Here is a 56,446-nt window from a genome sequence, read left to right as displayed (position 1 = left end):
CGTGTTGGCGGTGGCGGCCATGAGCAAGGGGAACTCCTGTGAACGTACGGCGATCGGTCGAGGTCGGCGCCGTTGTCGTCGTCGGCGGGGCGTGCGGGGGTCAGGGCTTGCGCATCGCGGGCGCGGGTACGCCGATCAGCAGCCTGCGTACGGCGTCCCACGCGAGACGCAGCGCGCTCGCGGCGGTCCGCGGGTCGTCGGTGAGCAGCCGCAGCCAGGCCCCGCTGTCGCCGGGCAGCACGCTCACGCCGAAGAGCGCCGGGCTGTCGGCGAGGGCCTCGTGCAGGGTGTCGGCGACGGCCGCGGCCGGTGCGCGCGCGGTGACGACGTAGAAGGTGGACACGATGTCGTGGCCGCCGAGGACGGCCAGGCCGGTCACCGGGGCAGCGCGGGGTTCGAGCCGCATGGCGTCCACGGCGAGGAGCGCGCCGTCGGGGCGCCGGATCTCGACGTCGGAGGCGAAGATCTCGTAGGCGTGGCGCTCGTCGCGCGCCAGGCGGCCCGCGTAGAGCGTCTCCGCGGCCAGGACGGTCGCGGTGGCGTCGGCGGTGACGGTGGTGCGCTGGTAGTAACGGGCCCCGGCGTAGGGGATCGTCGGGTCCGGCAGGTACTCGACGTAGGAGTCGGCTCCGGCGTCGACGGCGACCTGCTGGGTCGCGTAGTCGAACTCCATGCGGTGGACCCTGGTGGCCGTCTGCGTGGTGAGGTGGGTGGCCGCGCCCGGTCCGCAGGTGACGTCGATACGGAGCCGGTCGCCTTGCAGGATGCCGCCGCCGGTCGACATCACCTGTGTGATGGGCAGGTCGGGCCTGGCCGGGTCGTAGTAGAGCGGCCGCATGATCTGGAGCGGGGTCTTCTGGAAGTGGCCGGTCAGTTCCGTCCGTTCGGCGCGGCGCTCGAAGGTCAGCTCCAGCAGCCCGACCTTTCCCGCGTGACCGACCGGCAGGGTGTCGGGCACGGCCGCGTGCCGGCGGACCTCCCGGGGGACGCGCGCGGGCTCGTAGTGCGCCGGGTCCAGCCGGGCGGGGCCCGACGGCGCGGCGACCCGGTCGTCGGAGCCCCTCGTACGCACCGGGTGCTCGGGGCCGTCCGGTTCGGCCACCCGTACGGCCGGCGACGGCGCTTGCCGCGGCGCCCGGGCACGAGCGGCGCCGGTGAGGCTCATACGGCGGCGACCTTGCGGTACGTCTCCAGGAAGGTGGCGATCTCCTCAAGACCCTGCCCGCTCAGGCAGTTGGTGAGGATGACCGGCGCGCCGTCGCGTACCCGGTGCGCGTCGGCCTCCATCACCGACAGGTCGCACCGCACGTACTGGGCGATGTCGATCTTGTTGATGACCAGCAGGTCCGACTCGGTGATGCCGGGACCGCGCTTGCGGGGCATCTTCTCGCCCTCGGCGGTGTCCAGCACGAACAGGAAGAGATCGACCAGGACCGGGCTGAAGGTGAGGGTGAGGTTGTCGCCGCCGGACTCGAAGAGCAGCGTGTCCACGTCGGGGAAACGGTCCAGCAGTTCCGCGCCCGCCGCCAGGTTCATCGTCGGGTCGTCGCGCACCGCCGTGTGGGGGCACGCTCCGGTCTCCACGCCCACCACCCGCTCGGGGTCGAGCACGCCTTCCAGGGTCCGCCGGACGTGCTGGGCGTCCTCCTGGGTGTAGATGTCGTTGGTGACGACGGCGGGCCGGTGCCCGCGGCTGGTGAGGATCGGCACCAGGGCCTCGATCAGTGCCGTCTTGCCCGATCCCACCGGGCCCGCGATGCCGACGCGCAGGACGTGGCGTTCGTTGTGCATGGGGTGCTGCCTTCCGTCGCTGAATGTGTGTGTCGTGGTGGGGTCCGGCCGTGCGGCCGGAGTCAGGACATGACGCAACGTCAGGTCATGAACAGCCGGGCCTGCGCGCGTTCGTGGCGGCCCGACATGACGTCGGCCATCGGTACGCAGCCCCCGAGGTCGGCCAACTCCGCGGCGAGGGCCCGCCCGACGACCTCCTCGATCACCGGCGCCGTCGCCCGCAGGACGACCTGGGCCCGTACGTGGTCGGTCAGCCGCAGCCGGAGCGCCGCGCCGACGAAGCTGACCGCGAGCGCGAACAGGTCGCCGGTCACCGCCTGTTCCGCGTCCACCCCGGCGGCGGCGTAGACGGCGCCCGCGACCGCCGCCTGCGACCCCGGCGCACCGCCGCCCGCCACGAGCGCCGCGTAGCGCTCCAGCACGGGTCCGCCGATCACGGTGCCCGCGATGTCGAGGAGTTGGCGCCCGACGCGGGTGGAGGCCACCCGCATCTCGCGGTTGAGCTTGGCCGCGTGCAACCGCTGGTCGACCCGCGCGACTAGGTCCCAGTCCCCCGCGCACACCGCCCGGTGCGTGAGCACCAGGGCGGTGGCGTCGCAGGGACCGATCCCGTGCCGCAGCAGATCGGCGAGCAGCCCCGGCACGTCGGCCGCCGTCACGGCCTTGGCCTGGGCGAAGCCCTCCAGGCTGTGCGAGAGGGTGTAGAAGCCGCTGGGGAAGGCCGAGTCGGTCAGCTGGAGGCTGACCAGCAGCGCCCCCAGCCGCCCCGGCCGCCCCATGACGGAGTCGGCCGGAGCGGCCGGAGCGTGCGCGTCGTTCGAGGCGTACGCGCCGTTCGAAGACGTCATGCCAGGAAGAACAGTTGGGTGAGCGGCAGTTCGCGGGCGGGGTCGATGGTCGTGGGGACTCCGTCCAGCGTCACCTTGTACGTCTCGGGGTCGACGGTGATCTTCGGCAGGGAGTTGTTGCGGACCATGTGCTGCTTGCCCACCGAGCGGCAGTGCCGTACGGGCAGAATCCTGCTCTCCAGGCCGAGCCGCTCCGGGACACCGCCCGCGATGCCCGCCTGGGACATGAACGAGACCCGGGTGGCCTGCTTGGCGCGGCCCTTCGCGCCGAACATCGGCCGGTAGTAGACCGGTTGCGGGGTGGGCAGCGAGGAGTTGGGGTCGCCCATCTGCGCCCAGTTGACCAGGCCGCCCTTGATGACCATCTTCGGCTTGGCCGCGAAGGCGTTGATCGGCCACAGCACGATGTCCGCGAGCTTGCCCGCCTCCAGCGACCCGATGTGCTCGGCCATGCCCGCCGCGATGGCCGGGTTGATCGTCATCTTCGCGAGGTAGCGCAGCACGCGCAGGTTGTCGTTGCGCTCGCTGTCGCCGTCGAGCTTGCCGCGCTGGTCCTTGCAGTGATGGGCGGTCTGGAAGGCGCGGGTGAAGGACTCGCCGACCCGGCCCATGGCCTGGGAGTCGGAGGAGAAGATGGAGATGACGCCCTCGTCGTGCAGCACCGTCTCGGCCGCGATCGTCTCCGCCCTGACCCGCGAGTCGGCGACGGACACGTCCTCGGGGATGTCGTGGCTGAGGTGATGGCAGACCATCACCATGTCCAGCAGCTCGTCCACCGAGTTCACCGTGTACGGCAGGGTCGGGTTGGTGGACGACGGCAGGACGTTGGGCTCACCGGCGATCCGCATGATGTCCGGGGCGTGCCCGCCGCCGGCGCCCTCGGTGTGGAAGGTGTGGATCGTACGGCCGTCGATCGCGGACAGGGTGTCCTCGAAGAACCCGGACTCGTTGAACGAGTCGGTGTGGATGGCCACTTGCACGTCGTACTCGTCGGCGACCCGTAGCGCGGTGTCGATCACGGCCGGGGTGGTGCCCCAGTCCTCGTGCACCTTCAGACCGCACACCCCGGCCTCGACCTGCTCCACCAGCGCGTCGGGCTGCGAGCCGTTGCCCTTGCCCAACAGCCCGATGTTGACCGGCAGATCCTCGGCCGCCTGGTACATCCGGCCGATGTTCCACGGGCCCGGCGTGCAGGTCGTGCCGTTGGTGCCGTCGGTGGGTCCGGTGCCGCCGCCCACCAGCGTGGTGATCCCGTTGCTCAGCGCCGCCTCGGCCTGCTGCGGGGAGACGAAGTGGATGTGCGTGTCGATGCCGCCGGCCGTCGCGATCAGGTGCTCGCCGGAGATGACCTCGGTGCCGGGACCGATGGTCAGCAGGGGGTGGACGCCGTTCTGGGTGTGCGGGTTGCCGGACTTGCCGACCGCCGCGATGAAGCCGTCCTTGACGCCGATGTCGCCCTTGACCACGCCCAGCACCGGGTCCAGCACGACCACGTTGGTGATGACCAGGTCCAACGCGCCCTGGGCGGCGGTGGCCTGCGGGTCCTGGGCCATGCCGTCACGGATGCTCTTGCCGCCGCCGTAGACGGCCTCGTCGCCGTAGAGGCCCTCGTTGAAGTCCTTCTCGACCTCGACGACGAGGTTGGTGTCGGCGAGGTGGAAGCGGTCGCCGACGGTCGGGCCGTACAGGTCCGTGTACTGCTTGCGCGGGAGCGTCGCCATCACCGGTCACCCTTCGTCTTGTTCTTCGCGCTCTTCGCGCCCTTGTCGTTCTTCGCGGTGCCGTCGGCGGCGGCGCTCTTGCCCGCGCCGCCGGCGGTGTCCCCCGTCGCGCCCTTGAACCCCAGGGCGACGGCGCGGGCTTCGGCGGCGATCCGGGTGGTGGCCGAGTTCAGGCCGCCGTTGACGAGGCCGCTGAAGCCGACCAGCCGCCGGTGGCCGCCGAATTCGGTCAGCGTCACCTCCCGCGAGTCGCCGGGCTCGAAGCGCACCGAGGTGCCCGCGGGGATGTCCAGGTGCATTCCGTACGCGGCCTCGCGGTCGAACTCCAGGGCCCGGTTGGCCTCGAAGAAGTGGTAGTGCGAGCCGACCTGGACCCCGCGGTCACCGGTGTTCGACACGGTGACCGTGGCCGTGGCGCGGCCGGCGTTGATCTCGACGGGATCATCGCCGTACAAGTAATTCGGCATGGCTGGTCTCTCTTTCTCGCGGGAACGGCGGCAACCGGTCGGTTCAGTGCGGGAGATGGGCGTGCGGGTGGCTGTGGGTGTGCGCACCTGGTGCGGATGGTGCGGAGATGTCGGCGTGCGTGTGGGCGAAGCCGTGGCCGTGTTCGGCGTCCAGGCCCGCGGCGACGCCGTCGTCGCCGTGCGCCAGCCGGTGCAGGGCCTCGGTGCGGCGGGCCGCGACGACCCCCTCGACGGCCGCCCGGCTCAGCAGCGGGCCGCCGTCGACCGCGCCCGCGACCGGCGGGGACGACGTGGCGGGCGGCCCGAACCCGGCCGACAGCAGCAGCACGTCCTCGGCGCCGAGCCGTCGGCAGCGCTCCACGCCCTGCGGCACATCGGGGTCGCCGTCGGTGAAGGCGACCTCGACCCAACGGTGGCCGCCGTACTGGCGCACCAGCCGGGCCACCCGGAACAGCTCGGCGTCGGCGAACGGGTCGGCGGCGGGCGCGGTGACCAGGACGGCGGTAGCGTCCCCCGCGCCCCGTCCCGCGGCGGCGCGCAGCCAGCCGACCAGGTGGTCCTGGGTGCCGAAGGGCGCGCTCAGCACCGTACGTCCGCTGCCGCCGCCCTCCTGCGCCCAGCGCAGCGACCGCGCCGCCTCGGCGACCAGCGCGCGGTCGCGGCCCAGCGTCATCGGGATCACGCAGACCGGTGCGTCGCGCTCGGCGAGCAGGCGGGCGACCGCTTGGGTGAGGGGCGCGCCTGCCGGGACCACGGTGTACGTGTCCCCGGCGCCGCTCCCGGCCCACGGCGCGAGGTCGCGGGCGGCGGCGCTCTCGTGCCCGCCGACGAGCACCACGCTCGCGGCGGCGGCCGGGGTGCGCACAGTGACGGAGCTCGGCGCCGTCATGCCCCGACCGGGTCGTGACAGGACACCAGCTTGGTGCCGTCGACGAATCCGGCCTCCACCTGGAGCAGCGGCAGCATGTCGCGTACGCCCGGCATCACGTCACCGGCGGCGACGACCTGCTTGCCCAGCTCCATGCACTCCGCGACGGAGCGCCCGTCGCGCGCGGCCTCCAGGATCGCCTCGCTGATCAGCGCGCATGCCTCGCTGTAGTTCAGCTTCACACCGCGGTCACGGCGCTTGCGGGCCAGATCGGCCACCACGTAGATGAGGAGCTTGTCGACTTCGCGAGGGGCGAGGTTCATCCGTTCACTCTCTTCTTGGGCTCTTCGGCTCTTCGGTTGGGCTCTTCGGCTTCAGGGGTACGGACAGGGGGCGGGAGGCCGCCCGAGGGTGATCACATACGGGCGGTCGCATGCGGGCGGTCACATACGGGCGGTCACGTGCGGCGCAGGCGCGGGATCGAGGGGACGGCGGCGACGAAGACCACGGCGGTCAGCACGAACGGCCAGGTGAGGGCGTGTCCGCCGAAAGGCGCGACGATGTTGTCGAGGGCGGCGGTCACCACCGTCGCCACCCCCGCGCCGCCAATGGCGTAGACCAGGCTCCAGGGGCCGGGCGCGATGAACACCCCGCACAGCGCCATCGCTACCAGGACCGCGTTGTACCCCAGCAGCCCCTGGCCGACCTCGGCCGCCGGTGCGCCGAGCAGGACCGCGACGGCCAGCGCGGTCGCGCTCCCCACACACGCCATCACCGCCGCCAGCCGGTTGGCCAGCGCGATGCCGATGAGGAACATCAGGCCGACGTACCACTGGGACATGAAGAAGATCTGGCCGAAGCTGGAGAGGAAGGCGTGCCAGGTCTGATCCCACGTCAGCGCGGTCCGGCCGCTGGCGGTCGCGGGCAGGGCGGCGAGGCTGTGCCCCTGGTGCCACGCCTTCTCGAATCCCGGCGCCCCGACGGTCATGACGGTGGTGACCAGGCAGAACGGAATGGTGAACGTCGGTACGTCCCAGGTCCCCAGCATGATCGCCAGGGCCGTCGTCACCACGACCACCAGGCTGGAGGCGAAGACGGCGAGCAGGAACGTCGACCAGTGGCCGGGGCCGAGGAAGACCGAGAAGCCGGTGCCGACCAAGCAGCCGTTGAACCCCCGCAGCCCCGCGCCGACCAACGCGTGCTCGATGCCCAGCGCGTGGGCCGTCGCGGTGGCGACCGCCGCGCCCAGCAGCCCGTACACCCCGTGCTGCCAGCCCGAGACGAACAGCGCCGCGAGGAACACCGCCCCGCACAGCGCGCTCGGCATGAAGTCCACCTGCGCGATGCCGCGCAGCACCTCCATCCCGAACGACACCGGAGGGCGGTTCTCCAGACGCCCCAGCGTGCCGCCGCCGCTGCCATCGCTCGGTCCGGCCTTGTCGGACATGCAGATTTCCACGCCTTCGGTCAGAACGGCCAGGTGCGACCCGTGCGCCGTGCATCCGGACAACCGATCAGCACAGATCCGTCCACAAAAGGACGAATCGGTGTAATCAGACCAACATCACGGAAGCTAGCAGCGCCGGAGCCGCGCCCGGCGCCGACATGATGGCGTCTTCACCCATTCGGCGACTTATGTGATGACGTGTCCGCTGACCGGCGGCGCGTAATCTCCGCCCACAGGACGCCAGTTGCCGTTCCGCTCGCGCCGTCTCCGGGCGTGCGGCCACCTCCCGCGATCCGCGGGCAGGCCGACGGCGCGCCCCGGCTCGTCGTCCTGGACCAGACGACGGGCGCGCGCCAGGAAGCAACGGCCGCTCTCTAGGGCCTGTCCGGCGGATCATGGGCGGTCCAGGCGGCGCCTGGCGCGTGCGAGCGCAAGGCGCCGGGACGGCCTCATAGCGGAGCTGTTCGGGTATGTCGGCAACGCGGCGGGCGTGCGTGCCAGGAGTCGAAGGGGCCGTTCGTGATCCGCCGGACAGGCCCTAGGCGGCCCCGCCGCCCATCAGCCGTCCGAAGGCGGCCGGATCGGCGTCGTATCCGCGGATGTTCCGGTGGAACCGCCACTCCCCCGCGTCCCCGCGGGTGAATTCGGCGACGGTCGCGGCGGTGGCGTCGGCCACGTCGGCGAAGTCGTACTCCAGGAGGGCGTTGTATCCCTCCAGTAACCGGATGTCGGGGTTCGCCGCCTGGCCGAAGGTGAGCCGGCCGTCGCGCTGCTGGATGGCGACGCCCACCACGACGCGGCCGTACGAGGCCGACAGCCGGTCGAGTTCGATGGTCATGCTCTCGTCGGCGCCGAAGCCCTTGCCGGTCTTGCTGTCGCGGTTCAAGGTGATGGTGCCGTCGGGCGAGCGGCTGTCGAAGTACACGAGGTACGCGGGCTCGCCGTGCCGGTCGTCCGTGGCGAACGTCGCGGCGATCAGGTCGAGATCGGTGTCGGGCGAGCCCAACGGACTCGGATCCCACCGCAGTTGGACCTCGATCTTCCCGCTGCCCTTGTTGAGGCTGCTGCTCACCGGGTCTCCCCCTCCTTGGAACCGCGCCGACGTGCGAGAACGTACCGATCGTGCCGGAAGCGAACGTGCCGGATGCACGGGCCGCGCCGCCCGGTCGTCCGCGCCCCGGCCGTGGCCGCGTCGCCGACCGCCGGGGTCCATGCCTCGATTAACCACACCGCCGGGCACGCTGTCCACACCGCCTCCGGCGGCGTCCTGCGTACTTTCACCGCCGGGGCGCGCCGCAGCTCCCGGCCCCGCGTACTGGCATAGACCAATGACGGTCACCGGAGCCCCTTCCGCCCCAGGGCTCTACGCGCGTAACCTCCTTCATTGTCATGGCCACACCACCAAGGCACCACCCCCCTCGCCCTTGGAGGCGCACATGGACAACGCCGGACACGACTCCCGGCGCGGGTCGGTGCCACGCCGCGCGCTCGCGGCGATCGGCACGCTGACCGCTCTCCTCGCCCTGTTCGTCGCGGCTCCCGGCGCGGCCACCGCGGCCTCCCCTTCCGGCGGCGGCAGCCCCATCGCACACCCCGAACTGGACTGGATGGGCTCGACCGTCGCGGCCCACGAGGGCCGGTCGAACGGCGGCGGCGCGGTGACCCCGAACGCCGCCCAGACCCTCGGCTTCGACGTGAGCCACTACCAGGGCGCCGTCAACTGGGCGGGCGCGTACGCCAACGGCGCCCGGTTCGCCTATATGAAGGCCACCGAGGGCACGACCTTCCGTGACCCCAACTTCTCGGCGAACTACACGGGTTCGTACAACGCGGGCTTCATCCGGGGCGCCTACCACTTCGCGAACCCCAACGCCTCGACGGGCGCGGCCCAGGCCGACTACTTCGTCGCGCACGGCGGCGGCTGGTCCAAGGACGGCAAGACACTGCCGCCCATGCTGGACATCGAGTACGGGCCGTCGTCCACCTGCTGGGGGCTGAGCCAGGCCGCGATGCGGACCTGGATCACGTCGTTCATCAATGAGGTGCACGCCAAGACCACCCGCTGGGCGACGATCTACACCACGACCAACTGGTGGACGACCTGCACGGGCAACACCTCCGCCTACTCGGCCAACGACCCGCTGTTCATCGCGCGGTACGCCTCCAGCGTCGGCACCCTGCCGGCCGGCTGGCCGTTCTACACCTTCTGGCAGCACGCCGACTCCGGCGTCTTCCCCGGTGACCAGGACTACTTCAACGGGGCGCTGAGCGGACTGCGCAATCTCGCCAACAACACCTGAGCGCACGACGCCCGAGCGGGCGGCACCCGAGCGGGCACGACGGCGGCCCCGCGCCCACGGCAGGGAGGAACCGTGGGCGCGGGGCCGCCGCACGCGCGGACGCGGGCCGTCAGCGGACGGCCGCGACGTCAGTGGGAGCTGTGGTGGCCCTCGAACGCGTAGCCGCCACCGGCCTCGAAGCCACCGATCTCACCCTTGACGGTGGTGATCCCGTACGGGCCGCCGAGGTTGGTCTTCTCGAAGCCGGCGAAGCCGCCCGCGGTGTGGAAGCCGCCCATCCCGGCGTGACCGCCGTCGTGCGAGACGGCGGCAGCGGCCGGAACAGCCGACATGAGCCCGGCGGCGGAAACGGCGGCGACGGTGATGGCGATACGACGAAGCATGTCACTCTCCTGTGTGTTGGTGGGTGAGCCTTCACCGTGACCCGGTACCGCCCGGCCCGCACCTCGTCGCGCGCACACGGCTGACGGGCAGCCCCGAACGGGCTACGTGACCTCCGGCGCGGTCAGCGTGAACAGTCCGCCGTCCGGGTCACGGACGACCGCCGACTCCCCCGCGGGGCCCGCGTGGTGCGCCACGACACCGCCGCCGTTGGCGCGGACCGCCCGCAGCGCGGCGGGCAGGTCGCGCAGGGTGAAGAAGACCTCCCAGTGCGGGCGCTCGACAGGGTCGGGCGCGGCCTGGACGGCGCCGCGGCCGAGCCGGGCCACGACCCGCCCCGCGCTGCGCAGCACCACCTCGTCGCCCTCGTACGCCACCTCGCAGGCGCCGGGCCGGTCGCTGGCCCACAGCAGCACCTCGCCGTAGAAGATGGCCGCCTCGAACGGGTCGGGGGTGCGCAGCCGCAGCCACACCGGCTGCTCGTCGCGCCAGCGCGGCCAGGATTCGGAGAGCAGGCCCTCCCAGATGCCGAAGACGGCGCCGTTGCGGTCGGCGGCCAGGGCCGCGCGGCCGGATTCGAAGGCGATCGGGCCGACGGCGACGGTGCCGCTGCGCTCCCTGATCCTGGCCGCGGTCTCGTCGGCGTCCTCGACCGCGAAGTACGGCGTCCAGGCGACGGGCACCTGCCAGGCGGAGGCCAGCTCGGCGATGCCCGCCACCGGCCTGCCGTCGTCCAGCGCGACGCTGAACCGGCCGCCCAGCTTCGTCCCGCGGTAGGTCCAGCCCAGGACCGCCGCGTAGAAGCGGTGGGTCGCGGCCAGGTCGCGCGAGGTCAGGCTGACCCAGCACGGCGCGCCGAAGACGGCGTCGCTGGATGTCGCGCCCGTCCCGGGGCGCGGGCTCTGGCGCATGGACACGGCAATCACCACCTGACGGGTTCGACGCGGGGCCGGACGCGTTCCCGCGGGCCGCCGGGTCGGCGGGGCGGATCGTCCTGGTCCGTCCCTCAGTGTGCCGTCGATGGGCCCGGACCTCCTGTCGAGCCGGTCGGACCGTCACGCTCCGTGGTGACCGGCGCCTGACAGTGAGCGCGTACGGCGCGGCTGCCGGGGGTCTCCGAGGCGCCGCCGGGCGCGTCCTCCGAGGGCGAACACGGTGGAACTGCGGGTGGCAGGCCGCGTACCTAGGATGGGAGTGGCGGGCCCCGGCGCCATGCCGTGGCCCGGCACCGGTGATCCGCACGAATGGGGGCATGGATGCTGGGGACAGAGCCCAGCGGCGCGACACGGACCGTGATCGTGACCGTCGACGACGATCCCTCGGTGTCGCGTGCGGTCGCACGCGACCTGCGGCGGCGTTACGGCGAGGAGCACCGGATCGTCCGGGCGGAGTCCGGGGAGTCGGCGCTGGAGGCGCTGCGCGAGATGCGGCTGCGCGGTGACGCGGTCGCGGTGATCCTGGCGGATTACCGGATGCCCGCGATGAACGGCATCGAATTCCTCGAACGGGCGATGGATGTGTATCCGGGCGCCCGCCGGGTGCTGCTGACGGCGTACGCCGACACGGGCGCGGCCATTGACGCCATCAATGTGGTGGACCTCGACCACTATCTGCTCAAGCCCTGGGACCCGCCGGAGGAGAAGCTGTACCCGGTGGTGGACGCGCTGCTCGACGCCTGGCGCGCCTCGGACCACCGGCCGGTGCGGGAGACGAAGGTCATCGGCCACCGCTGGTCGGCGCGGTCGTCCGGGGTCCGCGAATTCCTGGCGCGCAATCAGGTGCCGTATCACTGGTACGCCTCGGACGAGCCGGAGGGCCAGAAGCTGCTGGCCGCCGCGGACGAGGACGGGGTACGGCTGCCGGTGGTGATCACCCCGGACGGCAAGCCGCTGGTGGAGCCGACCGACCAGGATCTGGCCAGCAGTGTCGGTCTGGCGACGACGCCCTCGGCGCGCTTCTACGACCTGGTGGTCATCGGCGGCGGCCCCGCCGGTCTCGGCTCCGCGGTCTACGGCGCGTCCGAGGGGCTGCGGACCGTGCTGGTGGAGCGCACCGCGACCGGCGGGCAGGCGGGGCAGAGCTCCCGGATCGAGAACTACCTGGGCTTCCCCGACGGGGTCTCCGGCGGGCAGCTCACCGACCGCGCGCACCGGCAGGCCACCCGCTTCGGCGCCGAGATCCTGACCGCGTGCGAGGTCACGGGGCTCGAGGTCAGCGGCTCGGCGCGGACCGTGACCTTCGCCGACGGCTCCGCGGTCTCGGCGCACACGGTGATCCTGGCGACCGGCGTGTCCTACCGGCAGCTCGACGCGCCCGGCGTGTCGGAGCTGACGGGCCGCGGTGTGTTCTACGGCTCCGCGCTGACCGAGGCGGCCCGCTGCCAGGAGCAGGACGTGTACATCGTCGGCGGGGCGAATTCCGCCGGGCAGGCCGCGGTGTATCTGGCCAGGGGCGCCAAGTCCGTGACGATCCTGGTCCGGGGCGACTCGCTGACCTCGTCCATGTCGCACTATCTGGTGCAGCAGATCGGGGCCACCCCGGCGATCAAGGTGCGTACGCGCACGGAGGTCGTGTCCGCCGAGGGCGAGGACCATCTGGAGCGGATCACGCTGCGCGACACCACGACCGGCCTGACCGAGACGGTCGACGCGGGCTGGCTCTTCGTGTTCATCGGCGCCGCCCCGCTGACGGACTGGCTGGACGGGGTGGTGCTGCGCGACGAACGCGGGTTCGTCGTGGCCGGTCCCGATCTGGCGCCGCCGGGCGAACGCCCGGTGGACTGGCCGCTGGAGCGGCCCCCGTACCACCTGGAGACCAGCGTGCCGGGGGTGTTCGTGGCCGGTGACGCGCGCGCCGAGTCCGCCAAGCGGGTGGCGTCCGCGGTCGGCGAGGGCGCCATGGCCGTCATGCTCGTCCACCGATACCTGGAGCGGCTATGAGCGTCCAGTACCTGCCGTGCGACGTGGCCGAGCTGCGCTCGCTCTTCTTGTTCGAGAAGCTGACCGACGACCAGTTGGACTGGCTGTGCCGCAAGGGCCGGGTGCAGATGGAGGAGCCGGGCGCCGTCTATCTGGAGGGCGAGCCCGCGACCTGCTTCTACGTGCTGCTCGAAGGCACGGTGGTGATGTCGCGCCGGGTGGGCGCCGACGACGTGGAGGTCTCGCGCACCTCGGACCGCGGGGTCTACGCGGGCGCCTTCCAGTCGTATCTGGGCGACCGGGTGCCGCAGGTCTACAACAGCTCGCTGCGCGTCACCGAGCCGTCGCGCTTCTACGTGCTGTCGGCGGACCACTTCGCCGAGCTGATGCGCGAGTGGTTCCCGATGGCCGTGCACATGCTGGAGGGGCTGTTCTTCGGCAACCGCAGCACCAAGCAGGCCATCGGCCAGCGTGAGCGGCTGCTGGCCCTGGGGTCGCTGTCGGCCGGCCTCACCCACGAGTTGAACAATCCGGCCGCGGCGGCGCTGCGGGCGACGGCCACGCTGCGCGAACGGGTGGCCGGGATGCGGCACAAACTCGGCATGATCGCCGGGGGGCCGCTCGACCGGGCCACGCTCGCGACGCTGATCGAGCTCCAGGAGCGGGCGGTCGAGCAGTCCGCGAAGGCCGTGCAGCTCACCCCGATGGAGACCTCGGACCGCGAGGACGCCATCTCCGACTGGCTCGACGACCACGGCGTGACGGCCGGGTGGGACCTCGCGCCGAATTTCGTGCAGGCCGGGCTCGACACGGACTGGCTGGAGCGGGTGGCCGCGACGGTCACGCCCGACACCCTCGACAGCGCGATGCGGTGGCTGAACTACACCGTCGAGACCGAGCTGCTGATGAACGAGATCCAGGACTCCACGGCCCGGATCTCGACCCTGGTCAACGCGGCGCGGCAGTATTCGCAGCTCGACCGGGCGCCGTACCAGGTGGTGGACGTGCACGAGTTGCTGGAGAGCACGCTGCACATGCTGACCGGCAAATTCGGTCCGGGCATCAAGGTGGTCAAGGACTTCGACCGTACGCTGCCGAAGATCCCCGGCTATCCGGGTGAGCTGAACCAGGTGTGGACCAATCTCATCGACAACGCGGTGGCCGCGATGGAGGGGACGGGCACGCTGACGGTGCGTACGGCGCTGGACCGCGAGCAGCTTCTGGTCGAGTTCCGTGACACCGGAGCCGGTATCGCGCCGGAGATCCGGGAAAGGATCTTCGAGCCGTTCTTCACCACCAAGCCGGTGGGCGAGGGCACGGGGCTGGGACTCGACATCTCCTGGCGCATCGTGGTGAACAAGCACCACGGCGACCTCCAGGCGGAGTCGGTGCCCGGCGACACCCGTTTCCTGGTCCGCCTGCCGCTCACGGCGGAGCAGCCGGAGGCCGCACCTGATGCCGCGTCCGACGCCCGGCCGGAGGCGGCACCGCAGGCCAGCTCCGACAGTCCGTCCGACAATCAGCGGGAGCCGTCATGACGACCACCCCAGGTATCGACCCCACCGCCCGGCCCAGCGGGGCCGGTTGCGCCGACTGCGACGCGGCGGGCGGCTGGTGGTTCCATCTGCGCCGCTGCGCCCAGTGCGGGCACATCGGCTGCTGCGACTCGTCGCCCGCGCAGCACGCGAGCGCGCACTCGGCGGCCACCGGCCATCCGATCATGCGGACCTTCGAGCCGGGCGAGGACTGGTTCTGGGACTTCACGACCGACGCGTACGTCGAGACCGACGTGGCGCTGGCCCCGCCGCAGAGCCGTCCGGCCGACCAGCCGGTGCCGGGCCCGGCCGGCCGGGTCCCGGCGGACTGGCGCGCCCACCTCAACTGAGCGGCGGACGCGCCGAGTCGGCGTACCGCGCGGACCGGCGTACGTCGGGCGGGAGCACGTCGTCACGGCGTGCTCCCGGCCCGCGTACGCCGGATCCGTCAGCGGTGGGCGCTGCTGTTGCGGCGGCGGGTGAAGTAGACCGCGCCCGCGCCGAGGACCAGCAGGGCGGCGCCGCCGCCCGCGAAGGCCACCGTCTGCGAGCCGTTGCCGCCGGTCTCGGCCAGGTCACCGCTGGAGGTGTCGGAGGCCGGCTCCACGACCGGCGAGCCGACCGGGCCCGCGGAGTTCGTGGGCGACGCCGTCGGTGACGTGGTGTCGTCGACGACCGGGGCGCTGGAGCTCGGCGTCGTCGACGGAGTGTCGGACGGAGTGTCGGACGGGGTGTCCGACGGCGAGTCCGACGGGGTGTCGGTGACGGAGTCCGTCGGGGACGGGCTGGTCGTCTCGCTGTCCGAGGGCTCGGGCGAGGTGGTGGTCGAGTCGCTGGGCTCGGGGCTGTCCGTCGTCTCGCTGGGGGACGGGGACGGGGAGTCGGTCACCGAGTCGCTGGGCGACGGGGACGGGGTGGAGCACGGCGCGCTGCCGTTCCACGCCGTGATCAGGTTCTCGGGGGTCGCGGAGTACGGGTAGCGCGGCAGCTTGCCGTGGCCCTTGCCCTCGCCGCCGTCGTACTTGATGCCGTTGCCGTACAGGTCGATCTGGCCGAAGCAGGACGGCGCGTAGGCGCTGACGTCCAGGGTGGCCCGGGTGTTCTTGTGGTCGAGCTGGGTGGTGTCCCAGCCGAGGAACGCCTGCGTGCCCGAGGTGTCCCAGGTGGGGCCCTCGGCGCTGTAGGAGGCGAGCGAGACGACGTACGTGCAGCCCTTGTTGACCTTGTCCGTCAGCCGGACCGTGATCTTCGTCGGGGCCGGGTCGTTGATCCGGCCGTTGTCGGACCAGGTCTTCCCGCCGTCCTCGGAGTGCTCGATGTGCGACCGGCCGCAGTTGTTCTTGTCGTTGCCGGACGCCTGCGCCGTACCGACGCCCGCCAGCGTGACGGCGGCGGTGAGCGAGCCGAGGCCGACCACGCCTATGGCTCGTCTGGTGATGGAACGCTGCACTGAATCTGCTCCCTGCACTGTGAACGGGCAGCGGAGGCAGGCGGAGCGGGTCGGACCCTACGCCGTGCGCGAGACTCGTGCCCGGTGGCCTGCGATGGAGTCTCGCCGCCGACGATGATCGGCCTGTTGGCCGGTGACCGAGTATGCCCGTGCGGGGGACGGTCTGTACAGCGCGAAAACGCCGTTTTCGCGGCTTTGCGGTCGGATTATCGCCCTGCGAATGTGTCGCCGCACTGATACCGAAATGGGGCGGCGTTCACGGGAGTTCCCAGGAGTTCCCAGGAGTTGACTGGAGTTCACCCGCGACGGGGCGCTTCACCAGGAGTGCGTACAGGTGCCGCCGGGCGCGTGGAAGCAGGCGGTGACGGTCTTTCCGTCGGGGCGCGGGTGGGCCTCCCACTCGTCGGCGAGCGCGTCCACGATGGCCATGCCCCGGCCATGGGTGCGCTCCTCGTCGGGCGCCTTCTCGGCGGGCAGCATGTCGGAGGAGTCGCTGACGCTCAGGTGCAGGCAGCAGCCGTCCCAGACCATGACGACCTGGGCCTCGCTGTGCGCGTGCACATGGGCGTTGGTGACGAGTTCGGAGACGGTCAGGACGACGGAGTCCGCCGTGTCGGGCGCCTGCGTGCTCCAGCCGAGCACGTCCAGGTGCTCGCGCGCCCACTCGCGCCCGGCCCTGACGCCGTACGAGACAGGGAACGACCTGGCCCAGCCGACTGCTTTCACGGACATCTCGCACGCTCCCGCACCGAGTCGTTGTGTGCTCGCCGACCGAGCCCCGGCTCCGGTGACGGTCGGGGCCCCCGGCCGCCATGCCGGTGGGGCGATGGGCGGCCGGGCGCGGTCCCCTGCGAGTCCCCTGCGGGGGATGAACGTCCCCTACCCCCGCCCGCGAACGCCATGCCGGGCAGGTGGCGGGAGGCTTCCCGCCCCCGTACCGCTACCCCTTCAGCGCGTAGTCCATCAGCTTCCGCGCGTCCGCCGTGCGGGCCGCCTGCGTCGGGGCGGCGAGCACCGTGCCGATGACGGTCCTCTTGCCGCGGGTGGCCGCGAAGACCAGGCAGAACAGGGACACGGGCCCGGATCCGGTCTTGACCCCGGCGGCGCCGCGATAACTCCCGAGCAGCGTGTCGGTATTGGTCCACGTCATGGTGCGGTGGCCGCCGTTCTTCATCGCGACGCTCTGCCTGACCGACTTCGTCTTCACCACGGCACGGAACGTGGGGTATCGCATCGCGCTGCTCGCGATCCTCGTCAGATCGCGCGGAGTCGAGTAATTCGATCCGTTGCCGACGCCGTCGAACGAGTCGAAGTGGGTGTTCCTCAGACCGATGCCCTTCGCCGTGGAGTTCATCCTCGCGATGAACGACTTCACGCGGGCGGCCCGCGTCCGGCCGCTGCCGAAGGTGTCGGCCAGCGCGTACGCCGCGTCGCAGCCGGACGGCAGCATCATCGCGTACAGCAACTGCCGGACGGTGGGCCGGTCGCCGACGACCAGACCGCCCGACGACGCGCGCTTGGCCACCACGTAGTCGTGGTACGCCTTCTGGACGGTGACCTGCGCGTTCAGGTCGAGGCGTCTGTCGGCCAGCACCACCCGGGCCGTCATGACCTTGCTGGTCGATCCGGTGGCACGGCGGGTGTCCGCGGCCTTCGTGAACAGTGTCCGGCCGGTGCCGTCGTCCATCACGAAGCCGCCCTTGGCGACGATCGCGGGGGCGGCGGTCCGGGACGCCGTCGCCTCGGGCGCCGGGGTCGCTTCGACGCGGGCCGGGACCGCGAGCCCGGTGGACGCCAGAACGGCCCCTGCCGTGAGGGCCGCCACGGACATGCGACGAATGATATTACTGCCGGTTTTCACGACGAATACTCCAACGGTCAACCCTGCGCGGGCGTTCAAGAACGCGACTCGACCAGGGGATGCGCGGGCGGTCCCGATGGATGTACACGCGACGACGAATTCACCCGCACGCCGTACGTCCCGGCGGATCGGCGTAGCACGATCTTCTGATCCGACCATGTGATCCGGCGTCCTGGTCCGGCGTACTGATCCGACCTTCTGATCCGGCGTTCTCGTCGGCGAATCTCGGCCGACCCCGCCGCAATCGCACGGCTCCGGCCCGTTCGGTCCGGGTACGGGGCCGTCGGTCCCGCACGCCGAGCGCCGAAAGCGGGGATGCTGGAGGCAGGGGGACGGAACACGCCAAGGAGGTCCACTCATGACCCGCGCGATCGTCAAGGGCGCCGTCGTCGCGGGGACGGACGGCTCGGCCGAGAGCCTCGCGGCGGCGGACTGGGCCGCGGACGACGCCGTGCGCCGCGGCCTCCCGCTGCGTCTCGTACAGGCGGTCCCGCTGGCGGGTCCCCGTGAGCGCGTGACGCGTCCCGCGTGGTCCGCCCACCCGACCGCGGACGAGATCGGCCGCCGGCATCCGGACCTGTCCGTCACCGTCGACCAGATCGCCGAGCAGGTGCTTCCGGTGCTCTTCTCCGCCGCCGACAGCGCCGACAGCGCCGAGCTGATGGTGCTGGGCACACGAGGCGCGGGGGCGGTGCAGGAGCTTGTGCTCGGCTCGACCGCGCTCACCATCGCGGGCCGGGCACCGGTCCCCGTGGTCCTGGTGAGCGCCGCTTCCGGCACGGGCGCTCCGCCGGGAGCCGACGGCGCCGGTGACGTCGTCCTCGGCCTCGACCTGGCCGCGCCGGACGGCCGACCGGTCGAATTCGCCTTCGACGAAGCCGCCCGGCGCGGCGCGCGGCTGCGCGTCGTCCACGGCTGGAGCGAGCCGCTCCACGACGGCGCCGGTCCCGTTGATCCCGATCAGGCGCTCGCGGCTGCCCTGGGCCCCTGGGCCGAGAAGCACCCCCGTACCCCGGTGGTCACCGAGGCCGTGGTCGCGGGGGCCGCCGCGCGGCTCGCGGCGGCGGCATCGCACGCCGCGCTCCTCGTCCTGGGCCGCCGCCCCCGTACCACCCCGGTCAGCGCGCATCTCGGTTCGACCGCGCACGCCGTTCTCCGCCGGGTGACGCTGCCGGTGGCGATCGTGCCGCACGCCCCGGCGGGCACCTGAGGCGAATCACCGCTCGCCGCCGCGCCTTCCAGGCGGCGGCGAGCGGTGATTCGCCTCGGGCCACCCGGGCAGTTCGGTCACGACCTCCTCGCCCGGGGCCACGGTCACCGTCCGGTCGCCGACGACGAAACGGACGGGCTCCTGGCCGGAGAGCGGGACGGAGATGTGGAGCCGGCCGGAGCGCAGGGTGAGGCCCACGCCCCAGTGGCCCCGGTACCGCAAGGACAGGCGGAAGCGGGACAGTTGCGGCAGCGGCACCGGATCCAGTCGCAGCGCGTCACCCAGTGGTTCCAGGCCGGTCAGGCCCCGCTGGACGAGGTCGAGCGTGCCGGCCATGGCCCCCAGATGGATACCCTCACCGGTCGTGCCGCCCTGCACGTCGGCCACGTCGCCGACGAGCGCCTCGTGCACGTAGGTCCATGCGTCGTCGCGGCGGGAGCGAGCGAGCACCCATCCGTGCACCAGCCCGCTGAGCGTGGAGCCGTGGCTGGTCCTGGCGAGGTAGTGGTCGACGGTCGCCGACCAGGTCGCGTCGTCGAGCCGCTCCCCCAACCGTTCGAAGACAGCGGCCAGTTCGGCGGGCGGGAAGAGGTAGCCGAGCATCAGCACGTCGGCTTGCTTGGACGCCTGGTAGCGGTTGACGCTGTCGCCCTCGGCCTCCAGGACGCGGTCGAGACGGCGGATGTCGCCGTATCTGGCCCGGTAGTCCGCCCAGTCGAGTTCGGCGAGGTCGCCGTAGCCGTCGAACTGACTGATGACGCCTTCGTGGAACGGCACACGCAGGCGTCGTGACACGTCCTCCCACAAGGACAGTTCCGCCGGGTCGAGCCCGATGTGCTCGAACAGTTCGTCCCTGCGGGGAGCCGGCAGGGAGCGGGCCAGTTCAAGCGCGCGGGCCAGCACCCAGGCCGCTGTGACGTTGGTGTAGGCGTTGTCGTCGATGCCGGGGATCTCCGCGTCCGGGTACGCGTCGTGATATTCGTCGGGGCCGACGACCTGACGTATGCGGTAGCGCTCGTACGCCGGGTCCCATGCCGCGGTGTGCGCCCAGAACCTGGCGATCTGCAACAGCATCTCGGCGCCTTCGGTGTGCAGGAACGCGGTGTCGCCGCTGGCCAGGCAGTAGTGCCATATGTTGTACGCCACGGCAGAGCCGACGTGATGCTGCAAGTGGGTGTGGTCCGGCAGCCACCGGCCGGAGACGGGATTCAGGTGCAGCCGCTGCGTTTCCTCGCGTCCGTCACTGCCGCTCTGCCACGGGTACATCGCCCCGGGTCTGCCGATGGCGTCCGCGGCCCGGCAGGCGGCGCCGAGCCTGCGGTGACGGTACATCAGCAGCGCACGGGAGACCTCCGGCAGGTGTACGTCGAGAAAGGGCAGCACAAACAGCTCGTCCCAGAAGACATGCCCTCGGTACGCCTCCCCGTACAGCCCGCGCGCCGGTGTTCCGACGTCCAGGCCCGCCGTGTGGGGCGACAGTGTCTGGAGGACGTGGAACAGGTGCAGGCGCAGCACGTGTCCGGCCTCACCGGCCACCTCGATCTCCGTGCGTTTCCACAGCCGGTCCCACGCGCCCGTGTGCGCGCTGAGCAGGGCGGGGAACGCGGGCGCGCGGGCCACACGGTCCAGGGCGGCCTGCCGGGGACCGCCGATCGCCGGGTCGCGCGAGGTGTGCAGCGCGAGGACCTTTTCGACGGTGATCACCCGCCCGGGGACGACCGGGAGTGTCATCCGGTGGAAGCTGGCCCTTCCGCCGGGCGCGAGCGGCGTCGCCTCGCAAGGGTGCTCCCTGACACGGACGCGGGCGGCCATGGCGACGGCGATGCGGGAGGAGGAGGTACGGCAGGTCAGCCAGACCGTGTCCGTGCCGGTGGTCCCCGTACGGTGGTCGGTGAGGTGAGCACCCGCCAGGTCGCTGTAGCGCTCCACTCCGGTGTTGCGCACGTCGCCGTCGATTCCGGCTTCGATCTCCAGTTCGCCGGACCAGCCGTGGGCGGTGAACCGCGCCCGCTGCGCTGCTAGGTGCGCGTCGCCCATGTGGGTCAGGCGGGTTTCCTCCACCGTCAGCTCGCGCCCCTCGCGGTCGCGCATCCGTGTCCGCCGGTGCAGGACGCCCCGGCGCATGTCGAGGGTCTGTTCGTGGGCCAGCACGGTGCTGGTCTCGGGGCCGAACCATGGACCACCGACCGCGCGTACCCGCAAAGGCAGCCAGTTCGGAAGGTTGACCATGTCCTCGTTGTCGACCTCGCGTCCCGCCACCTCGGACGTCAGACGGTTGTAGCAGCCCGCCGCATATGTGCCGGGGTAGTGCACAGGACCGGCTGCCGCCTCCGCGAACGCCCCCCTTGTCGCGAAGTATCCGTTGCCCAGAGCGCAGAGCACCTCACGCAACCGCTCCCGCGACGGGTCGTAGCCCGCGTAGCGCCAGGTCCACTCGGGCTCCATCGGCGGTCCCTTCCCGTGTCACCCTCCATGGTCGCGGCTCGGGCGGACACCCGCAGCCCGAGCCGGGGCGGGGCCGTGCCCACACGGTCGGAGCGGTAGCGGGACGTCACTGTGGACGGTACGTTGCCTCACTCCGCGCGGCCCCGCCGCCGGGTTCCGGCTCCAGGCCGCTCTCGACGCGCCGTCCCGAGACGGCGCCGGGTCGGATACGCGTCCACACGGGCCGCGGGCCTCCCGCCCAGGGACCCTCGCCCTCTGCGGCCGCGAGGCGCCGTTCGGTCTCCTCGTCCCGCACGCGCTCCGCGGTGCCGGTGATCAGGACGCTCCAGCCCTGGCTGAGACGGTCGTCCACCCTGTCCACCTGGAAGGAGACGGCCTGCCCGCTCTCCGGACAGGCGGCGCTCCCGGGGCTGGTCCGGTAGACGACCGTGCGCGCGTCGACCGTGTAGTTGACCGGGATCACCACGGGCGCGGCGGCTCCGGCCAGCGCGATTCTGCCCACCCCATGCCCGCCGACCAGATCCCAGCACTCCGCCGTGGTCAGGCTCCGAAGAGACGGACGCGGAGCGGGCGCGGCCTGCCCGGGAGGCGGGTGGCTGGGGCCGTGGAGCAGTTCCGGGTAGGACATGCTCAGGGCCGCCGCGACGCGCAACAGCCCGTCGGGATCGAAGTCGGTGTCCTGCCGCAGCAGGTCGTTCAGATAGCGCGGGGCCATACCGGCTCGTCTGGCCACCTGGCCCATGCTCAGCCCGAGTGCGCGCCCGCGCTCGGCCACACGGCCCGCGATACCCGGGTCACCTGGCGACGGTGCGCTCATGCGATGGCTCTTGTGGTGGTTCATGCGCTGCTCCTCCGCCCGCTTCGGCTCCCCCGCACTCCGGTACGGCACCGCACGTGCGGGTCGAACGCGGCAGGCGTCGTCGTGTGGTCGGCCTGGTACGAGCGCGCCATGGGAACCCCGTACAGGTCCGTGATCCGGGCGTTCGGCACGAGGGCACGCCTCCTTGGGTCCGACTCCAGCCTCCCGCGTGTCGAGCGGCGTCGGCAGGGCCGAACGGTCCCGGTCCACGGGCCGGTGGACGGTCGTCCACGACGGCTCCCGCACCGTCGGCTCGGGAAACCGGGCGTTCGGTGCCCGAACGGCCTCGGGGGGAAGGCCGGTTGGCCCGTGGTGGACGTGACCGGGGCTGCCGGACAGTGCGGGTATGAAGAAGCGAATCGTCATCCTGGGAAACGGCAGTACCGGAATCCTGGCGGCCAACAGACTGCGCCGCCGGTACGACGAGAGCGAATTCCAGATCGTCGTGGTCGGGAAATACGACACGCGTGACCACGAGGTCGAACTTCTCATGGCCATCGGTGTCCTCGGCTCGCGCACCCTCCTGCCGCCGGAGGACGGCCGGCTCCGCGCCGGGATCGACTTCCGTCACACGGAGATCGGCAGTGTCGACGTGGCCCGGCGGGAGGTCTGCTGCACCGACGGCTCCTCGATCGGTTACGACGTCCTCGTGGTGGCCACCGGAGCGCGGCCCGTACCGACGCCGGACGGTGTGCTGTACGGCGGCGCCAGGTACGTCGTACGCTCCGCCGGACTCGGCGACGCGTGCGGTCTCGTCCGGGTGGACCCCCGTACCCTCCAGTCCCGCGCCGCTCCCGAGGTGTTCGCCGTCGGCGCCGCGACGGGAACACCCGCCGACACCGGCGCGGGCCCGCACTTCGCGGTCGAACACCTGGTGGCGGGCGTACAGGAGTTCCTCGGCCGCACCGCGGACCAGGCGCCCATGACCCCGCGCCTTCGGGTATCGCGGGACGTCGCGCAGTCCTCCTGAGCGGTCGGACGCCGACGCGGCATGGCCGACTCTCCCGGAGCAGGGCCGATCGGCCCTCGGCTGCGCCCCGGACGGCACCGGCGGGCCGCGCGGCGACCGGCGGACCGTGGAAGGGGCAGCCCACGAGCGGAAGAGCGCGGGCCGTCTCGGATACCGCACGCCGCCGGTACCGGGGCCGCCGGGCGGACCGGTCAGGTATCCGGCCCGTGCCCGCGATGGCCGCGCTGATCCGCACCGATCGATCGAGGTGAGCAGGGTGAAGACCATCCGCGTTCTCGTGGCGTACGGGACCAGGAACGGCTCCACCGCCGAGGTCGCCGAGTGGATCGGCGAGGCGCTGCGCGAGCGCGGTATCGCGGCCGACGTCCGTGCGGCGGGCGGGGTCAGGGACGTCGGCCCCTACGACGCCGTGATCCTCGGCGCGGGGGTGTACGCGGGCCGCTGGCAGCGCGACGCGGTCCGGCTGGCACGTCGGCAGCGGGCGCGGCTCGCCCACAGGCCCGTGTGGCTGTTCAGCAGCGGCCCGCTGGACTCCTCGGCGGCCGCCGGGGATCTGCCCGCGACACCCGCGGTCACCCGGCTCGCCGACCGGATCGACGCCCGCGCGCATGTCACCTTCGGCGGACGGCTGACCGAGGGCGCACGCGGCTTCGTCGCCCGGCAGATCCTCCAGCAGGGACGCGGCGGCGATTTTCGCGACCCGGAGCGGATCCGCGCGTGGGCGCGCTCGGTCGCGGAAGAGCTGCGGGAGGGGGCAGGCACCGTTGTCATCTGACCGCAGGGTGTAGGAGGCCCCGGCGCTCGACCACCGGCCCGGCACCCCAGCCGATACGGTAGGACGCAGGGGCTGATGCTCGGGGTTCGCGGTGCGCGTGGAGGACCGGTGGGAGAGGACGGCGACAGCTCGGGCGGGCGCTTGCCCCGTTTGCAGCTCGATGAGCTGCTGGACGAGTTGCAGGTCCGCATCGGGGCGGTGCGCGGCACGCAGAATCGGGTGCACAGCCTGCTGGAGGCCGTGCTGTCGGTGGGCCGGGAGCTGGACCTCGCACATGTGCTGCGGCGGATCGTGGAGACCGCGGTCGTCCTGGTGGACGCCGAGTACGGCGCGCTGGGCGTGATCGGCGACGACGCGCGGCTCTCGGAGTTCCTGACCGTCGGGGTGTCCGAGGAGGAGGCCCGCGCGATCGGGCCGCTGCCCTCGGGGCACGGTCTGCTCGGCGAGCTGATCCGCCACCCGGAGCCGCTGCGGCTCGCTGAGCTGTCCGATCACCCGGCGTCGTACGGCTTTCCGGCGAACCATCCGCCGATGCGCTCCTTCCTCGGGGTGCCGATCCGGGTGCGCGACGAGGTCTTCGGAAACATCTACCTCACCGAGAAGCGGGGTGGCCGGGAGTTCGACGGCGACGACGAGACGCTGCTGTCGACCCTGGCGGTCGCGGCGGGTGTCGCGATCGAGAACGCGCGGCTGTACAAGACCGCCCGCGAGGGGCAGCGGTGGATGGCGGCCAACGCGGAGATCGTGAGCAAGCTGCTGTCGGGCGCCGGTGAGATGGATGTGCTCGGGCTGATCGTCGAGCACGGCCGGCACATCCTGGCCGCGGACCTGGGCGTGGTGGCGCTGCCCGTCGAGGGGACCACCGACCTCCAGGTGATGATCGCCGTGGGGGTGGACGCCGAGACCCACCGCGGTCTGGTGCTGCCGTGCGAGGGCTCGTTCATGGGCGCCGCGATGGCCGCGGCGCGGCCGATCACCACGGTGGAGATCGCCAAGGACCCGCGGGTGACGTCGGGGCCGCCGCGCTGGAACGGCCTGGGGCCGACGATCGCCGTGCCGATGATGGCGGGCGGCGCGGTGCGCGGTGTGCTGCTGCTCGCCCGCGAGCTGGGTTCTGTCCCCTTCACCGAGGCGGAGTCCTCGCCGCTGCTGAGCTTCGCCGGGCAGGCCGCGCTGGCGCTGGAGCTGGCCGAGCGGCGGCGCGGCGCCGAGCAGCTCGCGCTGCTGGAGGACCGCGACCGGATCGCCCGTGACCTGCACGACCTGGCCATCCAGCGGCTGTTCGCCACGGGGATGACCTTGCAGAGCGCGGTGCGCTTCGTCCAGCATCCGGAGGCGAGCGAGCGGCTGCTGCGCGCGGTGGACGACCTGGACGAGACCATCAAGATCATTCGCTCGACGATCTTCGGGCTGCGCTCGCACGACCGGGAGCGGACCGCGCGCGGCCTTCGGATACGTGCCTCGATGGCGGTCGAGGACGCGGTCCCGACGCTCGGCTTCACCCCCGCCCTGCGGATGGAGGGGCTGATCGACACCGATGTGCCCACGCCGGTCGCGGAGGAGACCGTCGCCGTCCTGGTCGAAGCCCTCTCCAACGTCGGGCGGCACGCCCGGGCGACCTCCGCCGAGGTCTCCCTGGTCGTCGCCTCCGGGACCCTGACCGTCACGGTCGACGACGACGGCGTGGGCGCCCCTTCCGGCGGGCACCGCAGCGGGCTGCGCAATCTGGAGGAGCGGGCCGCGCGGCTCGGGGGCCAACTGTCCCTCTCCGCCAGCCCCCGCGGCGGCACCCGCCTGGTCTGGCGGGTGCCGGCCGCCCCGCCCTCGGCGGGGCCCAAGGCGTAGCCGGGCGCCGCGCGCGTCAACGACCCTCCGGGTCAATACACCTAGAGCGTGTGCGTTCCGGCATCGGTGACGTCGGCGACGGGGCGCCGGGGTGTGGCCGGGCCCTCCGGTCCGTAGCCGAGGCGGATCAGCATCTGTACGTGTTCCATGCCGCCGCGCGGGTCGCGCAGCAGCCACCGCAGGTCGTCCCACTCCAGCGCCTGATGGAGCAGTGACGCGCGGACAGTGTGAGCGGTCGCGACGAGCAGGACGTGCTCCAGCGCCTGACCGGCGCGCAGCCAGTCGGCGGGGCGGTCGTGGCAGGTGGACAGGACCGCGATCACCGGGTGCCGCTCGAAGGCCGCGGAAGGCTGGTAGTTCTCCGGGCGCAGCGCGGAGAAGTCCCGAAGCGGCAGTCGGCCCGCGCTGTCCTGGGGGCCGAGCGCCCGGCCCGGCAGGCCGTCCGCGCTCCCCTCGCGGATCCAGCTCCGGCTCTCGGCCCGGCGGTCGGAATCGCTCATGCCGCGCCGCTCGGCCTCCGTGGTGAACTCCAGCAGGCGGGCCGTCTCCTCCGCGGCGGGCCGTACCAGCCGGGCGCCCTCGGCGTCCGCGGCCTCGGCCAGTTCGGTCAGCACCTGGGCGGGAAGCGCCTGCTCGGAGAACGGCAGACGGCTGCTGTGCCGCCGCCAGATCGCGTCGTACAGGTCCTGCCGGTCGCGGCGGGCACCGGTCGGCAGCGGTCCGGCCAGGCGTACGGAGGCCAGCAGGTCGGGCTCGGCGGGGTCGGGCAGCAGCCGCGGCACCGGGTCCCAGCCGAAGTGGGCGACCGCGACCCGGAGGTTGAACAGGGCGGCGCCGACCGACAGGTGGACGGCGCGTCCCATCGGGTCCACGTGCCGCAGCCCGCGGTCGACGGCCGCCCGTACCTCCAGCGTGCTGGTGTCGGGGTCGAGCCGGAACCGCCACGGCTGAGTGTTGTGGATCGAAGGCGCCGCGCCCGCCGCGGAGATCAGCTTCTCCAGGGTCTCCGCGTCCAGTGGTGCGGTCCGCATCGTGTTCTCCTCCCGGCCGTCCTGCTTCCAGGCTGACGGAGCACGACGGGCGGCGGGAGGGGCCGTTTGGTGCCCGGCCGGAGGGCCGGTCGGCCCCGTGTTCAGCGGCGGCCGTGCTCCGGCCCGGAGTGCTGGGCGGTGTCGTGCGTGGCCATGACGGCCGCCTGGATGCGGCGCTCCACGCCGAGCTTGGCCAGCAGCCGCGAGACGTTGTTCTTGACCGTCTTCTCCGACAGGTACAGGCGCTTGCCGATCTGGCCGTTGGTGAGTCCCTCACCGACGAGTTGGAGGATCTCGCGCTCGCGCGGTGACAGCGAGGCGAGCGCCTCGACCTCGGGTTCCGCCGTCGCTGTCGGGCCGCCGCCGCGCAGATTGCTCATCAGCCGGGAGGTGGTGGCCGGGTCGAGCATCGACTGCCCCGAGGCGACGGTCCGCACGGCGGCGACCAGGTCGGAGCCCTTGATCTGCTTGAGCACATAGCCCGCCGCGCCCGCCATGATCGCGTCGAGCAGCGCGTCGTCGTCGTCGAAGGACGTCAGCATCAAGCAGGCGAGACCGGGCATCCGCGACCGCAGCTCGCGGCAGACGGTGATGCCGTCGCCGTCGGGCAGCCGGACGTCCAGGACGGCGACGTCCGGCCGCAGGGCCGGTCCGCGGGCCTCGGCCTGTGCGGCGGTCGCGGCCTCGCCGACCACCTCGATGTCGGGTTCCGAGTCGAGCAGGTCGTGGACGCCGCGCCGGACGACCTCGTGGTCGTCCAGCAGGAAGACCCTGATCGGCGCCTGCGGTGAGAACTGCCGTACTTCGGTCATGTGCGCCGATCCTTCGCCCTGTCGTGTGCCGCGCCCGGTCCTCCGATCATGAACGGTCGTACGGACCCGTTGCTAGGGCCGAACGGTCCCTTGGCCGGTATCGGACGTCGGGGCAGAGTCTGGAGCGCAGTTGTCGCCCATCGCGGGCCCACGGCCGGGAGGCCGCTCAGCCTGCTTCGCTTCCGCGTTCTCCGCGGCTCACGGGCTGCTCACCGCTCGAGCAGTCTGGCCCGGGTGCTCTGCAACCGGTGGGCGACGACCTCGCCGACCTTCATCGCCAGGGCTCGTCCGAACACCGGGTCCGCTTCGGCCAGCGCCCGTACCACGGTGGCGTCGAACTCCTGTGCCCGCACGGGGCTTTGGGCCTGGGCGCCCATCTGCCAGACGTACGGCGGGAACAGCCAGGACCAGCCGAGCAGGTCTCCGGGGCCCAGCATCTCCACCTCGGGGGCCGGGCGCCCGGGCCGCCGGAGGTCGAGGGTGACGGCGCCGGTGCGCACGACCCAGAACCGGTCGGCCCGCTCGCCCTCCTCGTAGATCCGGGTGCCCGCGGGGAACGACACCTCTCGGGCAAGGCTCTCCAGCCGCTGCCGTCCGGGGGACGGGAGCGAGCTGAACAGGCCAGTGGTAGCGGTTCTCATCACCGTGCCCCTTCCGGTCGCTTCGCTTCGGCGAGGGAGTCGTCGAAGCGTGAGGTGAGTCTGTTGACGACGCCGACGACCCCGTCGATCCGTCCGGTCATCCAGCCGGCCACCGGCACCTGGTCCGCCCGCTCCAGCCGGCCCTCCAGGGTGACCACGCCGCCGGAGACCGTGACCCCCACCGCGTCCGACGGCGCCCAGAAGGTCTTGACGAAGACCTCGTCGATCACCTCGGCGCGGATCTCGTCGTCCGGGCGGAGGAAGACCCGCAGCAGGTCGCGCCGGGTCACGATGCCGACCAGGCGGCTCTCCTCGTCGAGGACGGGCAGCCGCTCCACCCCGTGCTCCAGCATGGTGCGCGCGGCGCCGACGACCGACTCGTACGCCTGGACGGTGACGGCCGGGGCCGACATCAGCTCACCCGCGGTGCGGGCGCGGGCCTTGGCCGCCTTCCGGTACGCGGCACGGTTCAAGGACATGCGCCGCGCGGGGACGTTCCACGCCTGCTCCGCCTGGCGGAACATCAGGTCGGTCGCGGAGATCACCCCGATCACCTTCTCGTCGTCGTCCACCACCGGCACACCGCTCACCCGGTGCTTCCCGAGCAGCCCGGCGATGTCCTTGAACGGTGTCGCGGGGCGGACGCTGACGACGTCACTCGTCATCACGATCCCGACCTCACGCTGCTTCATGACCCACTCCTCCGCGGACGCGCTCGCCTGCCGCCCCTCTCCCTTCACGGTGCGGCGCGCGCACTCCGTGTTCCAGGGCCACAAGGGGTGGCCGCCCCGGCCGACCGGCCCTCGCGAGGTCCCGGCGCCGGGGCCGGTGGGCCGGCTCGCGCCGCCGCCCGGTTCCGCTCCACGTCGGCCAGGTACCGGCACGGAGCCCGCGGCGAAGCCTCCCGTTCATATGTATAACCAGGAGAATGGAGAGATAAAGGGTAAAACAGTGAGATCTCGGGACGTCCGGTCGATGTGCGGGCCGGTTCGGCCTCGGCGGCGAGAAGGGAACGGCCATGGCGTGCGGAAGCCTGCGGGTGTATCTCGGGGCGGCCCCAGGGGTGGGCAAGACGTACGCGATGCTCGGCGAGGGCCACCTGCGTGCCGACCAGGGCACCGACGTGGTCATCGCCTTCGTGGAGGACTACGGCAGGCCGCTGACCCACCGGATGGCGGAGGGCCTGGAGCAGGTGCCGCGCCGGACCGTCGGATACCGCGACTGCGCCTTCACGGAGATGGACCTCGACGCCGTCCTCGCCCGCCGCCCGCAACTCGCGCTGGTCGACGAGATGGCCCACACCAACATCCCCGGCGCACGGAACAAGAAGCGCTGGCAGGACGTCCACGAATTGCTCGACGCGGGCATCAACGTGATCTCCACCGTCAACATCCAGCATCTCGAATCGCTCAACGACGTGGTGGAGCACATCACCGGGGCCAAACAGCGCGAGACCGTTCCGGACGACGTGGTCCGCGGCGCGGACCAGATCGAGCTCGTGGACATGTCCGCCGAGGCGCTGAGGCAGCGGATGGCCGACGGCGACATCTATCCGCCGGAGCGGGCCGAGCTGGCACTTGTCAACTACTTCCGCGCCGGAAACCTCACCGCCCTGCGCGAGATCGCCCTGCTGTGGGCAGCCGACCGGGTCGAGGAGGCTCTTCAGCGCTACCGCGAGGGCCACGGCATCCAGCAGCCCTGGTCCGCGCGCGAGCGGGTGCTGGTCGCCCTCTCCGGCGGCGCGGAGGGCGACACCCTCATCCGGCGCGCCAAGCGCACCGCGTCCCGCGGCGCGGGAGGCGAATTCCTCGCCGTCCACGTCGAGCCCGACGACGCGTCGACGTCCCCTTCCGCTTACCTGCCGGCCGAACAGCGCGCGCTGGTGGAAGAGCTCGGCGGCACGTACCACACGCTCACCAGCGGCGACCCGGCCCGCGCCGTCCTCGACTTCGCCCGGCGGGTCAGCGCCAGCCAGATCCTGATCGGCGCCACCCGGCGCACCCGCCTCCAGAGGCTGTTCAGCCGGGGTGTCGGCGAGATCATCGTCGAGGGCTCGGGCGACGACATCGACGTATGCGTCGTCACCCATTCCCGTGCCGCCCACGGCCGACTGCTCCGCGGCCACCAGGCCAGGCAGGACGGCTGAGTCACGCGCGGCGCTCCGCCCGACGGGGCGTCGGCACCACGCGGCCGGGGCGGTTGCTCCGTGAGCGATACGGAAGGCGTCTCCGCCCGGATCGCGCCACACGCCTCGGGCGGTTACCCCGGCCGACCGGCACCTCATGGCAGACTCGCGCGAGGAACGCCGTGTCCCGACCCGGGGGCGCTGGCCCGAACGGCCCCCGATCACTGCCCGGTCGGCTCTGTCGGACCGCGGGCGAGACCTCCGAGTCTGGGACGACGACTTCGACTCCGCGGAGGAAGACATGTCTCAGGCACCCCCGGCCCAGCCGGGCAGCGCTCTTGACGACACCGAACTGGCCGCCCTGGTCGCCCACTGGAAGGCGGCCAACTACCTGTCCGTCGGCCAGATCTACCTGCTCGCCAATCCCCTGCTCGAGGAGCCGCTACGCCCCGAGCACATCAAGCCGCGGCTGCTCGGCCACTGGGGGACCTCCCCCGGCCTCAACCTCGTGCACACCCACCTCAACCGGGTGATCAGGACCCGCGGGCTGGACGCGCTCTGCGTGTGGGGCCCCGGACACGGCGGCCCCGCGGTGGTGGCCAACTCCTGGCTCGACGGCAGTTACTCCGCGACCTATCCCGACATCGGGCGGGACGCGGACGGCATGGCCCGGCTGTTCCGGCAGTTCTCCTTCCCCGGCGGCATCCCCAGCCACGTCGCGCCCGAGACGCCCGGCTCGATCCACGAGGGCGGCGAGCTGGGATATTCGCTGTCCCACGCGTACGGCGCGGCCTTCGACAACCCGGACCTGCTGGTGGCGTGCGTCGTGGGCGACGGCGAGGCGGAGACCGGTCCGCTGGCCACCTCCTGGCACTCCAACAAATTCCTCGACCCGGTGCACGACGGCGCCGTCCTGCCGATCCTGCACCTCAACGGCTACAAGATCGCCAACCCGGCGGTGCTGGCCCGGCTCCCCGAGCACGAGCTGGACGAACTGCTGCGCGGCTACGGCCACGACCCGATCCACGTGACGGGCGACGACCCGCACGACGTGCACCGGGCGATGGCCGCGGCCATGGACACCGCGCTGGACCGTATCGCCGCCATCCAGGACGCGGCGCGTGCGGGCGACGACGGCGAGCGGGCCCGGTGGCCGATGATCGTGCTCCGTACGCCGAAGGGCTGGACGGGACCCGCCGAGGTCGACGGGCTGCCGGTGGAGGGCACCTGGCGGGCGCACCAGGTGCCGCTGGCCGGGGTCCGTGACAACCCGGAGCACCTGCGCCAGTTGGAGCAGTGGCTGCGCTCGTACCGCCCCGAGGAGCTCTTCGACCGGGACGGCCGCCCGAGCGCCCAGGTGCTGAGCTGCACGCCGGACGGCGAGCGGCGGCTGGGTCTGAACCCGCACGCCAACGGCGGTCTGCTCCGGCGCGACCTGCCGGTGCCGCCGCTGGAGGACTTCGCGGTGGCGGTCGACAAGCCGGGGGTGAATCTGCACGAGCCCACGCGGGTGCTCGGCGGGCTGCTCAAGCAGATCATGGCCGACACCGCGGAGCACCGGGACTTCCGGCTGGTCGGCCCGGACGAGACCGCCTCCAACCGGCTCGAAGCCGTCTACGACGTGAGCGGGAAGGCGTGGGAGGCCGAGGTACTCGACACCGACGAGCACCTGGAGCGCGGCGGCCGGGTGATGGAGATCCTGTCCGAGCACACCTGCCAAGGGTGGCTGGAGGGCTATCTCCTGACGGGCCGTCACGGCCTGTTCTCGTGCTACGAGGCGTTCGTGCACATCGTCGACTCGATGGCCAACCAGCACATCAAGTGGCTGCGCACCTCACGGCCGCTGCCGTGGCGGCGGCCCATCGCGTCGCTCAACTACCTGCTGACGTCGCATGTCTGGCGGCAGGACCACAACGGCTTCTCGCACCAGGACCCCGGCTTCGTGGACCACGTCCTCAACAAGTCCCCCGAGGTCGTGCGGGTCTATCTGCCGCCGGACGCCAACACCCTGCTGTCGGTGGCCGATCACGTGCTGCGTTCCAAGGACTACGTGAACGTCGTGGTCGCCGGGAAGCAGCCCTGCTTCGACTGGCTCGATCTGGAGGCCGCCCGCGCGCACTGCGCACGCGGCGCCGGCATCTGGGAATGGGCGAGCTCCGAGGACGGCGCGGAACCCGATGTGGTCCTGGCCTGCGCCGGTGACGTCCCCACGCAGGAGACCATCGCCGCCGTGTCCCTGCTGCGCGAGCACCTTCCCGACCTGTCGGTACGGGTCGTCAACGTGGTCGATCTGGCGCGGCTGCTACCCAAGGACGAACACCCGCACGGCATGCCCGACGCCGAGTACGACGCGCTGTTCACCCCCGACAAGCCGGTGATCTTCGCGTACCACGGCTACCCGTGGCTCATCCACCGGCTCACCTACCGCCGCACCGGCCACGCCCATATGCATGTGCGCGGCTACAAGGAGAACGGCACGACCACCACGCCGTTCGACATGGTGGTCCGCAACGACCTCGACCGCTACCGGCTGGTCATGGACGTCATCGACCGCGTTCCCGGCCTCGCGGTGGCGGCGGCGCCCGTCCGTCAGAAGATGGAGGACACCCGGCTGCGCCACCACGACTGGATCCGCGAACACGGGGTCGACCTCCCCGAGGTCGCCGACTGGTCCTGGACCGGCTGAGGGCCGGGAACGATTAGAGGTGGGAACGGCGGGCCTTCCGGATTCCGGGAGGCCCGCCGTCGCCGCGCGGGGCTCGCGGTCAAGGGGCGGCCGGTGCCGCGAGGCCGTGGTCCTTCGGGGTGCTCGGGCCGGTGAGGGAGGTCGCGAGGGTGGCGGCGGCGATGGTCACCAGGGCGCCGAGCATGAGGGCCGCGGCCTCACCGGGTTCGAGCAGGCGCAGTTGGGTGCCCAGGGTCGCGGCGGCCACCGGGACGCCGAGCTGGGCGGAGGCGAGGACGCCCACGGCGAAGGGCTGGCCGGTGACCCGCAGCGCGGCGTGCACCGCGACCGCGCCCAGCCCGAGCGCCACGCCGAGCACCGCGAAGGAGGGGTGACCGGCCAGGGCGCGCAGATCGAGGGACGCCCCCAGCCACAGGAAGAACAGCGGGCCGAGGAAGCCCTCGGTCAGGGCGAAGAGCTGTTTCGCCAGGCGGCGGGGTTCGCCGATCGCGGAGACGACCAGGCCGAAGGAGAAGCCCGCCAGCATGATCGAGACATGGGTCCGCACGGCGAGCGCGGCCAGTGCGAACAGGATGACCAGGCTGATCCGCAGTTCCAGGGCGAAGCGCCGCTCCTCGGAGAGCCGGTGCATTCTGCGCCGCAGGCCGTCGCGCTCGAACCGGCGCAGGACCAGGAACAGCGCCGCCGCGCAGGCGATGACCGCGCACGCGCCGAGCGCCGCGCGGGCGGCGTGGCGCGGGTCGATCACCAGGGGCAGGGCGACGATGCAGGCCGTGTCGGCGACCGCGACCTGGGGCAGCATGCGCAGGATCTGCGGGCCGCCGAGCGACAGCGAGTCGACGATCGGCAGGATCAGCGCGGCGGACGACGACGCCATCAGCACCGTATAGAGAGCGGTGTGCCCGGTGTCGAAGCCCCGCGCCAGGAGGAATGCGGGGACCGCCGCCAGGACGCCGACGGCCAGGGCGCGCCCGGCCCCGCTGCCCAGTCCCGCGCGCAACTGCGGGTCACGCACCGGTACCCGTGCGCCGGCGACGAACATGATCAGGGCGAAGCCGATGTCCGCGAGGAAGGCGAACGTCGGATCGTCGGCGTGCAGGTAGCCGATCACGGTGGGTCCGAGCAGGACACCGGCGGCCAGCTCGCCCAGGACGACGGGCAGGTGCCACTGTTTCGGCAGGGCCAGCAGCGGGCCCAGCAGGGCGGCCAGGGACAGGACGGCCAGCGTCGCGAAGCTCACAGGCGGGGTCTCCTGGCAGACGGAAGGACCGGCGGGTCACTCACCGTACTGGCGGGACCGTGGCCGGGCCAGCACCGTCGGTCACACGCTGTGGTGGCCCCAGCGCGAGTCGGCGTCCGTCCACTCGGCGTCCCAGCGGGCACACCGGCGGTGGTCGAGGAGTTTGGTGGTGATCCCGCAGCCGATCAGGACGCCGACGCAGATGGCGAAGGCCGCTCCCGCGCCGATCACATCGGCCTGGAATTCCCCGGAGGAGGGGGACAGCGGCTGCGCGACCTCGACACCCTGGCTGTTGGTCCACACCGGAACGACGGCGCCGCGGGAGGTGCCGGGACTGGCGGTGACAATGCCGGTGAGCACGGTGCCGTCGGGCGCCTTCCACTGCGCCGGTACGTCCACCCGGGACAGCCGGTAGCCGTCCGGGGCCTTCTGGGTCAGGACCGCGCTGGTGCTGTGCCGGTCGAGACGCTGCTGCGCGTACTCGCGCTCGAGACCGTGCGCGGTCGAGACTCCGACCAGCACCGCTACCACCAGCGCGGCCAGGGCCGCCGCGAGGAAGGCCCACGCCTCCACGGCGTACGAACGTCGGCGCAGCGGATTCTTCCGCAGACGCCACAGCCAGATTCCGCGTTCCATGGTCGGTCCCTCCTCGTCGAGCGACACGACGGGGGCCGACTGACCCCGTGTCTCCACGCTCCCGCCTCCCGCGCCGTCTGCGGAGGGCCGAACGGCCCTGTCGGGTGGGTGGACCGGACCGCGTGGGACGCCGCCGGGCTCCGCGGCCGGACCGCATGAGTGCTTCGCCCACCCGTCACCGAAACGGAGCAGGCATGAGCACACGGTGAGTGGTCGCGCGATGGCCGGACGGGTGAGGTCTGTCGGGGCGCCGGAAGGTATCAGCGGCGGACGGTGGCCGCCGGGCCCGCCGTGGGACGCCTGCCGCCTCGAAGCCTCGACGCCTCGGCACGTGACGCCTCGGGGCTCTCGGCCCAACCGGGCCGCCGGGCAGAGCCGTTCGGCCCTGCGGGTCGGGCCGTGAGCCCCCAGCGCGCGGCCAACACCGCGCGGCACAGTGGTGTCTGACCGAACGTCAACCCCCATTGAACTGGGAGCCGTCATGGCAGTCCACGACCACACCCGGCAGCACGCAGGGTTCCGCCTCCCCGCTCGGAACAAGGCGTCCGCCGACCGCGGCGGCGACGCGACGGCCGTCGGCACCGACTCCGTGCTCGTCGCCAAGTCGCTCGCCACCGTACGGATCGCGACCGGTTTCGTCTTCCTGTGGGCCTTCCTCGACAAGACCTTCGGCTGGCACTACGCGACCGGCTCCGGCAAGGGCTGGATCGACGGCGGGTCGCCCACCAAGGGGTTCCTGTCGGGTGTCTCCGCCGGTCCGCTGGAGTCGTTCTTCCACGACATCGCGGGCAAGGGCTGGACCGACTGGCTGTTCATGCTCGGCCTGCTCGGCATCGGCGTCGCCCTCATGAGCGGCGTCGCCCTGCGTCTGACCGCCGCCGCGGGCACCGTCTTGATGGCCATGATGTGGGCCGCCGAATGGCCGCCCGCGCAGCACCTGTCCACCGGCGCGCCGAGCATGTCCTCCAACCCGTTCGTGGACTACCACCTCATCTACGCCCTGGCGATGATCCTCTTCGCCTTCGCCGCGGCGGGCACCACCTGGGGGCTCGGCCGGGCCTGGGCCCGCGTCCCCCTCGTCGCCCGCCACCGCTGGCTCGTGTGAGCCCCGCACCACCCGCGCCTGACGGGGCACCGCCACCACGGCGGTGCCCCGTCGCACGCGTGCGCGCCCTCGATGTCCGTCGTGGGCGCCGTCAGCGGGCGACAGCGTTCGTGAGCGGTCGGTCAGTGGCCGGTCAGCGGCCGGTCAGCGGCCGTCGTCAGCGCGAGGCCCGGCGGAGCCGCTGTAGGCGCCGCAGGCGGCGGAGCCTGGCCAGGAGCGTGCGGTGCCGTGCGGTCGGCACGTTCTTCGCGGGGGACGGCCGAGGGTCCGCGGGGGGTGGCTGGGGATTCGCGGGCCGGGTGGAGGTTCGGCGGTCCGCGGTGGACGGCCGGGAGGTCGCGGGCGGCACGGGCGGGCCGGGCGGCGCCGGCGCGCCGGGCGGCGTCGGACCATCGGGCCGCGGGCCGGCGTCCTGGGCCGGGTAGAGGCCCTCCTCCGGGTAGCGGGCGGTGGCGATGGCGTCGACGATCTGGTCGTCGGTGAAGGCGGCGCCGCCGAGGACGTGCGGGAGGAAGCCGATGAGGACGCCGTCGCGCGTCACCACCGCGTCCAGCCCGGCGGCTCCGCCGAGGTTCCACTGGGCCTCGCTGCCGTCCCCCAGCGCCACGCCGATGCCGAATTCGTAGACGCCCGCGTCGGCTCGGTGGGCCATGACGCCTCGTGCGCGCAGGGCGGTCACCATGCGCTCGATGCGTTCAGGATCCATGGCAGAAGTCCTTCTTTCCGTCGCCTCTCCCCCGTGCCGCCGCGTGGGTGCGGCCTTCGGTCAGGTGGTGTGGCCCGCTCCGCGGGCGGCAGGGGGCCGGGCCGGCGGGTGCGGGTGGCGCCGGGTCAGCCCGGCGATGTCCTCGGCGGTGACCACGCCGACGACGCGGTTGTCGTGCAGAACGAGAACGGGGCTGCCCGAGGTGGTGGCGAGACGGTCGAAGACGTCGGTGACCCGGTCGTCGGGGTCGACCAGCAGGCAGCGGTCCAACGGCAATGCGACGTCCCGTACCCGGGTGTCCCGCCTGCGCACCGCCGGGACGGACAGGAGCGCGGACGCGGTGACGACGCCGCTGGGCCGGCCGTCGAGGTCGGTCAGCGGAATCACCGTACGGACGCCGACGCCGGAGGCCGAGGTGGCCAGGAATTCGTCCACGGTGTGCCAGTCCTGGCCCGCGACCGCCGGGTGCATCGCCTGGGTGACACGGACGCCGCGCAGGGTCTCGTACAGCACCGAGCGGCGGACCTCCGCGTAGGCGGTGAAGGAGATGAAGGCGCCGAGCAGGACCAGCCACAGCCCCACGGCCTGGCCCATGAGGACTTCGAGCCAGCCGCCGGCGAGCAGCGCGACGCCGAACACCTGGCCGCAGCGCCCGGAGATCCTGGCCGCGCGCTCGCGGTCGCCGCGGATCCGCCAGATCACCGCTTGCAGGACCCGGCCGCCGTCGAGCGGGGCGGCGGGCAGCAGGTTGAAGACGCCGAGGAGTCCGTTGGCCCACGCGACCCAGGCGAGTACGGCCGCGGCCACGGCCCAGTGCAGCGTGTCGTCGACCGCCACGGCGGCGGTCAGGAACAGCCCGCCGAGCACCAGGTTGGTCAACGGCCCGATCGCCGCCACCCAGCCCTCGTCGCGGGGCGTGGTCGCCGACCCCATCCGGGTGACGCCGCCGAGCGCGAAGACCGTCACGTCCTTGACCTCGATCTTCGCGCGGCGCGCCGCCAGGGCGTGGGCCGCCTCGTGCGCGACCAGGCTCACGGCGAGGGCCAGGGCGCCGATCAGCGCCCCGGTGCGGTAGGCGGCCGCGGAGTGGCCCGGCGCCCAGGCGGACAGCACGCCGCCGCCCAGGGCGACGCTGACGAAGAGGATCAGCAGGGGCGCGCTCCAGTGCATCCGCAGCGGCACACCGGCGATCCGGCCCAACCGCACCGATCCGTTCATCGCACCCTCCAGCCCCCGCCCACCGCGCACCGCGCAAATCGCGACAAAAGCCGCCCTCCCCTCCATGGTCCTCCCCCGCGCCCCGGACCGTGCGGCCCGGCCGACTCCGGGGCGGGATCTTGACGTCTCCCATGCACCGCCGCCCCCGTCCCCCGAGGCGCCCGACGAACGGAGGCCGGGGCGCCCAGGGCGGGATTTCTTCTGCCCAACGCCTTGACGCCGCCACAGTGAGCGCTAACAATAACGGCCAAGCGATAGAGGGTCAGACCCCCGCGTGACGCGCTCTCGCGCTCTGCGTCCAGGCCGAGCCGCCACGGACGGGCCCGGGAGTCGGTAGCGCGTCGGCGGGGCGAACGGCCCTCCGGTATCCCGCCGCCGCCAGGGACGGCGCGGGCCAGGACCGTTCACGCACGGTCGGCGCGCCTCGGCGTGCCGGACCCGCCGCGTGCCGCCTTCGCGTTGCCGCAGCACTGGACCATGTCGCGTTGTTAGCGATCACAATTCAAGCTCACCGCAACCGTCACGGAGACGCCGTGCGGCCAGGTGCGATGCGCCGCCGCCCGCTGCCGGGCGGCGGTCCCCCCACTCACATCGAGGAGGACATTCATGTCCCTGACCGCAACGAATCCCTTAGCGGGCCGCTTCAGGAAATGGGCGCTCTGCCTCGCCGCCGCGGCGACCCTCGTCGCGGGTCTCCTGCTCGGCGGCACGGGCACCTCCCACGCGGCGGGTTCGCTCCCCTGCGACGCGTACAGCGCGGGCGGCACCCCCTGTGTGGCCGCCCACAGCACCACACGGGCGCTGTACTCCACGTACAACGGCTCGCTTTACCAGGTCAGGCGCGCCTCCGACAACGCCACACAGAACATCGGCGTGCTGAGCACGGGCGGATACGCCAACGCCGCCGCACAGGACTCGTTCTGCTCCGGGACGACCTGCGTGATCACGGTCATCTACGACCAGTCGGGACGCGGCAACAACCTCACCCAGGCGCCCGGCGGCGGGGCCGCGGGCGGACCCGACAATCTGGCGAACGCGACCGCGGCGCCGACCACGGTGGGCGGCCACAAGGCGTACGGCGTCTACGTGGCGCCCGGCACCGGCTACCGCAACGACCACACCAGCGGGATCGCGACCGGCGACCAGCCGGAGGGGATGTACGCGATCCTCGACGGCACGCACTACAACGGCGGCTGCTGCTTCGACTACGGCAACGCCGAGACCAGTAACAACGACACCGGCAACGGCCACATGGAGGCCATCTACTTCGGGAACATCAAGGTCTGGGGCTACGGCGCGGGCAACGGCCCCTGGGTCATGGCCGACCTGGAGAACGGCCTGTTCTCCGGCGTGAACCAGCACTACAACGCCAACGACCCGACGGTGAATTTCCGCTACCTGACCGCCATGGTCAAGGGCGGCCCGAACCAGTGGGCGATCCGCGGCGGCAACGCGCAGTCGGGCGGCCTGTCGACGTACTACAGCGGCGTCCGCCCCAACGTCTCGGGCTACAACCCGATGCACAAGGAGGGCGCGATCATCCTCGGCATCGGCGGCGACAACAGCAAGGGCTCCGCCGGTACGTTCTACGAGGGCGTGATGACGTCCGGCTACCCCTCCGACGCCACCGAGAACGCGGTGCAGACCAACATCGCCTCCGTCGGGTACACGACCCAGTCGTCGGGCTCCGGTTCGCTGACCCCCGGCTCGCGGATCTCGCTGCGGGCCACGACCGCGTGCTGCACCACCGACTACATCCGGCACGACGACAGCGACGCCAATGTGGTCATCTCCCCGGTGTCCGCGTCCAGTTCGGCGACCGACAAGGCCGACGCGACCTGGATCGTACGGGCGGGTCTGGCCAACAGCGCCTGCCTCTCCTTCGAGTCCGCCAACACCTCGGGGCAGTACCTGCGCCACTCCAACTTCCAGCTCAAGCTCAATGCCAATGACGGTGGTTCCCTCTACGCCCAGGACGCCACCTTCTGCCCGCAGCCGGGCAACAACGGCCAGGGCAACACCTTCCAGTCCGTCAACTACACCGACAAGGACATCCGCCACTACAACAACACCGTCTACATCGGCGGCAACGGGGGCTCCAACGCCTGGGACAGCGCCACGTCCTGGAGCGACGACACGAGCTGGGTCGTCTCCCAGCCCTGGGGCTGAACCGTCCGACGTTACGGGCCGCGCCGCCACCCGGCGACGCGGCCCTCCCCGTCCGCCACCGCCTCTCCTTCCGTCTCCGTCTCCGCTTCCGTCGCTGTCTCCGCCTCCGTCCCCGTCTGCTGGGGGCCGGCCGCCCGGCGGGCGCGGGTCTGCTGGATCTCGCAGCCGATGAGGGGGCCGCCGAAGAAGACGAAGCCGACGCCGATCAGCCAGCACTGCACCATCAAGACGGTGCCGACCGAGCCGTAGGTGACGGCGTTGGTGACGATGAGCGGCGAGAAGACCAGCCAGGAGAAGCCCCGCAGGCCGACGAGGCCCGCCATGGTGAGGACGGCGCCGGGCAGGGCCGCGCGCCAGGTGATGAGGCCGCCGAGGAGGAAGCGCTGGCCCCACCAGAAGAAGAGGACGCCGAAGACGAGGGTGAGGGTGATGCGCACCACGGCCTGCCGCCAGCCGTGGCTGAGGAAAGCGCCGCTCTGGGCCTCGGCGAAGAGATACGCCGTCAGGCCCGCGAGCCACACCGCGCGCCGCCACACGCTGTGCCAGGGGCTGGCGGGCAGCTCCCAGACCTTGCGGTAGCCGGTCTCGACGCTGGCCGCGAAGGACAGTCCGAAGATCGCGAGCGAGGCCAGGCTGAGCGCGCTGGTGGTGCTCAACACCCGCCGTGGTGTGGCGAACAGGCGCTGCACGGACTCGGCCGGGTGCGGGGACAGGCCCATGCCGTCGACCACCCACTGGGCGAAGCCGGTGCGTTGGAAGGGCGCCGCCGCGGCGACCACGATCAGCAGCGGCATCAACGTGACCAGGCCGAGCGCGGCGAAGCCCATCGAGCGTTGCAGCAGCTCCAGTTCGGCGCCCTTGCGCCACACGCGTCCGGCCGCCGAGCCTTCCCAGACCCGGCGCAGATCCACCATCGTCCCCCTCCTCAGCCGGAGTTCAGCCCTGTGCGGTCGTTGTCACCGTTCCCCGTACGCCGTCTTCGTCGCTCCTGTGTTCGGCGTATGCCCCCGCGCACGGCCGGCTATCCGGGATGGGCCAGGTCTCCGCGACGCGGCACGGGAGTACGGGGACAAGGGAATACGCATCGTCACCGCCGCCCGTGGGAGACTGCACGGTCGATCAGGAGGGGTGGGGCATGCACACGGAACGCGGATTTCCGGACCGCGAGCGGCTGGAAGGGGTGGCACGGGCCGCCCTCGGACCCGGCCGCCGCATCGCACGGGTCGACCGACTGCGCGGCGGCAGCAAGAAGGGCGTCTACCGGCTGACGCTCGACGACGACTCGACCGTCATCGTCTACATCTGGGACGACACCGAGGACTACTGGCCGAGCGACGGCACGGACGCTGACCACACCGACCCGTTCTCGCACGCCTCCGGCATCGACCTCTTCGAGGCCGCGCACGGGCGCCTTCACGCCCTCGGCGTCCGCTCACCGCGGATCCGTCTGACCGATACCAGCAAGGCGCACTACCCCGCCGACATCGCGGTGGTCGAGGACGTGCGGGGCCCGACCCTTGAGGAGATGCTGCGCGCCGACCCCCGGAGCGCGGCCCCGGTCATGGACCGCCTCGCCGAAGCGCTCGGCCTGATGGCGGACCACACCGCTCCGGGCTTCGGCAAGGTCGCACTGGTCGACAACGGCGGTGTGTCGAAAGGCGGTTCGTGCGAGGGGGCCGTCCTGGACCCCGCCCTCGACGACCTGTACGAGGCCGCCCGGCGCGACACCCGTATCGCCGTCGTCCGCGACCGGCTGGAGGACGTCGTGCGGACGGCGTACGCCGCGGTGCCCGCGCGCGAGCGGTTCGCCGTCGTGCACGGCGAACTCGGTCCCGACCACGTACTCGTGGACGCCCGAGGCAGGCCGGTCCTGATCGACGTCGAGGGGCTGATGTACTTCGACGTCGAGTGGGAGCACGCCTTCCTGCGCATCCGCTTCGGCGACCACTACGCCCGGCTGCTGCCCGGCCGAGGTCCGGACCGGGGCGGGGCGGAATTGGACGGGCGGCGGCTGCGGTTTTACGCGCTCGCCATGCGGCTGTCGCTCGTCGCCGGGCCGCTGCGCCTGCTCGACGGCGACTTCCCCGACCGCGACTTCATGCTGGGCGTCGTCGAGCACAACCTCCGGCAGTCGTTGGCGTTTCTGGAACCCGACCGGACCCGGTCGCCCTGACTCAGACCGCGATGGCGCGCGGGGCGGACTTCAGGGAGACAGCGGCTTCCGCGGTGTGGACGAGGAAGGTCAGGGTCTCCTGGAAGTAGAGCCGCACGCTGGTGTCGTCGTGGGACAGGTAGCCGATGGACAGGTCCTGGCCGAGGCGCAGTTCGAAGTCGCCGCCGCGGCCGGCGATCAGGAAGGCGCCGTCGATGGCGGGCGCCCAGATGATGTCGCCGTCCAGCAGCCGGGCCAGGTGCTGGTGGATCGGGTAGCCGTGGTCCGAGGTCTCGTTGACCGCGGTGTACGCGTCGGCGCTGAGCGCCAGGTGGTAGGTGCCGTCGACGCCCGCGAGGCGCAGCGCGGTGATCGCCTGGCTGACGGCGTTCGGGTAGTCGCGTACGTCGTCGGGCAGGGTGATCGCCTGGTTGGAGGAGGCGGCGCGGATGCCGTCGATACCGGCGGCCGGGTAGCCCTCGAAGATCACCCGGTCCTCGGCGAAGGCGAGCTGCCGGGCGGCGTCCTTGACGGGCTGCCAGTCCGCGTCCTTCGCGCCGCGCTCGACGTCGTCCACCTGGCGGCGGTCGACGCTGAAGGGCAGCCGCAGTTCGACCACCGGCTGCGAGCGCCGTACGTGCGCGGCGACGCCGTCGGCGGGCGACTCGATGGCGTCGAGGTGCCCGGTGGCGACGGCGGACAGCTCGGATCCGGCCGGTTCCGGTACGTCCACGATCCGGCGCCCCGCCACGTTGCGCTTGAACGTGCGTCGCGCCTCGTCCTCCAGATCGGCCCAGGCGGCGGCGGAGATGGGGGCCAGTTCACGATGCAGGTTGTTCACGGCGTGGTGCTCCTCTTCAGGTCGCCGATACCCAGCGAGTCGTCGGGTACGGCGGGGGCGGATTCGACGGTGGCGGATTCGACGGGGACCGTGACGGGGGCGGGTGCGGCCGGGGTCGCGATGCCCGGCGCGGACGCGCGGGCGGGCGGGTCGGGGAGGTCGTCCAGGAAACCGGCGGCCGGGGCGTGGAACAGGGTCCCGGTGACCGCCGTGGAGAAGTCCAGGATGCGGTCGTGGGTGGCGGGCGGCAGGCCGAGGAACATGTTCCGCAGCATCTGCTCGGTGACGTCGGGGGTGCGCGCGTAACCGATGAAGTAGGTGCCGAATTCGCCCCTGCCCGGACTGCCGAAGGGCATGTTGTCGCGCAGGATCTTGCGCTCGGTGCCGTCGGCCTCGGTGATGGTGTTGAGCGCGACGTGCGAGGCGTCCTCGTCCAGCTCCACATTGCTCAGCTTGCGGCGGCCGATGATCCTTTCCTGCTCCTCGACGGGCAGCGCGTTCCAGGCGTCGAGATCGTGCAGATACTTCTGCACGATGACGTAGCTGCCGCCCGCGAAGTCGGCGTCCTCGTCACCGATGAGCACGGCCCGGTGGGCGGCCGGGCCGACCGGATTCTCGCTGCCGTCGACGAAGCCGAGCAGGTCGCGGGCGTCGCGGTAGACGAAGCCCTGGGTCTCGTCGCGGAGGGTGACCGAGCCGCGCAGCCGGTTCATGATCTCGGTGGCGAGCGAGAAGCACAGGTCCATCCGGGTGGCCCTGATGTGGAAGAGCAGGTCGCCGGGGGTGGAGACGGCCCGGTGCCGGGCGCCGCGCAGTTCCTCGAAGGGGTGCAGCCCGGCGGGGCGCGGTCCGGCGAAGAGCCGGTCCCACGCCGCGGAGCCGATGCCCGCGACACAGCTCAGCCTGCCCTCGGGGCTGCCGAAGCCGATCGACCGCTGCAAGCCCGCGAGGTCGGCCAGCAGGTCGCGCGCCACGGCCTCGCCGCCGGGGTCGACGGTCACCACCAGGAAGGTCGCCGCGGTGGTCAGCGGGCTCAGCACCGCCTGCGGTTCCGCCGCCGGGGACGGTGCCGCGGGCACGCCGCTCTCCTGTGTCGTCAATGCGTTCCTCACCAGGCTCGGATCGGACAGGGACCCCGTGGATCGGAAGGGGTCCGCGTACAAGCGGGACATCTCAACTATCGCAAAGCACCGGGACTCGTGCCCGCGCCCCGGCCGGACATGCCGGTCGGGGCGCGGGGATGTGCGATGCGGTGATGTCCGCCGGGGTCGATCCGTACAGGTCAGCCCGGTGGCGGCGGCGTCAGCCCAGGGTCGACAGCGCCTGGTTCAGCGTCTGCGACGGCCGCATGACGGCCGCGGCCTTGGCCGCGTCGGGCCGGTAGTAGCCGCCGAGGTCGACCGGCGAGCCCTGGACCGCGATCAGCTCGCCGACGATGGCCTGCTCCTGCTCGGCCAGCGTCGTGGCGAGCGCGCCGAACGCCTCCGCGAGCTTGATGTCGTCGGTCTGCGCGGCCAGCTCCTGGGCCCAGTAGAGGGCCAGGTAGAAGTGGCTGCCGCGGTTGTCGATGCCGCCGAGGCGGCGGCTGGGCGACTTGTCCTCGTTGAGGAAGGTGCCGGTCGCCCGGTCGAGGGTGTCCGCGAGGATCTGGGCGCGCGGGTTGTCCGTGCTCTGCGCGAGGTGCTCGAAGCTCACCGCGAGGGCGAGGAACTCACCGAGGCTGTCCCAGCGCAGGTAGTTCTCCTTGACGAGCTGCTGCACGTGCTTGGGCGCGGAGCCGCCGGCGCCGGTCTCGAACAGTCCGCCGCCGTTGATCAGCGGGACGACCGAGAGCATCTTGGCGCTCGTGCCGAGTTCGAGGATCGGGAAGAGGTCGGTGAGGTAGTCGCGCAGCACGTTGCCGGTCACGGAGATGGTGTCCTCGCCGCGGCGGATCCGCTCCAGCGAGAAGGCGATGGCGTCGACCGGCGGCAGGATCCGGATGTCGAGGCCGTCGGTGTCGTGCTCGGGCAGGTACCGCTCGACCTTGGCGATCAGGTTGGCGTCGTGCGCGCGGTCCTCGTCCAGCCAGAACACCGCGGGGGTGCCGGTGGCGCGGGCGCGGGTGACGGCGAGCTTGACCCAGTCCTGGATCGGCACGTCCTTGGTCTGGCACATGCGGAAGATGTCGCCCGCGCTGACGGCCTGCTCCAGCACGGCCCGGCCGGCTCCGTCGACCACGCGCACCGTACCGGTGACGGGGATCTCGAAGGTCTTGTCGTGGCTGCCGTACTCCTCGGCGGCCTGGGCCATCAGGCCGACGTTGGGCACCGAGCCCATGGTGGCCGGGTCGAAGGCGCCGTGCGCGCGGCAGTCGTCGATGGTGACCTGGTAGATGCCCGCGTAGCTGCGGTCCGGGATGACCGCGAGGGTGTCGGCCTCCTGGCCGTCAGGCCCCCACATGTGACCCGAGGTGCGGATCATGGCGGGCATGGACGCGTCCACGATGACGTCGCTGGGCACGTGCAGGTTGGTGATGCCGCGGTCGGAGTCGACCATGGCCAGCTCGGGGCCCTCGGCGAGTTCGGCGTCGAAGGACGCCTTGATCGCGGCGCCCTCGGGCAGCGACTCCAGGCCCTTGAGGATGCCGCCGAGGCCGTCGTTCGGGGTGAGACCGGCCGCGGCGAGCGTGGCGCCGTGCTCGGCGAAGGTCTTGGGGAAGAAGGCGCGTACGACGTGGCCGAAGATGATCGGGTCGGAGACCTTCATCATGGTGGCCTTGAGGTGCACCGAGAACAGCACGCCCTCGGCCTTGGCGCGGGCGATCTGGGCGGTGAGGAATTCACGCAGCGCCGCGACCCGCAGGACGGCGGCGTCCACGACCTCACCGGCCAGTACGGGTACGGACTCGCGCAGCACGGTGGTGCTGCCGTCGTCCCCGGCCAGCTCGATGCGGAGCGATCCGGCCTCGGAGACGACCGCGGACTTCTCGGTCGAACGGAAGTCGTCGCCGTCCATGTGCGCGACGTTCGTCTTGGACTCCGGCGTCCAGGCGCCCATGCGGTGCGGGTGCGCCTTGGCGTAGTTCTTCACCGAGGCGGGGGCGCGGCGGTCGGAGTTGCCCTCGCGCAGCACCGGGTTGACGGCGCTGCCCTTGACCTTGTCGTAGCGGGCGCGGACGTCCTTGTCCTGGTCGGACTTCGGGTCGTCCGGGTAGTCGGGCAGCGCGTAGCCCTGCTCGCGCAGCTCGGCGATGGCGGCCTTGAGCTGCGGGATCGACGCCGAGACGTTCGGCAGCTTGATGATGTTCGCGGCGGGCGTCTTGGCCAGTTCACCCAGCTCGGCGAGCGCGTCGTCGATCCGCTGGTCCTCGCGCAGGTACTCGGGGAAGACGGCGATGATCCGCCCCGACAGCGAGATGTCGCGGGTCTCGACGGTGACACCGGCGGTGGAGGCGTACGCCTCGATCACCGGCAGCAGCGAGTACGTCGCCAGGGCCGGAGCCTCGTCGGTATGCGTGTAGATGATGGTCGAGTCAGCCACCGGTCACTCCGTCCAGGTCTGCAACATTGCTCGACATCAAGATATCCCGTGACCGACCCGTGTCCTACCCGCCCCCACCTCCGCGCCCCGCGCGGACGCCCCGGATACCGCCGTACGCGCGCCGCATGACGACGTCCCGGCGCAGGTCAGAGGTCCCGCGTCGGGCAGCGCCGGGCACCCGACCTCACTTGTCAGACAATATTCATGGCCGTGAACTCCCCTTCCCCGCGCGGTCGTACGGGAGCGTCGGGCCACGACGGATGCCGCGCGGGCGAGGAAAGAGCCGCGGTGTCCGGGGCGCGGATCGGGCCGTACGCGCCGGTGTCGCACGGGCCGCGATACGGGTCGCCACTTGGGCGATTTGTTCCGTTTGCGGCACTTTGGAACCTCGGCCATGCTGAAGGAGATCCAGCCGAACAAGGAGATGATTCCATGAACTCGGATCTCACAGCCCCGGTCGAGTCGGCGGTCCTCGCCGCTGAGGTCGAAGGACTGCTGGACTCCGCGGAACCCGAGGGCATCTACCGCGACACGCGCGAGTGCGGCGGCGGTCTGCTCCTCGTAGGACTTCTGCTGATCTCGCCCCCGACCCCCCGTCCGACGAAGACGGACGCGTCCTGAACTGAGGGGTCACGTTGGCAGAGCAGGCGCAGGGGACATCCCCGCTGAGCGCTGTGGTCGCCGACGTCGCACAGGCAGTCGCCCTCGCCCTTCGGGGCGGGGGCGGCTCCTATGCGCTGTCGCGCGTACTCCCACAGGGCGAAGCGGTGGCATCGGCCGCGATCCGGGTACTGGGCGCCGACGTACTGGCGCCGTACGCGCTGGACCGCGACCCCGCCCATGACACGGGCGGCGCGGCGGGCACGGCCGACCAGGCCCTCGTCCGCGCCGCGCTCGCCGCCTATCCGCCGGGGGCCGACGCCTCCGAGGTGTCGGTGTGGAGCTACCGGGGGCTCGCGGCGGCGGCGCGCGCCTTCCTGCCCGCGGACGCCGACGGCCGGCCGCCGGAGCCGCCCGCCGCGACGCAGTGGGCCGCCACCGACGCGTGGCCGCGACTGGCCCACCGGGCCTCGCAGTTGGCCTCACTGTCGCTGCCGGGGCTCGACACCCCGCTGGCCGGGTGCCTGACGGAGCGCACCGACGACCTGGCCCGCGGCTTCGTCCGCGCGGTCCGCCGTCGCGACTGGCTCCAGGCGGCCGGACTCGGCCGCTGGCTGGCGGGCCTGCCGGACGTTCCGGACTCGCTCGGTCTGGACAGCGGCCTGGTGTTCGTCCGTCAGATGAGCGGCGACGACCCCCGCGTGGCGCTGCACATCACCGCGGCGGCGCGTTTCCACGGGCGCGGTTCGTGACCGGCGGCCGGGTCCCCGCGGCGGGCGCCGGCCCGGAGCCGCTGGACCGCATGGCCGTCTCGGCGCTCACCTGGCTGGACGGCATGCGCCCGTGCTTCCGGCTGCCCCCGGACGTGACGACCGACGCCGATCCCAACACCACGCTCAAACCCCTCGGCGAGCTGGCCGAACTCAGCCACCTCATCCGAACGCACCACCCGCTGCCCGCCGTCCGCGACCTCGCGGACGGCCTCTTCCGCTTCGCCTGGCGTGAGACGCGCGACGGTGAGCTGTTCGGCGACCTGATCCGCGGCGAGCCGCGCGCGACCTACCCGGTCGAGCTGTACGGGGTCTTCGCGCAGACCGGGCTGAGCCATCCGGGCGTCGAGGAACTGGTGCGCACCATGACCGGGCTGCGCGGCTGGCGGGTGGCGCGCGAGGACCACACCCGTACCCTCGGCGTGCTCAACGCCGAGCGGCGGATCGGGTTGCGCCACCACGCCGACTTCGACGCGGTGCTGGCCATGACGGGACTCGGCCGGGCGGTCGAGCCGTGGACGCTGGACCGCAAGGCGGCCTACGGCGTGACGCACGACGTCTTCCACCTCACCGACTGGGGCCGCGCCCCGCACCGGATGCCCGCCGACCGCGCCGAGTATCTGCGGCTGTGGATCCCGTCCTGGCTGGAAAGCTGGCTGGAGGAGGAGCTGTGGGATCTGGTCGGCGAACTGCTCGCCGTGGCGGCCTGCCTGCCCGCGCCCGTCCCGGACGCGGCGGCCTGGCGGCTGCTGGCCGGGGCGCAGGGCGCGGACGGCGCGGTGCCCGAGATCGGCGCCGCGCCGCCGCCGGGCACGGCCGCCGCCGAGGCGTTCACCGCCTGCTACCACTCCACGTTGGTGACCGCCTTCGCGGCCACCCTGGCCCGGATCGGCCCGACGCGGCCGGCGGGCCCGACCGCGGGCGTACGGCGCCCGGTCCTGGAAAGCGAGGCAGCATCGTGATGACGACGGCCGCATCCCCCGCGCTCCTGCACCAGGTGGGCGAGCGCGCGCTGGCCTGGCTCGACGCGAACCGGGAGCACTTCCGGCTCACCGACGACGACCGCGCCACCAGCGGCGCGGTCATCGAACGCCTCAAGCCCATCGGCGAGTTGGCGATCAACATGCGGGTGCTCTCACGCGAGGGCGTGGCCGGGTCACGGCAGCGCGACCGGTCGCTGCGGCTGCTGGACTTCGCCTGGCGCGAGTTGCTGGACGGCGGCAACGTACTGGCGGCGCTCCAGCGCGACGAACCGCTCTCCCCCGTGCCGCTGGAGATCTACGCGACCTTCTACGAACTGGGCCACCGGCACCCCGGTGTGGAGGACGCGGTCGCCCTCTCGCGCCGCACGGCGTCCTGGCGGGCCCTGGAGATGGTGCCCAACCGGCGCCTGGGCCTGCTCAACGCCGAGCGCAAGCTGGGCCTGGTGCCCAGCGGCGACTTCGACCTGGCCGTGGAGCGCACCTGGCTGGGCCAGACGCCGGAGCCCTGGACGGTGCAGTTCCACATCGCGTACGACCTCACCCACACCGTCTTCCACCTCACCAACTGGGGCGAGGCGCCGGACCGCATCCCGCCCGCGATCGTCGACTACCTGACGCGGTATCTCCCGGCCTGGACCGAGGACTGGGCCGACCTCGCCCACTGGGACCTGCTCGGCGAACTGCTGGTCGTGGACGCCTGTCTGCCGCGCCCGGCGCTCGACGGCGAGGTGTGGGAGCGGTACGCCGCCGCGCAGTCCGACAGCGGTGCGATGCCGGTGCGCAACGGGATGCCGGACGGGAACGCGGCCGAGGTCTTCGACCAGGTGCACCACCCGACGCTGGTCGCCGCCTTCGCCTCCGCGATGGCCACCTCGCGGGCGCTGTCGGCGGACACGGACGCGGTCGCGTGAGCGCCACAGCGGTGGACCGCCTCGCGCCGGACGAGGCCGAGGACCGTACGGCCGACGGCGCGCCGGTCCGCGACCTGCTGGAGCGGGCGGTCACCGAGGTCAGGGCGCCCGATGTCGTGCTGGCCGTCTCCCGCGCGGGACGGCGGACACTGGTGGGCGGCGGCAGCGCGCCGCCGCGGGCGGCGCGCGAGGAGGCGCGGTACGAACTCGGCTCGCTCTCCAAGACGTTCACCGTGCTGCTGCTGGCGGCACTCGCCCGCGACGGCGTACTCGGTCTCGACGACCCGCTCGCCGCGCACCTGCCGGACCTGCCGCTCCCCCACCCGTACGCGCGGCGGATCACGCTGCGGCACCTGGCGACCCACACCTCGGGGCTGCCGCGCGTGCCGCGTGACCTGGTGGCGGGCGCGGTGCTGCGGCCGTACACCAACAGCTACGCCCGCTACGACACCCGACGGCTGCTGCGGGCCTTCGCGGACACCCGTACCCGCCACGCCCCCGGCAGCCGCTGGCACTACTCCAACCTCGGCATCGCGCTGCTCGGACCCGCGATGGAACACGCCACGGGAACGGACTACGGCACGCTGCTGGCGGGGCGGGTGCTGGCGCCCCTGGGGCTGCCCGGCACCACGACGGGGCCGGGCGGTGTCCTCGCGGCGGTCGGCTACCGGACCGACGGGCGTACGCCGCTGCCGCCGACCGACATGGCGGCCTTCACGGCGGCGGGCGGGGTCCGGTCCACACCGACCGACCTGCTCCGCTACGCCGAGGCGCACCTGCGGCCCGGCGGCACGGCGTTGGAGGCGGCGCTGCGCGACGTCCAGGTCCCGCAACTGCGCCGGGGGCTCGGTCACCGGAACACGCACACGCTGACCTGGTACCACCATCCGGCGCCGGGTGGCCCCCTGCTCTTCCACGCGGGGGCCACCTTCGGGCAGCAGACGTTCCTCGGGTTCCACCCGGCCACCGGTACGGCGGTGGCCGGATGCGCCACCCGGCACGACCGCGGCTGCCGCATCGTCAAGACGGCCTACGCGCTGCTGTACCGGCTGTGCGGCGAGCCGAGGGACACGCCCTGACTCAGGAGGTCGCCGCCTCCACCTTCTCCTCCTGCGAGAAGTCCCCCGCCGTGGTGCGCAGCGGGACCTCCTTGATGAGCAGCGACAGCACGAAGGCGATCACCAGGACGCCCGCGCCGACGAGGAAGGCGACGTTGATCGCGTCGGTGAAGCCGGTCTTGAAGGGGTGGGCGAGCGCCGGGTCGACATGGCTGAGGAACGACGTGTCGTTGAGCGTGCCGGTGCTGCCCGAGGACGCCGAGGTGAGCGTCTTGAGCTGGTCCGGGTGCGCGGCGGCGGCCTGCTGGAACGCTTCTCCTCCCTTGGCGGCGGCGAAGGCGGAGCCGATCTTGCCGCCCACGACGGAGTAGACGATCGACAGGAAGACGGCGACGCCGAGCGTGCCGCCCATCTGCCGGAAGAAGGTCGTCGAGGAGGTGGCGACACCGATGTCGCGCGGCGGCACCGCGTTCTGCATGGCCAGCACGATCGTCTGCATGTTCAGGCCGAGTCCGGCGCCGACGACGAACATCGACACGTCCACGTAGAACAGGCTGCTGTCGGCCGACATCTGCCACAGCATCAGCATGCCGCCCACCAGCAGGGCGCAGCCGATGATGGGGAAGATCTTGTAGCGGCCGGTGCGCGAGGTGATCTGGCCGGACACCATCGAGAAGATCATGATGCCGAGCACCAGCGGCAGGGTGAGCAGACCGGCCTTGGTCGGCGAGTTGCCCTTGACGAGCTGGAGGTAGAGCGGCAGCAGCGTGATGCCGCCGAACATGCCGATGCCAATGATCGCGGACTGCGCGGAGCCGACCGCGAAGACGCCGTTGCGGAAGAGCCGCAGCGGCAGCAGCGCCTCCTCGCCCGCCCGGCGCTCGGCCAGCAGGAAGGCGACGATGCCGACCGCGCCGATGATGTAGCAGGACAGCGAGGACGCGGCGCCCCAGCCCCACTCGCGGCCCTGTTCGGCCACGATCAGCAGCGGTACGAGGGCGACGATCAGCGCGGTCGCCCCGAGGTAGTCGATCCGGTGCGGCCGTCGTTCCTGGCGCACGTGCAGGACCCTGGCGACCACGAACAGGGCGAGGATGCCGATGGGGACGTTGATCAGGAAGATCCAGCGCCAGCCGTCGATGCCGAGCAGCGAGTCCTGCCCGGCCAGCGCGCCGCCGATGACCGGTCCGAGCACGCTGGACGTGCCGAAGACGGCCATGAAGTAGCCCTGGTACTTGGCTCGTTGGCGCGGCGGGATGATGTCGCCGACGATGGCGAGCGCGAGCGAGAACAGCCCGCCCGCGCCGATGCCCTGGAGGGCGCGGAAGCCCGCGAGCATGTACATCGACGTCGACAGCATGCACAGCGCCGAGCCGACGATGAATATCGCGATGGCGAAGAGAAAGAACGGCTTGCGCCCGTACTGGTCGGAGAGCTTGCCGTACAGCGGTGTGCTGATCGTCGAGGTGATCAGGAAGGCGGTGGTCACCCACGCCTGGGCGGTCAGGCCGTTGAGGCTCTCACCGATCTTGTAGATGGCCGTGGAGACCACCGTCTGGTCCAGTGCCGCCAGGAACATGCCGAGCAGCAGCCCCGAGAGGATGACCATGATCTGCCGGTGTGTGTACTCCGTCGGGGGCGCCGCGGTGCCGGCCGGCGCGGCGTCTGCCTGAGCACTCATGGTGCTGCTTCCTCTCCCGTAATGCTGCTCTGTTTGCCTTGGGCAACATTACGCCGCCCGGTGCCGCGACCCCCTACCGGCTGCTGGGGAGTGCGGGGTCGCGGGTGCGGGCGGGGCGTGAGCGGGCGGCCTACCGGGGCGTGACGGCGTCCACGCCGGTCAGTTCGGCGGACAGCGTCCACAGCCGGGCGGCCTGGTCCGGGTCGATCGCGTAGTCCTTCACACCGATCCTGGTGCCGTCCGCGGGCGCGGGCTCGGCGATCTCGCAGTCCGCCAGGTAGACGCCGCCCTTGCCGTCGAGCATGGGCGAGGTGGCGCCCCAGACCTGGGTGGCGGCGCCCTGCTCGGTGCTCTTGAGCCCGGCGGACTCCAGCGGTTCGCCGTTCTCGTCGATCAGGCCGCGCTCGATCAGCTCCGACTGGGGCAGGTGGCGCTGGAGCGGGGTGAGGATGCCGCCGGGGTGCAGCGCGAAGGCCCGCACCCCGCGCCGCGCGGCGAGCTGGTCGAGGTGCACCGCGAACAGCACGTTGGCCGTCTTGGCCTGGCCGTACGCCTGCCACTTCTCGTAGCCGCCGCGCGCGAACTGCGGGTCGTCCCAGCGGATGGCGGAGTAGTGGTGACCGGCCGAGGAGACCGCGACGACGCGCGCGCCGCCGTCCTCGATCGCCGGCCACAGCCGGTTCACCAGCGCGTAGTGCCCGAGGTGGTTGGTGGCGAACTGCGCCTCCCAGCCGGGTCCTACCCGCGTCTCGGGGCAGGCCATGACGGCGGCGCTGTTGATGACGATGTCGATGCCGCGCCCGGTGGCCAGGAAGCGCTCGGCGAAACCGCGGACGCTGTCGAGGTCGGCCAGGTCGAGCTCGTCGACCTCCACGCCGTCGACACCGTCGAGCGCGTCCTTGGCGGTCGCGGGCCGCCTGGCCGGTACGACGACGTGGGCGCCCGCCGCGGCCAGCGCGCGGGTGGTCTCCAGGCCGATGCCGGAGTAGCCGCCGGTGACGAGGGCGAGCCTGCCGGTCAGGTCGATCCCCTCCAGCACCTCCCGCGCGGTGGTCTGTGCGCCGAATCCCGAGCCGATCGCGTGCTGAGTCGTTGTCATGCCTCACACGCTAGGAGCTGGAGTGGACTCCAGCGCAAGCGCCGCGGCGCCGGACGTGTCGGGGCGGTTCCTAGAAGAAGCCCTGGTTCGGCAGCGGCGTTCCGTTGAGTTCGTAGCGGCCCACCGCGACCGCTTTGAGCGTCTTCGGATTGTGGGCGGCGATCGTACGGATGTTGCGCCAGTGCCGGTCGAGGTGGGCGCCGCGGCGGACCAGCGAGCCGCCGCCGATGTCGAAGAGCTCGGACGCGGCGCGGTTGGCGAGTTCGTCCACGACGACCTTGGCCTTGGCGTTGAGCAGCGACGCGCGCGCGGACAGCTCGGCCTCCTCGGGGGTGCCGTGCGCCGCGTAGGCGTCCTCCAGCGCGCGTCCGGCGGTCAGGACCAGGGCCTGCGCGGCGAACGCCTGGCTGTGCAGCAGCCCCACGCTGTACTGCACGATCGGGTCCTCGGTCGGCGCGTCGGCGGGCGCGTGGTAGAAAGCCCGTTTCTTGGCCCGGACGTGTGCGACGGCGTCGGCCGCCACCCGGCGCAGGATGCCCGCGATCATCGCGTTGAGCTGGATGTGGAAGAACGTCGCCGGGTACGGGACGGATTCGCGGGCGTCGGTCGCCCGGACGAAGTAGTCCTCGGGTGTGATGGCGACGTCGTCGAAGGTCACCGTGCCGCTGCCCGTGAAGCGCTGGCCGAAGCCGTCCCAGTCGTTGGGGCGCAGCACGCCGGGGCGGTCGGTGGGGACGATGACCTGGGCCCTCCCGCCGTCCACGTCGGTGACGCCGACGACCAGCCAGTCCATGTACAGGCTGCCCGTGGTGTAGTGCTTGGTGCCGTTCAGCCGCAGGCCGCCGTCCGTGCGGCTGACGGTGGTCCGGTACGGGAAGTCGGTGGCCCCCGCCTTCGCGCCCAGTTCGGTGGAGGCGGAGCCGATCAGCTCACCGCGCGCGACACGGTCGAGCCAGACCGCGTCCTCGGGGCGGGCGCCGCGCAGCAGCCCCTCCACCACACCGAAGTGGCTGCGCAGGATGTGCGCCACATTGGAGTCCGCGGCGCCCAGGTCGATGAACACCTCGAAGAGCTGGGTGAGGCTCGCGCCGCCCCCGCCCCGTTCGACCGGCACCCGCAGGGCGCCGAGCCCTGCCCTTTTCGCCGCCTCGACGGCCGCGTACGGCAGTTCGTCGCGCTCGTCCCGCCCGATCGCGCCGTCGCCGATGTGCTCGATCAGCTCCCGCAGTCGCGCCGAGCCGAAGGTGACACCGCTCGTGGCCTCGGCTGTTTCCGTCATGCGTGCTCCCCTGCTCACTGTGGCACCCGGTTCCTGTGGCACCTCAGCGTCGATCCGGCGGCGTAGCCGATCAACAAGGTTCGGCTACGGCGTCGTTGCGGCTGCGCTTAACTGTCGGGCCGAGGTGCGCTCGTCACCGCGGCGCGGTCCCGGTCCCGGACCGCGCGGGTGCGCGGCGCGGTACGCGGTCCTGGCGGCGCGGTCAGGAGGCGACGCGCAGGACCCGTCTGTGCAGCGCCTGTTCACCGATCGAGCGCAGCGTGCGCAGGACGAGCGCGATGTTCGGGTCGTTCCTGCGGGTGGTGCGCGTGACCGAACTGATCGTGCGGTAGCCGATCGGCACGCCCTCGACGATGAGGTGTTCCAGGTGCGCCGGTACGGACAGCCGGGGCACGATCGCCGAGACGACCTCGGTGGCGGCCAGGTCGCAGACGATCTGGGCGGTCACCAGCCGGTGGGTGATCCGCGGGGTGAACCCGGCCCGCTCGGCGGCCCGCAGCAGCGCGGTGTCCAGGGTGGAGTTGGCCAGACCGGTGACCCACACCTGTTCGGCGAGCGCGGCGAGCCCCAGGCTGCGGACCCGCGCGTGCAGCCCGGTCGGCGCAAGGAGCACGAACGGCTCGACCAGCAGCACCTCCCGGCTCAGCCCGTTGAGCAGGTCCTGCGCCTCGAAGTCGCACCGGTAGGTGACGGCCACGTCGACCTCGCCCTGGCGCAGCAGGCGCAGCGCGTCATCGGCCTCGGCCTGCTGGAGGTGGATCTGCAAGTGCGGCTCCTCGGCGCTCAGCAGGTGGATCAGCGGCGCCGCCAGGACGGGTATGCCCAGGTTGTAGGAGACCATCGCGATCTGTCCCGAGACCTGGTCGCGGGTGGCCGCGAGCGCGCTCATCGCGTCGTCGACGGCGCCGAGCACGACGCGTACGTGGTCCACGAGGATCCGGCCGCTGCGGGTGAGGCCCAGGGTGCGCCCGTCCCTGCGGAACAGGATCGAGCCGGTCTCGACCTCCAGGACCCGGAGTTGCTGTGAGACGGCGGAGTTGGTGATGTTGCGCCGTTCGGCGACGGCGGTGACCGTGCCGAGATCGGCGAGATCGCGTAGCAGCATCATGCGACGCAGGTCGAGCATGCTCATGGTTGACCTCAGATGTTGTCGAGTTGACCCCCACGACACCCAGGCGCGGCGCGGCCGGTACCGGCGGCGGCGGTCTGGGTTCGATTCTGACGAGCGGCGGCGCTCCTAGGAGGGCAGGCCGCGCTTCGGCACCAACGGCGTGGTGCGGATCAACGACGACAGGCGGCGACGCAGACGCGCATGAGATCGACATGGCGTCGCGCGAAGAGGTCCGTCCCGGTCACGCACCGAGGATCGCACACCCACCCCGATTCCCACCACGTCCTAGATGTATTGACCTGGAGGGTTGTTGACGCGGGTGATGGGTGGCTGGCCGCCGAGTGCGGTGTGGGTGCGGTGGTGGTTGTAGGTGTGGAGG

Annotated in this window: 51 protein-coding genes (1 of these 51 cut by a window edge); 18 read left to right on the top strand and 33 right to left on the bottom strand. The window is 72.1% G+C overall.

Going from position 1 to position 56,446, the window contains the following annotated elements; all coding sequences use genetic code 11:
• The 10 genes from ACFZAM_RS35200 to ACFZAM_RS35155 all read right to left on the bottom strand — a co-directional run.
• Nucleotides 1-21: the start of an ammonium transporter gene (locus ACFZAM_RS35200; protein WP_391052182.1), read on the bottom strand. The gene continues 1,335 nt to the left of window position 1, outside the view; only the first 21 of its 1,356 coding nucleotides appear in the window; its start codon is at nt 19-21; the stop codon falls past the left edge of the window.
• Nucleotides 22-100: 79 nt separating this feature from the next.
• Entirely contained in the window at nt 101-1,165 is a 1,065-nt protein-coding gene (locus ACFZAM_RS35195; protein WP_391052180.1) for an urease accessory protein UreD, read from the bottom strand.
• Nucleotides 1,162-1,791, bottom strand: a complete 630-nt coding sequence (ureG, locus tag ACFZAM_RS35190; protein WP_355349715.1) for an urease accessory protein UreG — start codon at nt 1,789-1,791, stop codon at nt 1,162-1,164. Before ureG ends, ACFZAM_RS35195 begins: the two co-directional genes overlap by 4 nt.
• An 80-nt stretch (nt 1,792-1,871) precedes the next feature.
• Nucleotides 1,872-2,570, bottom strand: a complete 699-nt coding sequence (locus tag ACFZAM_RS35185; protein ID WP_391052205.1) for an urease accessory UreF family protein — start codon at nt 2,568-2,570, stop codon at nt 1,872-1,874.
• Nucleotides 2,571-2,635: 65 nt separating this feature from the next.
• Entirely contained in the window at nt 2,636-4,360 is a 1,725-nt protein-coding gene (gene ureC / locus ACFZAM_RS35180; RefSeq protein ID WP_355349718.1) for an urease subunit alpha, read from the bottom strand.
• A complete protein-coding gene (locus ACFZAM_RS35175) occupies nt 4,360-4,827 on the bottom strand; it encodes an urease subunit beta (RefSeq protein ID WP_391052175.1) in 468 nt (155 codons plus the stop codon). Before ACFZAM_RS35175 ends, ureC begins: the two co-directional genes overlap by 1 nt.
• A 43-nt stretch (nt 4,828-4,870) precedes the next feature.
• A complete protein-coding gene (locus ACFZAM_RS35170; RefSeq protein WP_391052172.1) occupies nt 4,871-5,716 on the bottom strand; it encodes a sirohydrochlorin chelatase in 846 nt (281 codons plus the stop codon).
• A complete protein-coding gene (locus tag ACFZAM_RS35165; protein WP_355349727.1) occupies nt 5,713-6,018 on the bottom strand; it encodes an urease subunit gamma in 306 nt (101 codons plus the stop codon). The genes ACFZAM_RS35170 and ACFZAM_RS35165 overlap by 4 nt, the downstream gene beginning before the upstream one ends.
• Before the next feature lie 134 nt (nt 6,019-6,152).
• Nucleotides 6,153-7,142: an urea transporter gene (locus tag ACFZAM_RS35160; protein ID WP_391052168.1), complete on the bottom strand. Its 990-nt coding sequence runs from the start codon at nt 7,140-7,142 to the stop codon at nt 6,153-6,155.
• A gap of 538 nt (nt 7,143-7,680) precedes the next feature.
• Complete coding sequence (locus tag ACFZAM_RS35155) at nt 7,681-8,214, bottom strand: TerD family protein (RefSeq protein WP_391052165.1); 534 nt, start codon at nt 8,212-8,214, stop codon at nt 7,681-7,683.
• Nucleotides 8,215-8,578: 364 nt separating this feature from the next.
• On the opposite strand from ACFZAM_RS35155, the gene ACFZAM_RS35150 reads away from it, so the two are divergent.
• Nucleotides 8,579-9,442 carry a GH25 family lysozyme gene (locus ACFZAM_RS35150; RefSeq protein WP_391052162.1) on the top strand — a complete coding sequence of 288 codons (864 nt, stop codon included), beginning with the start codon at nt 8,579-8,581 and terminating at the stop codon, nt 9,440-9,442.
• Between the two features lie 128 nt (nt 9,443-9,570).
• Here ACFZAM_RS35150 and ACFZAM_RS35145 read toward each other — a convergent pair whose 3' ends face one another.
• Nucleotides 9,571-9,825, bottom strand: a complete 255-nt coding sequence (locus ACFZAM_RS35145) for a hypothetical protein (RefSeq protein WP_355349739.1) — start codon at nt 9,823-9,825, stop codon at nt 9,571-9,573.
• Nucleotides 9,826-9,927: 102 nt separating this feature from the next.
• Entirely contained in the window at nt 9,928-10,734 is an 807-nt protein-coding gene (locus ACFZAM_RS35140; protein ID WP_355349769.1) for a VOC family protein, read from the bottom strand.
• A 345-nt stretch (nt 10,735-11,079) separates the two neighbouring features.
• Between ACFZAM_RS35140 and ACFZAM_RS35135 the strand changes: the two genes are divergently transcribed.
• From ACFZAM_RS35135 to ACFZAM_RS35125, 3 genes are read left to right on the top strand one after another with little or no spacing between them, the layout of a single operon-like run.
• Entirely contained in the window at nt 11,080-12,762 is a 1,683-nt protein-coding gene (locus ACFZAM_RS35135; protein ID WP_355349742.1) for an FAD-dependent oxidoreductase, read from the top strand.
• A complete protein-coding gene (locus ACFZAM_RS35130; RefSeq protein ID WP_355349745.1) occupies nt 12,759-14,279 on the top strand; it encodes an ATP-binding protein in 1,521 nt (506 codons plus the stop codon). The genes ACFZAM_RS35135 and ACFZAM_RS35130 overlap by 4 nt, the downstream gene beginning before the upstream one ends.
• Nucleotides 14,276-14,626: a UBP-type zinc finger domain-containing protein gene (locus tag ACFZAM_RS35125; protein WP_355349748.1), complete on the top strand. Its 351-nt coding sequence runs from the start codon at nt 14,276-14,278 to the stop codon at nt 14,624-14,626. Before ACFZAM_RS35130 ends, ACFZAM_RS35125 begins: the two co-directional genes overlap by 4 nt.
• Nucleotides 14,627-14,724: 98 nt before the next feature.
• On the opposite strand, the gene ACFZAM_RS35120 is transcribed toward ACFZAM_RS35125, so the two are convergent.
• The 3 genes from ACFZAM_RS35120 to ACFZAM_RS35110 all read right to left on the bottom strand — a co-directional run bounded on the left by ACFZAM_RS35120 (nt 14,725) and on the right by ACFZAM_RS35110 (nt 17,557).
• Nucleotides 14,725-15,726, bottom strand: a complete 1,002-nt coding sequence (locus ACFZAM_RS35120) for an LAETG motif-containing sortase-dependent surface protein (RefSeq protein WP_391052156.1) — start codon at nt 15,724-15,726, stop codon at nt 14,725-14,727.
• Between the two features lie 315 nt (nt 15,727-16,041).
• Entirely contained in the window at nt 16,042-16,458 is a 417-nt protein-coding gene (locus ACFZAM_RS35115; RefSeq protein WP_355349754.1) for an ATP-binding protein, read from the bottom strand.
• Nucleotides 16,459-16,666: 208 nt separating this feature from the next.
• The gene (locus ACFZAM_RS35110; protein WP_391052153.1) at nt 16,667-17,557 is read right to left on the bottom strand and encodes a serine hydrolase; all 891 of its coding nucleotides are present in this window, start codon (nt 17,555-17,557) and stop codon (nt 16,667-16,669) included.
• Between the two features lie 388 nt (nt 17,558-17,945).
• On the opposite strand from ACFZAM_RS35110, the gene ACFZAM_RS35105 reads away from it, so the two are divergent.
• Nucleotides 17,946-18,797, top strand: coding sequence for a universal stress protein (locus tag ACFZAM_RS35105; protein ID WP_391052151.1), 852 nt, complete (start codon nt 17,946-17,948; stop codon nt 18,795-18,797).
• 6 nt (nt 18,798-18,803) lie between these two features.
• Here the strand turns inward: ACFZAM_RS35105 and ACFZAM_RS35100 are convergent, their stop codons facing one another.
• Nucleotides 18,804-21,242, bottom strand: coding sequence for a glycosyl hydrolase family 65 protein (locus ACFZAM_RS35100; protein ID WP_391052148.1), 2,439 nt, complete (start codon nt 21,240-21,242; stop codon nt 18,804-18,806).
• Nucleotides 21,243-21,348: 106 nt separating this feature from the next.
• On the bottom strand, nt 21,349-22,083 hold the full coding sequence (locus ACFZAM_RS35095) for a pyridoxamine 5'-phosphate oxidase family protein (RefSeq protein ID WP_391052146.1): 735 nt from the start codon (nt 22,081-22,083) through the stop codon (nt 21,349-21,351).
• A gap of 364 nt (nt 22,084-22,447) precedes the next feature.
• Between ACFZAM_RS35095 and ACFZAM_RS35090 the strand changes: the two genes are divergently transcribed.
• The 3 genes from ACFZAM_RS35090 to ACFZAM_RS35080 all read left to right on the top strand — a co-directional run bounded on the left by ACFZAM_RS35090 (nt 22,448) and on the right by ACFZAM_RS35080 (nt 25,691).
• Nucleotides 22,448-23,071 (top strand): FAD-dependent oxidoreductase, encoded by a 624-nt coding sequence (locus ACFZAM_RS35090; RefSeq protein ID WP_391052144.1) that lies wholly within the window; start codon nt 22,448-22,450, stop codon nt 23,069-23,071.
• A gap of 256 nt (nt 23,072-23,327) precedes the next feature.
• On the top strand, nt 23,328-23,846 hold the full coding sequence (locus ACFZAM_RS35085; protein WP_391052141.1) for a flavodoxin domain-containing protein: 519 nt from the start codon (nt 23,328-23,330) through the stop codon (nt 23,844-23,846).
• Nucleotides 23,847-23,987: 141 nt separating this feature from the next.
• Nucleotides 23,988-25,691 (top strand): GAF domain-containing protein, encoded by a 1,704-nt coding sequence (locus ACFZAM_RS35080; RefSeq protein WP_391052200.1) that lies wholly within the window; start codon nt 23,988-23,990, stop codon nt 25,689-25,691.
• A 41-nt stretch (nt 25,692-25,732) separates the two neighbouring features.
• Here ACFZAM_RS35080 and ACFZAM_RS35075 read toward each other — a convergent pair whose 3' ends face one another.
• From ACFZAM_RS35075 to ACFZAM_RS35060, 4 genes are all read right to left on the bottom strand, one after another.
• Entirely contained in the window at nt 25,733-26,722 is a 990-nt protein-coding gene (locus ACFZAM_RS35075; protein WP_391052138.1) for an Acg family FMN-binding oxidoreductase, read from the bottom strand.
• A gap of 101 nt (nt 26,723-26,823) precedes the next feature.
• On the bottom strand, nt 26,824-27,534 hold the full coding sequence (locus ACFZAM_RS35070; RefSeq protein ID WP_355347438.1) for a response regulator transcription factor: 711 nt from the start codon (nt 27,532-27,534) through the stop codon (nt 26,824-26,826).
• A gap of 209 nt (nt 27,535-27,743) precedes the next feature.
• Nucleotides 27,744-28,175: a cyclic nucleotide-binding domain-containing protein gene (locus tag ACFZAM_RS35065; RefSeq protein ID WP_355347441.1), complete on the bottom strand. Its 432-nt coding sequence runs from the start codon at nt 28,173-28,175 to the stop codon at nt 27,744-27,746.
• Nucleotides 28,175-28,867, bottom strand: coding sequence for a CBS domain-containing protein (locus ACFZAM_RS35060; protein ID WP_355347444.1), 693 nt, complete (start codon nt 28,865-28,867; stop codon nt 28,175-28,177). Before ACFZAM_RS35060 ends, ACFZAM_RS35065 begins: the two co-directional genes overlap by 1 nt.
• Nucleotides 28,868-29,193: 326 nt before the next feature.
• On the opposite strand from ACFZAM_RS35060, the gene ACFZAM_RS35055 reads away from it, so the two are divergent.
• A complete protein-coding gene (locus tag ACFZAM_RS35055) occupies nt 29,194-30,321 on the top strand; it encodes a universal stress protein (RefSeq protein ID WP_391052135.1) in 1,128 nt (375 codons plus the stop codon).
• A gap of 280 nt (nt 30,322-30,601) precedes the next feature.
• Nucleotides 30,602-32,986 carry a phosphoketolase family protein gene (locus tag ACFZAM_RS35050; RefSeq protein ID WP_355347450.1) on the top strand — a complete coding sequence of 795 codons (2,385 nt, stop codon included), beginning with the start codon at nt 30,602-30,604 and terminating at the stop codon, nt 32,984-32,986.
• A gap of 79 nt (nt 32,987-33,065) precedes the next feature.
• Here ACFZAM_RS35050 and ACFZAM_RS35045 read toward each other — a convergent pair whose 3' ends face one another.
• Nucleotides 33,066-34,226, bottom strand: coding sequence for a cation:proton antiporter (locus ACFZAM_RS35045; protein ID WP_355347453.1), 1,161 nt, complete (start codon nt 34,224-34,226; stop codon nt 33,066-33,068).
• An 81-nt stretch (nt 34,227-34,307) separates the two neighbouring features.
• The gene (locus tag ACFZAM_RS35040; RefSeq protein WP_391052131.1) at nt 34,308-34,862 is read right to left on the bottom strand and encodes a hypothetical protein; all 555 of its coding nucleotides are present in this window, start codon (nt 34,860-34,862) and stop codon (nt 34,308-34,310) included.
• Between the two features lie 481 nt (nt 34,863-35,343).
• Between ACFZAM_RS35040 and ACFZAM_RS35035 the strand changes: the two genes are divergently transcribed.
• Complete coding sequence (locus ACFZAM_RS35035; RefSeq protein WP_391052128.1) at nt 35,344-35,967, top strand: hypothetical protein; 624 nt, start codon at nt 35,344-35,346, stop codon at nt 35,965-35,967.
• A gap of 157 nt (nt 35,968-36,124) precedes the next feature.
• Here the strand turns inward: ACFZAM_RS35035 and ACFZAM_RS35030 are convergent, their stop codons facing one another.
• On the bottom strand, nt 36,125-36,673 hold the full coding sequence (locus ACFZAM_RS35030) for a hypothetical protein (protein ID WP_391052125.1): 549 nt from the start codon (nt 36,671-36,673) through the stop codon (nt 36,125-36,127).
• Between the two features lie 60 nt (nt 36,674-36,733).
• Nucleotides 36,734-37,891, bottom strand: coding sequence for a site-2 protease family protein (locus tag ACFZAM_RS35025; protein WP_391052122.1), 1,158 nt, complete (start codon nt 37,889-37,891; stop codon nt 36,734-36,736).
• A 606-nt stretch (nt 37,892-38,497) separates the two neighbouring features.
• Here ACFZAM_RS35025 and ACFZAM_RS35020 point away from each other — a divergent pair.
• Entirely contained in the window at nt 38,498-40,060 is a 1,563-nt protein-coding gene (locus tag ACFZAM_RS35020) for an arabinofuranosidase catalytic domain-containing protein (RefSeq protein ID WP_391052118.1), read from the top strand.
• A gap of 11 nt (nt 40,061-40,071) precedes the next feature.
• Here ACFZAM_RS35020 and ACFZAM_RS35015 read toward each other — a convergent pair whose 3' ends face one another.
• Complete coding sequence (locus ACFZAM_RS35015; protein ID WP_391052115.1) at nt 40,072-40,974, bottom strand: ribonuclease BN; 903 nt, start codon at nt 40,972-40,974, stop codon at nt 40,072-40,074.
• Nucleotides 40,975-41,195: 221 nt separating this feature from the next.
• Between ACFZAM_RS35015 and ACFZAM_RS35010 the strand changes: the two genes are divergently transcribed.
• Nucleotides 41,196-42,233: a phosphotransferase gene (locus ACFZAM_RS35010; protein WP_391052113.1), complete on the top strand. Its 1,038-nt coding sequence runs from the start codon at nt 41,196-41,198 to the stop codon at nt 42,231-42,233.
• Nucleotide 42,234: 1 nt separating this feature from the next.
• Here the strand turns inward: ACFZAM_RS35010 and ACFZAM_RS35005 are convergent, their stop codons facing one another.
• The 3 genes from ACFZAM_RS35005 to ACFZAM_RS34995 form a co-directional block, all read right to left on the bottom strand.
• Nucleotides 42,235-43,053 (bottom strand): family 1 encapsulin nanocompartment shell protein, encoded by an 819-nt coding sequence (locus ACFZAM_RS35005; RefSeq protein ID WP_355347477.1) that lies wholly within the window; start codon nt 43,051-43,053, stop codon nt 42,235-42,237.
• Nucleotides 43,050-44,132, bottom strand: coding sequence for a Dyp-type peroxidase (locus tag ACFZAM_RS35000; RefSeq protein ID WP_391052110.1), 1,083 nt, complete (start codon nt 44,130-44,132; stop codon nt 43,050-43,052). Before ACFZAM_RS35000 ends, ACFZAM_RS35005 begins: the two co-directional genes overlap by 4 nt.
• A 223-nt stretch (nt 44,133-44,355) precedes the next feature.
• A complete protein-coding gene (locus ACFZAM_RS34995; protein ID WP_355347483.1) occupies nt 44,356-46,575 on the bottom strand; it encodes an NADP-dependent isocitrate dehydrogenase in 2,220 nt (739 codons plus the stop codon).
• 432 nt (nt 46,576-47,007) lie between these two features.
• Here ACFZAM_RS34995 and ACFZAM_RS34990 point away from each other — a divergent pair, with 432 nt between their 5' ends.
• The 5 genes from ACFZAM_RS34990 to ACFZAM_RS34970 are packed head-to-tail and all read left to right on the top strand — an operon-like array spanning nt 47,008 to nt 50,918.
• Nucleotides 47,008-47,196, top strand: a complete 189-nt coding sequence (locus tag ACFZAM_RS34990) for a hypothetical protein (RefSeq protein ID WP_391052108.1) — start codon at nt 47,008-47,010, stop codon at nt 47,194-47,196.
• A 14-nt stretch (nt 47,197-47,210) separates the two neighbouring features.
• The gene (locus tag ACFZAM_RS34985; protein WP_391052106.1) at nt 47,211-47,927 is read left to right on the top strand and encodes a hypothetical protein; all 717 of its coding nucleotides are present in this window, start codon (nt 47,211-47,213) and stop codon (nt 47,925-47,927) included.
• Nucleotides 47,924-48,907 carry a DUF6895 family protein gene (locus tag ACFZAM_RS34980; RefSeq protein ID WP_355347490.1) on the top strand — a complete coding sequence of 328 codons (984 nt, stop codon included), beginning with the start codon at nt 47,924-47,926 and terminating at the stop codon, nt 48,905-48,907. The genes ACFZAM_RS34985 and ACFZAM_RS34980 overlap by 4 nt, the downstream gene beginning before the upstream one ends.
• Nucleotides 48,907-49,839 carry a DUF6895 family protein gene (locus ACFZAM_RS34975; protein ID WP_391052104.1) on the top strand — a complete coding sequence of 311 codons (933 nt, stop codon included), beginning with the start codon at nt 48,907-48,909 and terminating at the stop codon, nt 49,837-49,839. The genes ACFZAM_RS34980 and ACFZAM_RS34975 overlap by 1 nt, the downstream gene beginning before the upstream one ends.
• A complete protein-coding gene (locus ACFZAM_RS34970) occupies nt 49,836-50,918 on the top strand; it encodes a serine hydrolase (protein WP_391052102.1) in 1,083 nt (360 codons plus the stop codon). Before ACFZAM_RS34975 ends, ACFZAM_RS34970 begins: the two co-directional genes overlap by 4 nt.
• A 1-nt stretch (nt 50,919) precedes the next feature.
• Here ACFZAM_RS34970 and ACFZAM_RS34965 read toward each other — a convergent pair whose 3' ends face one another.
• From ACFZAM_RS34965 to ACFZAM_RS34950, 4 genes are all read right to left on the bottom strand, one after another.
• Complete coding sequence (locus ACFZAM_RS34965) at nt 50,920-52,578, bottom strand: DHA2 family efflux MFS transporter permease subunit (RefSeq protein ID WP_391052099.1); 1,659 nt, start codon at nt 52,576-52,578, stop codon at nt 50,920-50,922.
• A gap of 130 nt (nt 52,579-52,708) precedes the next feature.
• On the bottom strand, nt 52,709-53,677 hold the full coding sequence (locus ACFZAM_RS34960; protein WP_391052097.1) for an oxidoreductase: 969 nt from the start codon (nt 53,675-53,677) through the stop codon (nt 52,709-52,711).
• A 70-nt stretch (nt 53,678-53,747) separates the two neighbouring features.
• Nucleotides 53,748-54,956, bottom strand: a complete 1,209-nt coding sequence (locus ACFZAM_RS34955) for an acyl-CoA dehydrogenase family protein (RefSeq protein ID WP_391052094.1) — start codon at nt 54,954-54,956, stop codon at nt 53,748-53,750.
• Nucleotides 54,957-55,158: 202 nt separating this feature from the next.
• Nucleotides 55,159-56,088: a LysR family transcriptional regulator gene (locus ACFZAM_RS34950; RefSeq protein WP_355347507.1), complete on the bottom strand. Its 930-nt coding sequence runs from the start codon at nt 56,086-56,088 to the stop codon at nt 55,159-55,161.
• Nucleotides 56,089-56,446: the final 358 nt, after the last annotated feature.

Origin of the sequence: Streptomyces sp. NPDC008079 (assembly GCF_042957385.1) — a bacterium.
GTDB lineage: Bacteria > Actinomycetota > Actinomycetes > Streptomycetales > Streptomycetaceae > Actinacidiphila.
The sequence above is the reverse complement of the archived record's forward strand: the minus strand, read 5'-3'. Positions and strand labels throughout refer to the sequence as shown.

Coding starts and splice junctions, on each gene's coding strand:
- ACFZAM_RS35195 (WP_391052180.1), bottom strand. CDS start 1,165: ATGAGCCTCACCGGCGCCGCTCGTGCCCGGGCGCCGCGGCAAGCGCCG.
- ureG (WP_355349715.1), bottom strand. CDS start 1,791: ATGCACAACGAACGCCACGTCCTGCGCGTCGGCATCGCGGGCCCGGTG.
- ACFZAM_RS35185 (WP_391052205.1), bottom strand. CDS start 2,570: ATGGGGCGGCCGGGGCGGCTGGGGGCGCTGCTGGTCAGCCTCCAGCTG.
- ureC (WP_355349718.1), bottom strand. CDS start 4,360: ATGGCGACGCTCCCGCGCAAGCAGTACACGGACCTGTACGGCCCGACC.
- ACFZAM_RS35175 (WP_391052175.1), bottom strand. CDS start 4,827: ATGCCGAATTACTTGTACGGCGATGATCCCGTCGAGATCAACGCCGGC.
- ACFZAM_RS35170 (WP_391052172.1), bottom strand. CDS start 5,716: ATGACGGCGCCGAGCTCCGTCACTGTGCGCACCCCGGCCGCCGCCGCG.
- ACFZAM_RS35165 (WP_355349727.1), bottom strand. CDS start 6,018: ATGAACCTCGCCCCTCGCGAAGTCGACAAGCTCCTCATCTACGTGGTG.
- ACFZAM_RS35160 (WP_391052168.1), bottom strand. CDS start 7,142: ATGTCCGACAAGGCCGGACCGAGCGATGGCAGCGGCGGCGGCACGCTG.
- ACFZAM_RS35150 (WP_391052162.1), top strand. CDS start 8,579: ATGGACAACGCCGGACACGACTCCCGGCGCGGGTCGGTGCCACGCCGC.
- ACFZAM_RS35145 (WP_355349739.1), bottom strand. CDS start 9,825: ATGCTTCGTCGTATCGCCATCACCGTCGCCGCCGTTTCCGCCGCCGGG.
- ACFZAM_RS35140 (WP_355349769.1), bottom strand. CDS start 10,734: ATGCGCCAGAGCCCGCGCCCCGGGACGGGCGCGACATCCAGCGACGCC.
- ACFZAM_RS35135 (WP_355349742.1), top strand. CDS start 11,080: ATGCTGGGGACAGAGCCCAGCGGCGCGACACGGACCGTGATCGTGACC.
- ACFZAM_RS35130 (WP_355349745.1), top strand. CDS start 12,759: ATGAGCGTCCAGTACCTGCCGTGCGACGTGGCCGAGCTGCGCTCGCTC.
- ACFZAM_RS35125 (WP_355349748.1), top strand. CDS start 14,276: ATGACGACCACCCCAGGTATCGACCCCACCGCCCGGCCCAGCGGGGCC.
- ACFZAM_RS35115 (WP_355349754.1), bottom strand. CDS start 16,458: ATGTCCGTGAAAGCAGTCGGCTGGGCCAGGTCGTTCCCTGTCTCGTAC.
- ACFZAM_RS35110 (WP_391052153.1), bottom strand. CDS start 17,557: ATGTCCGTGGCGGCCCTCACGGCAGGGGCCGTTCTGGCGTCCACCGGG.
- ACFZAM_RS35105 (WP_391052151.1), top strand. CDS start 17,946: ATGACCCGCGCGATCGTCAAGGGCGCCGTCGTCGCGGGGACGGACGGC.
- ACFZAM_RS35100 (WP_391052148.1), bottom strand. CDS start 21,242: ATGGAGCCCGAGTGGACCTGGCGCTACGCGGGCTACGACCCGTCGCGG.
- ACFZAM_RS35095 (WP_391052146.1), bottom strand. CDS start 22,083: ATGAACCACCACAAGAGCCATCGCATGAGCGCACCGTCGCCAGGTGAC.
- ACFZAM_RS35090 (WP_391052144.1), top strand. CDS start 22,448: ATGAAGAAGCGAATCGTCATCCTGGGAAACGGCAGTACCGGAATCCTG.
- ACFZAM_RS35075 (WP_391052138.1), bottom strand. CDS start 26,722: ATGCGGACCGCACCACTGGACGCGGAGACCCTGGAGAAGCTGATCTCC.
- ACFZAM_RS35070 (WP_355347438.1), bottom strand. CDS start 27,534: ATGACCGAAGTACGGCAGTTCTCACCGCAGGCGCCGATCAGGGTCTTC.
- ACFZAM_RS35065 (WP_355347441.1), bottom strand. CDS start 28,175: ATGAGAACCGCTACCACTGGCCTGTTCAGCTCGCTCCCGTCCCCCGGA.
- ACFZAM_RS35060 (WP_355347444.1), bottom strand. CDS start 28,867: ATGAAGCAGCGTGAGGTCGGGATCGTGATGACGAGTGACGTCGTCAGC.
- ACFZAM_RS35055 (WP_391052135.1), top strand. CDS start 29,194: ATGGCGTGCGGAAGCCTGCGGGTGTATCTCGGGGCGGCCCCAGGGGTG.
- ACFZAM_RS35050 (WP_355347450.1), top strand. CDS start 30,602: ATGTCTCAGGCACCCCCGGCCCAGCCGGGCAGCGCTCTTGACGACACC.
- ACFZAM_RS35040 (WP_391052131.1), bottom strand. CDS start 34,862: ATGGAACGCGGAATCTGGCTGTGGCGTCTGCGGAAGAATCCGCTGCGC.
- ACFZAM_RS35035 (WP_391052128.1), top strand. CDS start 35,344: ATGGCAGTCCACGACCACACCCGGCAGCACGCAGGGTTCCGCCTCCCC.
- ACFZAM_RS35030 (WP_391052125.1), bottom strand. CDS start 36,673: ATGGATCCTGAACGCATCGAGCGCATGGTGACCGCCCTGCGCGCACGA.
- ACFZAM_RS35025 (WP_391052122.1), bottom strand. CDS start 37,891: ATGAACGGATCGGTGCGGTTGGGCCGGATCGCCGGTGTGCCGCTGCGG.
- ACFZAM_RS35020 (WP_391052118.1), top strand. CDS start 38,498: ATGTCCCTGACCGCAACGAATCCCTTAGCGGGCCGCTTCAGGAAATGG.
- ACFZAM_RS35015 (WP_391052115.1), bottom strand. CDS start 40,974: ATGGTGGATCTGCGCCGGGTCTGGGAAGGCTCGGCGGCCGGACGCGTG.
- ACFZAM_RS35010 (WP_391052113.1), top strand. CDS start 41,196: ATGCACACGGAACGCGGATTTCCGGACCGCGAGCGGCTGGAAGGGGTG.
- ACFZAM_RS34990 (WP_391052108.1), top strand. CDS start 47,008: ATGAACTCGGATCTCACAGCCCCGGTCGAGTCGGCGGTCCTCGCCGCT.
- ACFZAM_RS34975 (WP_391052104.1), top strand. CDS start 48,907: ATGACGACGGCCGCATCCCCCGCGCTCCTGCACCAGGTGGGCGAGCGC.
- ACFZAM_RS34965 (WP_391052099.1), bottom strand. CDS start 52,578: ATGAGTGCTCAGGCAGACGCCGCGCCGGCCGGCACCGCGGCGCCCCCG.
- ACFZAM_RS34960 (WP_391052097.1), bottom strand. CDS start 53,677: ATGACAACGACTCAGCACGCGATCGGCTCGGGATTCGGCGCACAGACC.
- ACFZAM_RS34955 (WP_391052094.1), bottom strand. CDS start 54,956: ATGACGGAAACAGCCGAGGCCACGAGCGGTGTCACCTTCGGCTCGGCG.
- ACFZAM_RS34950 (WP_355347507.1), bottom strand. CDS start 56,088: ATGAGCATGCTCGACCTGCGTCGCATGATGCTGCTACGCGATCTCGCC.